Raw genomic sequence first — 55,944 nt, 5'->3', positions numbered from 1 at the left:
GCCGGTTGCTCGCCCGATCCACGAACACATGGACGAACTTGCCCGCCGCGCAGGCCAGGTCATCGTCTTCGCGGAAGATAGCCAGCTCGTACTGCACCGAGCTGTTGCCCAGCTTGCCGACCCGCAGGCCGACCTCGATGCGCTCGGGGAAGGCCACCGGCGCGAAGTAATCACAGCTGGAGCTGACCACGAAGCCCACCACGTCGCCGTCGTGGATATCCAGGCCGCCGCGCTCGATCAGGTAGGTGTTCACGGCGGTGTCGAAGAAGCCGTAGTAGGTCACGTTGTTCACGTGACCGTAGATATCGTTGTCGTGCCAGCGCGTGGTGATCGGCTGGAAGTGCGCGTAGTCGGCGCGGCTGGGGTGCTGTTCGCTCATCGGGTTCTCAGAAGGCGGCTCGGTAGATGGCCAGCGCGTCGCTCTCGCTGACCTCGCGGGGATTATTCACCAGCAGGCGTTGCTGCAACATCGCATCGGCGGCCAGGCGCGGCAGGCTGTCTTCCGGCACGCCGGCCTCGCGCAGGCGTGCTGGCAGGCCGCTGCGCGGGCTGAGATCGGCCAGTTCGGCGATGAACTGCTCGGTGCGGTCGGCATCGCTGCGCAGGCGCTCGCCCAGCAGCAGCGGCGCCAGCTCGGCATAGAGCGCGCCGGCGCTGGGCGCATTGAAACGGATCACCTCGGGCAGCACCAGCGCGTTGCTAAGGCCGTGGGGAATGTGGAAGTGCCCACCCAGCGGATAGGCCAGCGCATGCACGGCCGCCACCGGGGCGTTGGCGAAGGCCTGCCCGGCCAGGCAGGCGCCCAGCAGCATGGCCTGGCGCGCCTCGCGGTTGCGACCGTTGTGCACCGCCTCGTCGAGGTTCAGCGCCAGCAGGCGCAGGGCTTCGCGGGCCAGCAGGTCGGACAGCGGGTTCTTCTTCAGCTTGCTGGTGTACGCCTCGATGGCGTGGACCATGGCGTCGATGCCGGTGGCGGCAGTAACCGCCGGCGGCAGGCCGAGGGTGAGGTCGGCGTCGAGCACGGCCAGGTCGGGCAGCAGGTACGGGCTGACCACGCCCATCTTGGTGGTCTCGCCGGTGGTGACGATGGCAATCGGTGTTACCTCGGAGCCGGTGCCGGCGGTGGTCGGCACCTGGATCAACGGCAGGCGCGGGCCACGGGCGTTGCCGACGCCGAACACATCCTTCAGACCCAGGGTTGCCAGCGGATGGGCCAGCAGTGCAACCAGCTTGGCGACGTCCATCGAGCTGCCGCCACCAAAGCCGATCACCAGTTGCGCGGCCATCCGGCGCGCCTGGTCAGCGGCTTCCAGTACGATGCTTTCCGGCGGGTCGGCCAGCACCTGGTCGAACACTTCCACCGCCACGCCAGCGGCGGCAAAGCCCGGCAACACGCCGTCGAGCATGTTCAGCCGGGTGATGCCGGGGTCGGTGACGATGAGCACGCGCTGGGCGCCGCGCTCGCGGCAGAGCTCACCCAGGCGGGCGGCGGAACCACTTTCGCAGAGGATCTGCGCGGTGGTGGCGAAGCTGAAAGGCTGCATGACGGTCCCCGATCTTGTCGTTGTACTGCGGAAAATCCGTAGGCCGCTGCTCGGCGGCCAGCCGGGGCAGCATAGCAATGGGACGCGACCTCATGAAACCTCGTACCGCCAGGCGAAACAGTTATTCACCGAGTGAATGGGCAGGCACGGCGTGCCATGCCACGTAGGAGCGGATTCCTCCGCGATCGATTTCCGGCGGCTCCGAGCCAGCCGGTTGCACATCGCGGACGGAGTCCGCTCCTACGCAATCGGTTACCCGGAAACGAAAAAGGCCGGCATTGCGCCGGCCTTTTCTTCAACGAGGGCAGGTCAGACAGCGACCGGCGCCTTGATGTGCGGGTGGGCTTCGTAGCCGACCAGCTCGAAGTCCTCGAAGCGGAAGTCGAACAGGTCCTTCACCTCGGGGTTGATCTTCATGGTGGGCAGCGGCAGCGGCTGGCGGGTCAGCTGCAGGTCGGTCTGCTCCAGGTGGTTGGCGTACAGGTGGCAGTCGCCGCCGGTCCAGATGAACTCGCCGGGCTGCAGCCCGGCGACCTGCGCGACCATCAGGGTCAGCAGTGCGTAGCTGGCGATGTTGAAGGGCACGCCGAGGAAGATGTCGGCCGAGCGCTGGTACAGCTGGCAGCTGAGCTTGCCGTCGGCCACATAGAACTGGAACAGCGCGTGGCAGGGCGGCAGAGCCATTTCGTCGATCAGCGCGGGGTTCCACGCGGAGACGATCAGGCGGCGCGAGTCCGGGTTGCTCTTCAGCATCTGCATCAGGTTGGCGATCTGGTCGATATGGCGGCCGTCCGGCGCCGGCCAGGAACGCCACTGGTAGCCGTAGACCGGGCCCAGGTCGCCGTTCTCGTCGGCCCATTCGTCCCAGATCGAGACGCCGTTTTCCTTCAGGTAGGCAATGTTGGTCGAACCTTTGAGGAACCACAGCAGCTCATGGACGATCGATTTGAGGTGGCACTTCTTGGTGGTCACCAGCGGGAAGCCTTCGGCGAGGTCGAAACGCATCTGGTGGCCGAACACGCTGTAGGTGCCGGTGCCGGTGCGGTCGCTCTTGAAGGTGCCGTGTTCGCGCACGTGGCGCATGAGGTCGAGGTACTGTTTCATCGCTGCGGTTTCACCCAAAAGCCGGTCGGTGAGGCTCTGCGGCGCGGCTCCGGGGTGGGCCGCCGGCAGAGTGGATCGCCCGGCAGAATCTGAACAAGCGGCAATACTAAGGGCCTGCGCCAGGTATCGCCAGCCTGGCCGACCAACACCCGATTCAAGCGGCGACAGACCGCACTCCCCAACCGTTCGCCTGTTGCAAGAGAGGTCGTCATGTCCGAGGCACCACTGCCCGCCGTCCCCCTTTCGCGCCGCCGCCTGCTGGCGGTGGCCTGCGCCAGTGCCGCCGTCGGCGGTGTGCTGCTCAGTCCCGCCGCGCGCACCTGGGCCGCGCTGACGCCCCAGGCCGCGACCGAGCTGGAAGGCTTCATGACCCTCTCCCAGCGCCTCACCGGGCGCAGCAACCTCGATCCGCGCATCGGCCAGCGGCTGTTCCAGGCCCTGGCGCAGCGTGACAGCGCGCTCAAGCAGAGCCTGAGCGAACTGCTCGACCGCCTGGGCGACGATCCGCAAGGCTGGAACGAGCGTCAGCAGTGGCTGGCCCGACAGATCCTCGGCGGCTGGTACCTGGGGCAGATCGGCGATGACAACGGCGCCACCGTGGTCACCTACGAGCAGGCACTGATGTTCCGCGCCGTCGACGACGTACTCGTGATCCGCAGCTACTGCCCGAACCAGCCCGGTTTCTGGGCCGCGCAGCCCACCGAGCGGGGGGCCTGAGCATGGCCGATACGCAACGTGCGGACTTCGTGGTGGTCGGCTCCGGCGTCGCCGGCGCGCTGGTGGCCCATCAGTTGGCCCTGGCCGGCAAGGATGTACTGATCCTCGAAGCCGGCCCGCGCATGGGCCGCTGGGAGATCGTCGAGCGCTTCCGCAACCAGGCGGACAAATCCGACAACCAGGCGCCCTACCCGTCCAGCCCGCTCGCCCCGCACCCGCAGTTCAAGCCGGACAACCACTACCTGATCCAGAAGGGCAAACACCCCTACGACGTGCAGTACATCCGCGCCGTGGGCGGTACCACCTGGCACTGGGCGGCGTCCGCGTGGCGCTTCCTGCCCAACGATTTCAAGCTGCTCAGCCTCTACGGCGTGGGCCGCGACTGGCCCATCGAGTACGCCGAGCTGGAGCCCTGGTACCAGCGCGCCGAGGAAGAGCTGGGCGTCTGGGGCCCCGGTGACGAGGAACTCGACTCCCCACGCAGCCGGCCCTATCCGATGCCACCGCTGCCGCTGTCGTGGAACGAGCAGCGCATCAAGACCCTGCTCAACGCCAACGGCTACCGCGTGGTCACCGAGCCGGTGGCGCGCAACAGCCGCCCCTACGATGGCCGCCCGACCTGCTGCGGCAACAACAACTGCATGCCAATCTGCCCCATCGGCGCCATGTACAACGGCATCGTCCACGTCGACAAGGCCGAGGCCGCCGGTGCCCGGCTGATCGACAACGCCGTGGTGTTCAAGCTGGAGAAAGGCGACGCCGGCAAGATAGTCACGGCGCTGTACAAGGACGCGCAGGGCAACGAGGTGCGCGTCGAGGGCGACACCTTCATCCTCGCTGCCAACGGCATCGAGACACCCAAGCTGATGCTCATGTCCGAGGTCGGCAACAGCTCCGACATGGTCGGCCGCAACCTCATGGACCACCCCGGCACCGCCGTGCAGTTCTACGCCGACGAGAAGCTCTGGCCGGGCCGCGGCCCGCAGGAGATGACCTCCATGGTGGGCTTCCGCGACGGCGCCTTCCGCAGCGAATACGCCTCGAAGAAGATCCACCTGTCCAACCTCTCGCGCACCGACCAGGTCGCCGCCGAACTGATCCGCCACGGGCCACTGCTGCTGGGGCATGACCTGGAGGAGAAGATCCGCGACCGCGCCGCGCGTTTCGTGCGCTTCGACAGCTTCCACGAAATCCTCCCGCACCCGCAGAACCGCATCGTGCCCAGCGCCACAGAGCGCGACGCGGCCGGCATCCCCAAGCCCGAATTCACCTATGCAATGGACGACTACGTGCGCAGGAGCGCGGTGCACACCCGCGAGGTCTACGAGCATGCGGCCAAGCTGCTGGGTGGCGAAGAAGTGAAGTTCGACGACAGCTTCGCCAACAACAACCACATCACCGGCACCGTGCTGATGGGCGCGGACCCGAAGGACTCGGTGGTGGACGCCCAGTGCCGCAGCCACGACCACCCCAACCTGTTCATCGCCAGCAGCGGCGTGATGCCCACCGTCGGCTCGGTGAACTGCACCCTGACCATCGCCGCCCTGGCCCTGCGCCTGGCCGAGCACCTGAAGCGGGAGGCCAGGGCATGAAACCTTTCCTGCTGTTCGCCCTGCTGGCCGCACCGCTGCTCGCCCATGCCGCCAAGGCCCTCGACCCGGCGCCGGCGCAATTGCTGCAGCGCGGCGAATACCTGGCCCGCGCCGGTGACTGCGCGGCCTGCCATACCGTGCCGGGCGGCAAACCCTTCGCCGGCGGCCTGCCGCTGGCCACGCCGCTGGGCGCGGTGTACTCCACCAACATCACCCCTGACCCGAAGACCGGCATCGGCAGCTACCGCTACGAAGACTTCGCCCGCGCCGTGCGCGAAGGCGTGGCCAAGGGCGGCACGCGGCTCTACCCGGCGATGCCCTACACCGCCTACGCGAAGATCAACGACGAGGACATGCACGCCCTCTATGCCTGGTTCCTCGAAGGCGGCGTGCAGGCGGTCGCGCAGCCCAACCAGGATTCCGACATCACCTGGCCGCTGGACATGCGCTGGCCGCTGGCGATCTGGAACCTGCTGTTCCACGACGACGCGGTCTACCAGAACAACCCGAAGCAGAGCGCGGCCTGGAACCGTGGCGCCTATCTGGTCCAGGGTCTGGCCCACTGCGGCACCTGCCACACGCCGCGCGGCATCGCCTTCCAGGAAAAGGCCACGGACGAACGCACCACCGGCTTCCTCGCCGGCGCCGCGCTGGGCGGCTGGTACGCCTTCAACATCACCCCGGACACCCACAGCGGCATCGGCGGCTGGAGCGACGCGGAGATCGTCCAGTACCTGAAGACCGGCCGCGTGCCCGGCAAGGCTCAGGCCGCAGGCCCCATGGCCGAGGCGGTGCAGCACAGCTTCCAGTACATGACCGGCGCCGACCTGCAGGCCATCGCCAGCTACCTGCGCAGCGTGCCCGCCGTCAGCGATGGCGAGCGCAAGTCGCGCTTCGCCTGGGGCGAGCCGGCGGACGACGTGGTCAAACTGCGCGGCGAGGACTTCGGCGCGCAGAAACACGACGACGGCGCCCGTCTCTACCTGGGCAACTGCGCCAGCTGCCACTCCTGGAGTGGCGAAGGAGTGAAGGACGGCTACTATCCGATGCTGCTGAAGAACAGCGCAGTCGGTGCCCTGCAACCGGACAATCTGGTGCAGGTGGTACTCGGCGGCGTGCACCGCAAGGTGGGCGACGAAGACATGTTCATGCCCGGCTTCGCCGGCACCCTGAACGACGAGCAGATCGCCACCCTGGTGAACTACCTCACCGCGCAGTTCGGCAACCCGGAAGTGAAGGTCGACAGCGCGCGAGTCGCCGAAATCCGCCAACCCTGAAGCACGCGTAGTGGCGGGCCGCCACCCTGAAAGAAATGCGCCCCGCCTGCGTTGACAGCCCCTGCCTACTCACGGAAGCTCCGCTACTCAGGAGTCGCCGCGGAACAACGGATGTCCATGTCCCCCAAGACCAAGAAGCCTCGCCCCGCCCCTGCCCCCGCTTCCGCCACCACGCCGCCCAACCGTAGCGGTCGTGCCTGGCTCGCAGCCCTCGTCGGGGTATTGCTCCTGGCTACCATCGGAGCGTGGATCTGGGTCGAACAGGACAGCGGCGTCAGACTGCCCAGCGGCCACCCGCCGATTCCGGTCACCACCGCCAAACCTCCCGCGCCGACACCCGTGGTGCAGACCGCCAGGCTGGTGGATGAAGCCACCTGCAGCGGCTGCCACCAGACGCAGATCAAGGACTGGCAGGGCTCCCATCACCAGCAGGCGATGAAAACGGCCACCGAAGGCAACGTCCTGGGCGACTTCGCCGATGTCACCTTCAAGGGCGAAACCGAGACCAGCCACTTCTTCCGCAAGGACGGCGAGTACTGGGTCAACACCCCCGGCGCCGACGGCAAGCCGGCCGACTTCAAGGTCGCCTACACCTTCGGCTTCGAGCCGCTGCAGCAGTATCTTCTTGAGTACCCGGGCGGCCGCCTGCAGGCCCTCGGCGTCGCCTGGGATAGCCGCAAGCACCAGTGGTTCCAGCTGATGCCCGGCCAGCGCATCGACTTCAAGGACGAACTGCACTGGACCCGCCCTGCGCAGAACGCCAACTTCATGTGCGTCGAGTGCCACACCACCGGCTTCAAGCGCAATTACGATGCGAAGACCGACACCTTCGCCAGCCACTGGAACAGCCTCGGCGTCGGCTGCCAGGCCTGCCACGGACCGGCGTCGAAGCACCTGGAATGGGCGCAGAAGCCCGACGGCGACGCCAGCAAAGGCTTTGAAGTGCCGCTGCAGAACGCCAGCCAGAGCACCATCGTCGAGACCTGCGCGCGCTGCCACGCCCGCCGCGCGCCGCTGGGTGACGGCTACCAGAACCATCACCGCTTCATGGACGACTACCTGCCCAGCACCCTGACCCGCGAACTCTACGAGATCGACGGCAAGATCAAGGACGAGGTCTTCGAATGGGGCTCCTTCACCCAGAGCAAGATGTTCGCCAAGGGCGTGCAGTGCACCGACTGCCACAACCCCCACAGCGGCGAGCTGAAAGCACCGGGTAACGGCGTCTGCCTGCAGTGCCACAACACCGCCGGCAAGGCAGTGCGTCCGCAGATCGACGGCAAGGGCCTGCAGGCGAAGAACTACGACTCCCCCGAACACACCCACCACGAGCCCGGCACCCCTGGCGCGCAGTGCACGTCCTGCCACATGCCGGGGCGCTACTACATGGTCAACGACTACCGCCACGACCACGGCTTCACCCTGCCCAACCCCGCGCATGCGAAGCGCATCGGTGCACCGGATGCCTGCCTGGCCTGCCACAAGGACACCCCGGCGAAGAAGATCAGCGACCAGTTCCGCCAGTGGTACGCCAGCGAACAGCCGGCCAAGGCCAACGCCTCCAGCAATCCTGTTCCGCGCTATGACGACACCCTGTGGAAAGCCCGCAATGGCAAGCCCGGTGCGTCCCGCGCGCTGCACCTGCTGCTGGCCGACCCGAGCCTGCCGGCGATCCGCCGCGCCACGCTGATCGCCGAGCTGCCCGCCTACCCCAGCCAGCGCTCGCTGGAACTGGCCGCCATGGCACTGAAGGACCCCGACCCGCAGGTGCGCACTGCGGCCATCAACGTACTGCTGCCGCTCGCTAACGGCCCGCAACAGGGCCTGGTGCTGCCGACACTGCTGGCGCCGCTGCTGGACGACCCGATCCGCGCCGTGCGCATCGCCGCCGCCTGGCAACTGGCGCAGTTGCCGCCGCAGACCCGCGCCGGCCTCAACACCGCCCTGGAAAAAGGCCTGGGCGAATACGAAGCAGTCCAGAATGACCTGACCGAACGCGCCGAGGCGAACCTCAACCTCGCCATGCTCTACCAGCGCACCAACCGGGCGGAAAAAGTGGAACCGGCGCTGCGCGCTGCCATCGCACGCAACCCGGCGTTCCTGCCCGCCACGGTCACCCTGATCCAGTGGCTGGAGGCCAACGGTCGCCAGGCCGACGCTCGCCAGCTGCTCGATGAGGCACTGCGCCAGAACCCGGCGTCCGGGCTGCTGCACCACGTCAATGGCCTTGCCCTGATCCGCCAGGGGCAGCACCCACAGGCCCTGAAGGAGCTGCGCGAGGCAGTACGCCTGGCTCCGGAGGACGACCAGTTCCGCTATGTGCTGGCGATTGCCCTGCACGACACCGGCGACGCCGACGGCGCCTGCCACGAGCTGGAAGCCCTGCTGCAGAAACACCCGGCCAACCGCTCGGCGCGCATGGTGCTGCTCGACTACCTGCGCGAGTCCGGGCAGTTCCAGAAGGTGCAGCAACTCACAGCCGAGCTGGAGCAGCAGAACCCGGACGACCCGTCGCTCAAGCGCGAGTGACAGCTGCGAGGACAGACATTTCCGACGACAGGACGGAACCGCGGAATTTTCCGATGCTCTGAGAGGCGCGAAATCACTCAAGGAAGCATCATGCGTCGCCGTTCTGCCCCTGTTGTCGTAGCCCTCACCCTGCTCCCCCTCACCTGCGCCATGGCCGAAGATCGCGACTTCTGGCGCTCGGTCCTGACCTCCGGCGCCACCACCGCCTCGAGCTACCTGACCAGCCATGACGATCACAAAATGATCGGCCCGGCACAGGACGACGCCGCCAGCTTCATCGCCACCGACGGCGCGATCCGCGGCCCCTACCTGGAAGCCACGCTGCAGCAGATGCGCAGCGCCGATCCGGCCCTTGCCCAGGCCAGTGACGCCGAGCTGGCCTCGGCGATCCTCGCCGCCCAGCGCTAAGCGTCGCCAAGGTGCGTGGGCGACCGCTCGCGCACCTCATCCGCAGAATCTTGGAACTCCCGCCAACCGCCGCGCCTCTCACTTGTACACGGACCTTGCGGAGGTGTACCCGATGCGTACCGCGAAACTGGCCACGGCCTTTGCCCTGATCGCCCTGCCCGTTGCCTCGGCCATGGCCGACGGCGATTTCTGGCGCGACATCATCTCGTCCGGCGCCACCACCGCGTCGACCTACCTGACCTTCAAGCACGACAAGCTGATCGTCGCCGCCCAGGACGATGCGAGCGCCTTCGTCGCCAGTGACGGCGCCATCCGCGGCCCCTACCTGGAAGCCGCCCTCACCCGCCTGCGCAGCGATGACGCCGCGCTGCAGGACCGCAGCGACATGGAGCTGGCCAACGCCATCCTGACCCGCCCCGATGACGCATCCGCCCAGTGACACCCACCGGCGCGGCCCCTGGCGCCTGTCACGGGCCGCATCAGTGGACGCATCGCAGGGCCGTCCCTGTGCTGTACTGACACTCCCCAACCGACACGGAGTGTCCCATGAACGGTCCCATCCAGCCGCTGAAGATCACCCTGATCCTGCTGATCGTCAGTGAAGGCTTCTGGCTGCTGAATCGCCTGTTCACGGTCGTCGGCCTCGATCTGTATTCCCTGCTGCCGTCCAGCCTCTACAACCTGATCGGCATGCTCAGCAACGTGCTGATGATCCTGCTGTTCGTGTTCCTGATCCGCCTGATCGGCCGTTTGCAGCTCAAGTCCTGACAGCGCTACTGCAAGCGGGTCCGGGCCTTGCCTTGCCGGTAAGCGCCGGTGTTTACCTGTAGGAGCGAGCTTGCTCGCGAACCCGCACAACGCCGGCGCCCCCTGGGAAATCTGTTCGCGAGCAAGCTCGCTCCTACGAAAAGCATCGAATCAGCCGACAGACGCGCACCTGCCGACCTGTCACCCTCCATCCTCTTTCCTGAGCCAGCGTCCTAAGCCCGGAGCATTCCGCACGCCAAGGAGCAACGCGCCGGGAAGCGCCTGACGCCACGTCGGCGTTGCGGTCCTACGAGCCCACTGCTTAGCGTTTCGCCCTGCCACAGCGTCATCGTGGCCGGGCGTGGAAACCCGTGCAGTGTTGTTGTCGTTATAGCGGTAGCGATCCGGCATCTCTTCGGTGCCGGATTCGCTTTGCTGTCTATGGCGGGCCGTGTGAGGCGGACTTCGGTCCGGCCGGCTTTGTGACGACACTGCGCTGGTTTCCACCCTTGCACGGTCCGCCTCCCTCCTTCGGCAGTTTCGGGCGGCGGCTTCTTGATTCAGCAAGGAGCTCCAGCATGAACCTTTCGATTTCCCCGGCCGACGACGGCCTGATCCCGACTTCTTTCATCCGCTATAACCGCCAGCTACGTGCCCTGCTGATCGAGCAGCAGGCCTGGTTCGTCGCCCGCGACCTCGGCAAGCTGCTCAGCTACAAGATCACCGGGCCGTTCCTCTCCCGCCTGGACAGCGACCAGCACCGCCACGAGCGCCTCGCCGGCTACCCCGAGCCGGAGCTGCTGATCAGCGAAAGCGGCTTCTACGCGTTGCTGCTGGTCTACTGCTACCACCCGGAAAACCGCAGCCTGCGCCAGTGGCTGAGCAACGAAGTGGTGCCCACCCTGCGTGACCAGTTCAACCACGACGCCCGCCTGCCGCGCCGCCGGATGCAGCAGTTGCTCGGCGAGGCGCTACCGGTGATGGACTGGCAGGGCAACCTCTGGCTGCGTTGGCGCGACGCCATTGGCCTGATGGAAAGCCACCTGCGTACCTGACCCGCTTTTGCAGGGCGGGTGGAGCGTAGCGATACCCCTGCTGTCGGCGCACGGAAGCTGATGGGTATCGCTGCGCTCCACGCCATCCTACGTCGTGCCCTCGGCAGGCCCTGGTAGGGCGCATAACGCGCCAGCGTTATCCGCCGTGGCGCTTCCGGCGGATTACCCGTTCCGGGTTATCCGCCCTACGGCTCTGGGATTCGCTTCGACCTGCCCCGTCGCGTAGGAGCGAGGGGGCGCCATCGTTATTGCTCGCGAACCCGCCCAACGCCGAAGCGGCCGGGAACTCCATTCGCGAGCAAGCTCGCTCCTACGAAAAGCCCCATGAAAAAGCCGCCCGGAGGCGGCTTTTTCAGTTCAGCGCAAACTCACTCAGGCGCACGAATCACTCGCGGTAATCGTCCACCGGCACGCAGGCGCAGAACAGGTTGCGGTCGCCGTAGACGTTGTCCACGCGGTTCACCGCCGGCCAGTACTTGAAGGCGCGGGTGTGCTCGGTCGGGGTTACCGCTTCGGCGATCTGATAGGGACGGTCCCACAGCCCGGTGACGTCCGCCAGGGTGTGCGGCGCGCGCTTGAGCGGGTTGTCCTCGGCCGGCCATTCACCGGTCTCGACCTTGGCGATCTCCGCGCGGATCGACAGCATCGCCTCGATGAAGCGGTCCAGCTCATGCTTGGACTCGCTCTCGGTGGGCTCCACCATCAGCGTGCCGGGCACCGGGAAGGACATGGTCGGCGCGTGGAAGCCGTAGTCCATCAGGCGCTTGGCCACGTCTTCCTCGCTGATCCCGGTCTGCGCCTTGAGCGGACGCAGATCGAGGATGCATTCGTGGGCAACGCGCTCGTTGCGGCCGCGGTAGAGCACCGGGAAGGCGCCATCGAGCTGCTGGGCCAGGTAGTTGGCGTTGAGGATCGCCACCTCGGTGGCGTCGGCCAGCTGCGGGCCCATCATGGCGATGTACATCCAGCTGATCGGCAGGATGCTCGCGCTGCCCCAGGGCGCGGCGCTCACCGCGCCGTTCAGCGGGTTCGGGCCTTCGATGCGGATTACCGGGTGGTTGGCGACGAAGGGCGCGAGGTGCTTCTTCACGCCGATCGGGCCCATGCCCGGGCCACCACCGCCGTGGGGAATGCAGAAGGTCTTGTGCAGGTTCATGTGCGACACGTCGGCACCGATGTCCGCCGGGCGCGCCAGGCCGACCTGGGCATTGAGGTTGGCGCCGTCCATGTAGACCTGGCCGCCGTGGCTGTGGATGACCTCGCAGATCTCGCGGATGCCTTCCTCGTACACGCCATGGGTCGACGGGTAGGTGATCATCAGGCAGGACAGCTGCTCGCCGGCTTCGGCTGCCTTGCGCTTGAGGTCCTCCAGGTCGACGTTGCCGCCCTTGTCGCACTCGACGATGACCACGCGCATGCTCGCCATGATCGCCGAGGCCGGGTTGGTGCCGTGGGCCGAGGACGGGATCAGGCAGATGTTGCGGTGCGCGTCACCACGGCTCTCGTGGTACTTGCGGATCGCCAGCAGGCCGGCGTACTCGCCCTGGGCGCCGGAGTTGGGCTGCATGCAGATGGCGTCGAAGCCGGTGATCGCGCAGAGCCAGCTTTCCAGCTCCTCGATCATCAGGCGGTAGCCCTCGGCCTGCTCGCGCGGCACGAAGGGGTGCAGGCTGGCGAATTCCGGCCAGGTGATCGGGATCATCTCGCTGGTGGCGTTGAGCTTCATGGTGCAGGAGCCCAGCGGGATCATCGACTGGTTCAGCGCCAGGTCCTTGCCTTCGAGCTGGCGCAGGTAGCGCAGCATCTCGGTTTCGCTGTGATGACGGTTGAACACCGGGTGGCTCAGGTAATCGCTGCTGCGTTGCAGGGCGGCGGGAATGCCGTCGGCAACCTGGCCGGCGTCCAGTTGCGCAACGTCCAGGCCGTGGCCGGTACCGAGGATGATGTCGAACAGGCTGGCCAGGGTAGCGGCGCCGGTGGTTTCGTCCAGGCTCACGCCCAGGCGGTCTTCACCGACGATGCGCAGGTTGACGCGGGCGGCGCGGGCGCGCTCGACGATGGCCTGCTGCTGGGCGCCGACGTCCAGGGTCAGGGTGTCGAAGAAGTGCTGGTTGACCCGCTTCACGCCCTTGCCGGCGAGGCCGGCGGCCAGCACGGAGGTCAGGCGGTGTACGCGCTGGGCGATGCGCTTCAGGCCCTGCGGGCCGTGGTACACGGCGTACAGGCTGGCGATGTTGGCCAGCAGCACCTGCGAGGTGCAGACGTTGGAGTTGGCCTTCTCCCGGCGGATGTGCTGTTCGCGGGTCTGCAGGGCCATGCGCAGTGCGGTGTTGCCACGGGCGTCCTTGGACACGCCGATGATCCGCCCGGGCATGGCGCGCTTGTAGTCGTCGCGGCAGGCGAAGAACGCCGCGTGCGGGCCGCCGTAGCCCATGGGTACGCCGAAGCGCTGGGCGCTGCCCAGGACCACGTCGGCGCCCAGTTCGCCCGGCGGGGTGAGCAGCAGCAGCGCGAGCAGATCGCTGGCGACGCAGGCGATGGCCTGCTGGGCGTGCAGGGCGTCGATCACCGCGCGCAGGTCGCGGATTTCGCCGCAGGTGTCCGGGTACTGCAGCAGCGCGCCGAACACGGCGTGCTGGCCGAGGTTGTCCACCTCGTCGACCACCACGTCGAAGCCGAAGGCTTCAGCGCGGGTCTGCACCACGGAAATGGTCTGCGGGTGGCAATGCACGTCGACGAAGAACAGGTTGCTCTTGGCCTTGGCCACGCGCTTGGCCAGGGCCATGGCCTCGGCGGCGGCGGTAGCTTCGTCGAGTAGCGAGGCGCTGGCGAGGTCGAGGCCGGTGAGGTCGATGGTCATCTGCTGGAAGTTCAGCAGGGATTCCAGACGGCCCTGGGCGATCTCCGGCTGGTACGGGGTGTAGGCGGTGTACCAGCCCGGATTTTCCAGCACGTTGCGCAGGATGACGGTAGGGGTCAGGGTGCCGTAGTAGCCGGTGCCGATCAGGCTGGTCCACAGCTCGTTCTGCTGTGCGTATCCCTTCAGCCTGGCCAGCGCACCCTGCTCGTCGAGGGCAGCCGGCAGGTCCAGCGGCCGGTTCAGGCGGATCGCCGGGGGCACCGTCTGCACGATCAGGTCGTCGCGGTTGCCGAGCCCGAGGGTGTCGAGCATGGCTTGCTGCTCGGCGGCATCGGGGCCCAGGTGGCGGGCGAGGAAGGCATCAGGCTGGTGCAGCTGGGAGAGCGAAGGGGTGTTCGACATGGCCACGGTCTCGAAAGGACGTTCCCTGAAAAGAACAGGCCCCGACGAGTCGAGGCCTGTGGTTACAGCAGTGTCTTACGCGTCGGCGTCGCTGGCAGCGCGGTAGCCGGCGGCGTCGAGGAGCTTGTCCAGCTCAGCCGGGTTGCTCGGCTTGAGCTTGAAGAACCAGGAACCGTAGGGGTCGTTGTTCACTTCTTCGGGGGTGTCGGCCAGCACGTCGTTGACGGCGATGACTTCGCCGCCCACCGGGGCGTAGATGTCCGAGGCGGCCTTCACCGACTCGACGACACCGGCTTCCTGGCCGGCGGCGAGGGTCTTGCCCACTTCCGGCAGTTCGACGAAGACCACGTCGCCCAGGGCTTCCTGGGCATGGTCGGAGATGCCCACGGTCACGCTACCGTCGGCTTCCAGGCGCGCCCACTCGTGGCTGGCGGCGTAACGCAGGTCGGCGGGGATATTGCTCATCTTGTTGTTCCTCGAGGACTGGGCGACGGGCGGCGATGCCACCCTCTTCTAAGTTAGATCATGCAATTTAGATCAGGGCTTTGCCATGACGCACGAAATTCGGCTGAACGACGCGAACCGGGTACCACTTGCCGCGGATCTCCACTTCGGCTCGATCGCCGGTAGCCGCCGGCACGCGGGCCAGGGCGATGGATTTGCCGAGGGTGGGGGAGAAGCTGCCGCTGGTGATCTCGCCTTCGCCGACACCGGCGACGCGAACCACCTGGTGGGCGCGCAGCACGCCGCGCTCTTCCAGCACCAGGCCGACCAGCTTGGGCGCATCGCCGGCGGCTTTCTGCGCTTGCAGCGCCGCGCGGCCGATGAAGTCGCGGCCTTCGGGTTCCCAGGCGATGGTCCAGCCCATGTTGGCGGCCAGCGGGGTGACGTCTTCGTCCATGTCCTGGCCGTAGAGGTTCATCCCGGCTTCCAGGCGCAGCGTGTCGCGCGCGCCGAGGCCGGCCGGAGCGATGCCGGCGCCGACCAGGTCGTTGAGGAAGCCTTGCGCCTCGACGGCCGGCAACATGATTTCCAGGCCGTCCTCGCCGGTGTAGCCGGTGCGGGCGATGAACCAGTCACCGTCGGCCTTGCCCTGGAAGGGCTTGAGTTCGCGGATCAGCGCGGCGCGCGAGGGCGTGACCAGGTCGGCGGTCTTGTCGCGGGCGTTGGGCCCCTGCACGGCGAGCATCGCGAGGTCGGGGCGCTCGGTCAGGGTGACGTCGAAGCCTTCGGTATGGGCCTGCATCCAGGCCATGTCCTTGTCGCGGGTGGAGGCGTTGACCACCACGCGGTAGCCGTACACGCCAAGGTAGACGATCAGGTCGTCGACCACGCCGCCGCGTTCGTTGAGCATGCCGCTGTACAGCGCCTTGCCCGGAACCTGAAGTCGTTCGACATCGTTGGCCAGGAGTCGCTGCAGGTATTCCTTGGCCTGCGGACCGGTGACGTCGACCACGGTCATGTGGGAAACGTCGAACACGCCGCAATCGCGACGTACCTGGTGGTGCTCTTCGACTTGCGAACCGTAGTGCAACGGCATGTCCCAACCGCCGAAATCGACGATCTTGGCGCCGAGGGCGACGTGCAAATCATAGAGCGGCGTGCGCTGTCCCATGGGTGTTCTCCTTCCGGGCGAGGCGGGTGCGGAGCGCGAGTACGGCCCGCACGAAACGCGCGCATTGTAGTCGCATGGCAGGACTCTGGACAGCTTGTCCGACGGCCGATTCTCAGGGCCGCGAAGAACCGCTCTGGCGCGCGGAGCGGCGGATCAGGCCGATCACCGGGAACAGCCCGACCAGCACCAGTGTCAGCGCCGGCAGCGCGGCGCGCGCCCACTCGCCCTCGCTGGTCATCTCGAAGACGCGCACGGCCAGGGTGTCCCAGCCGAACGGGCGCATCAGCAAGGTCGCCGGCATCTCCTTGAGCACGTCGACGAACACCAGCAGTGCGGCGCTCAGCGCTCCCGGCAGCAGCAGCGGCAGGTAGACGCGGAAGAACAGGCCGACGCCGCCGACACCCAGGCTGCGGGAAGCTTCCGGCAGCGACGGGCGAATCCGCGCCAGCGCACCCTCCAGCGGATTGTAGGCCACCGCCATGAAGCGGATCAGGTAGGCCACCAGCAGCGCCCCCAGGCTGCCCAGCAGCAGCGGCTTGCCGGCGCCACCCAGGGCGCTGGAGAGCGGGATCACCGCGTGATTGTCCAGCCAGCTGAAGGCCAGCATGATCGCCACCGCCAGCACCGAGCCGGGCAGCGCGTAGCCGAGGTTGGCGATGCCCACCGCCGAGCGCACCGCTGGCGTCGGCGCCAGGCGCCGGGCGAAAACCAGCAGCAGCGCCACGCCGACCGTGATCAGCGCCGCCAGGCCGCCGAGGTAGAGGCTGTGGAGGATCAGGCCCCAGTAGCGCTCGTCGAGGTCGAAACGGCCCTTCTGCCAGACCCAGACCACCAGTTGCAGCATCGGGATGACGAAGGCGCAGGCGAACACCAGCAGGCACCAGGCGCTGGCGGCGAAGGCCTTCCAGCCGTGCAGCCGGTACAGCGCCGCGCCGCGCGGACGCTCGTTGGGCACACCGCTGCGACCACGGCTGTAGCGCTCGCCCAGCAGCACCAGCATGACGAACAGCAGCAACAGACTGGCCAGCTGGGTGGCGCTGGAGAGGCTGTAGAAGCCGTACCAGGTCTTGTAGACGGCGGTGGTGAAGGTATCGAAGTTGAATACCGAGACGGTGCCGAAATCCGCCAGGGTCTCCATGATCGCCAGCGCCAGCCCGGCACCGATGGCCGGCCGCGCCATGGGCAGGGCGACGCGCCAGAAGGCCGCCAGGGGCGATAGCCCGAGCACCCGCGCCGCTTCCATCAGGCCGCGCCCCTGGGCGAGGAAGGCGGTGCGCGCGAGCAGGTAGACGTAGGGGTAGAAGACCAGCACCAGCACCGTGATCACGCCGCCGGTGGAGCGCACGCGCGGCAGCCGCAGGCCGCTGCCGAACCAGTCGCGCAGCAGCGTCTGCACGGGGCCGGAGAAGTCCAGCAGGCCGACGAAGACGAACGCCAGCACGTAGGCCGGCACCGCGAACGGCAGCATCAGCGCCCAGTCCAGCCAGCGCCGGCCGGGGAATTCGCAGAGGCTGGTGAGCCACGCCAGGCTGACGCCCAGCACGGTGACGCCGACGCCCACGCCAGCCACCAGCACCAGGGTGTTGCCCAGCAGGCGGGGCATCTGGGTTTCCCACAGGTGCGACCAGATTTCGCGGTCGATCTCCGCCCAGCTCAGCAGCAGGACGCTGATGGGCAGCAGGACCAGGGCGGCGACGGCGAAGGTGATGGGGTACCAGCGGTTGGCGCGCATGCGTTGCGTGTTTCCAGGACATCAGCGGGTGTTCGTGGGAAATCTCGCCAGGCATCTGAGCGAAATTTCCCTCATTGAAATCGAATTCGCCCGATGCTCACCCGGTAGGGATAAAGCGCAAGGTACGGCGGTCGAATCGGCCACTCTGCCACTGCCGTCCCCAAGGAAAAAGTCCCATGTCGTCACTCCACCGCCTTTCCGGCCTGCTGTTGTTGCCACTCTGCAGCCTGGCCCTGGCCGACGAATCCACCCCCTTCGAATCCTGCCTGGCCATGGCCGTGAGCAAGGTCGCCGCGGATCCGCAACTGCAGGAGCGCTGGCAGCAGACCTGGATCGAGTCAGGCTCAATCCGCGAGGAAGCCTACGAAGGCTCGGTGGACGGCCAGCCGGCGAGCAAGCGGCTGGTCGCGCAACTGCGCCGGGGCGAGCAGTCCGACGGCGAGTTCATCTGCCTGCTCGGCGACGACGGCAAGGCACTCTCGGTCAGCCACTCGGACGCCGCCGGCGCCCGTTGAGGCGCTGGATTCAGGTCAGTTCCAGCCGGCGCGATCCATCAGCTTGATCGCTTCGGCCTGGCGCTTGCCGGCGATTTCCACCGGGATGCTGTCGGCCTTGAATTCACCCCAGGCCGCCACTTCCTGCGACGGCGCCACCTTCGGGTTGGCCGGGAATTCCTGGTTGATGCCGGCGAACAGCGACTGGGCGTCCGGGCCGGTCATCCATTCGACCAGCTTCTTCGCGGCTTCCGGGTGCGGCGCATGCTTGGTCAGGCCGATACCCGACAGGTTGACGTGCACGCCACGGTCGCCCTGGTTCGGCCAGAACAGCTTCACCGGCAGCTGCGGATTGTCCTTGTGCATGCGCCCGTAGTAGTAGGTGTTGACGATGCCGACGTCGCACTGGCCGGCGGCGATGGCCTGCAGCAACGCGTTGTCGTCGGAGAACACGTCGGTCGCCAGGTTGTTCACCCAACCCTTGAGGATTTCCTCGGTCTTCTCCGCGCCGTGGGTCTCGATCAGGGTCGCGGTCAGCGACTGGTTGTAGACCTTCTTCGCGGTGCGCAGGCACAGGCGGCCTTCCCACTTCGCATCGGCCAGCTCTTCGTAGGTCGACAGTTCCTCGGGCTTCACCCGCTGGGTCGAATAGGCGATGGTCCGCGCGCGCAGCGACAGGCCGGTCCAGCTGTCGGTGCCGGAGCGATACTGCGGCGGGATGTTGGCATCCAGGGTCGGTGAATCGAAGGGCTGCAGGATGCCCATCTTCTCGGCCTGCCAGAGGTTGCCGGCGTCGACGGTGAGCAGCAGGTCAGCCGGGGTGTTGGCGCCCTCGGCCTTGATCCGCACCATCAGCGGCGCTTCCTTGTCGGTGATGAACTTGATCTTCACCCCGGTCTTTTCGGTGTAGGCGTCGAATACCGGCTTGATCAGCTCGTCGATGCGCGAGGAATAGACCACCACTTCGTCGGCGGCCTGGGCGGTGCTACCGAAGGCGGCCAGCAGGAGGGTGGCGAGAAGACCTTTGCGCACGAGCATGAGCTTGTCCTTTGCGGGGAAGATATCCCGCAAATGATAAGGAACCTCATTTGCTAACGAGCCGCGCGTTTGTGTCGGGGTGTTTCGATGGGGTGTGGTTTGAGGTCGCGGGGGGGCCGGTGCGAAGCGAGAGGCCCTCTCCCTAACCCTGGCTGCGCGCCCCGCTCCGAAGGGAGAGGGGACTGGATCGGCACAGAATGACGCTCAAGTTTCAGCCGGCACAGATGGCTCCCTCTCTCTTCAGGGAGAGGGCGGGGGGAGAGGGCAAACGCCGCTCGGACTCTCCCGTCAAACCCGCGCCAACTCCGGCAGATCACCCGACAGCCCCAGCGCCTGACGCACGAACACGCCTTTGGCCTCGTGGTGCTTGTCCACCAGCCGCAGCCCGGCGTTGCGCAGCCAGCGCACGGCCAGCGGGTCGGCCTGGAACAGGCGCTGGAAGCCCTCCATCGCCGCCATCATCGCCAGGTTGTGCGGCATCCGCCGACGCTCGTAGCGGCTCAGCACGCGCTCCTCGGCGATGTTCTCGCCACGGGCGTGGGCGTGTTCGATCACCTCGGCGAGCACCGCAGCATCCAGGAAGCCCAGGTTCACGCCCTGCCCGGCCAGCGGGTGGATGGTGTGCGCGGCGTCGCCGATCAGCACCAGCCCTGGCTCGACATAACGCTTGGCGTGGCGCTGGCGCAGCGGGATGCACAGACGGCGGTCGGCGTGTTCGATGGCGCCCAGGCGATGCTCGAAGGCCAGGCCCAGGGCCTTGCAGAAGCCCTCGTCGTCCAGCGCCATGAGTTTTTCCGCCTGCTCCGGGGTGGTCGACCAGACGATCGAGCACCAGTGCGCGTCGCCCTCCTTCGCCAGCGGCAGGAAGGCCAGCGGACCGTCGTCGGTGAAGCGCTGCCAGGCGGTGGCCTGGTGCGGCTTCTCGCAGCGCACGCTGGTGACGATGGCGTGGTGCAGGTAATCCCACTCGCGGGTGGCACAGCCAGCCAGGCGGCGCACGGCAGAGTTGGCGCCGTCGGCGGCGACCACCAGCGGCGTGCGGATTTCGCGGCCGTCGGAGAGGCTCAGCAGCCAGTCGTCGCCGGAGTGGCGCAGCTGCTCCAGGCGCGCATTGGGCAGCAGGCCGAGGGTGGAGTCGTGCAGGCGCTCCAGCAGGGCGTCCTGCACCACGCGGTTCTCGACGATGTGGCCGAGCATCTCGGCATGCACGCTGGCGGCGCTGAAGTGGATCTGCCCGGTGCCCGAGCCATCCCACACCTGCATCTCGCAGTAGGGCTCGGCACGCCGTGCGGCGATGCCGTCCCAGGCGTGCAAGCGCTGGAGGATGCGCCGGCTGGCCTCGGACAGCGCGCTCACGCGCGGCTCGAAGGGCGCTTCGCGGTCGAACGGCTTGACGCTCAGCGGCGAGCCGTCCAGCAGCAGGATATCCAGCCCGCTGCCTTCCAGGGCCAGGGCCAGCGCGCTGCCGACCATTCCCGCCCCGACGATTACCAGATCCGCGTGCATGTGCGTTCCTTCTTCAGCGGCCCGCGCAGCACCTGCGCGGGCATCGAAATTCAAGCGGCCTGCCGCGCGCGCGGCTTGAGCCTTACGTACAGGGTCTTCTGCACCCGCGCCACGAGGGTGCCTTCGCCGTCACGCACTTCGGCATGCAGGCGCGGCAGATACTTCTCGCCCGCGGCGGTGTGCTCACGGATGTCGTCGATCAGCAGCTGGTCAATGCGGAAATCGGCATACACCGGCCCCTTGCCGGGACTGATGAATTCGATGTTGGCGGCCTTGTCCCAGACGATGTAGTCGCGCCCCAGGTTCTCCATCAGCATCAGCATGAAGAAGGGATCGGTCATGCTGTACAGGCTGCCGCCGAACTGGGTGCCGACGTAATTGCGGTTGAACAGGTTCAGGCCCATCTTCACCCGCACCTCGCGAAAATCCGCGCTGATGTGGCGCACCCGCACCCCGGCACCGAGGTACGGCGGGTAGAGGTTCAGGCCGAAACGCAGCAGGCGGGCGCGGCGGGCGCTTTTTGGCGACTCCATCGATCAGACCGGCCGGGCGCCCAGGCCCATGGCCTGGCGGGCGAACCAGCGCTTGGCCGGGGGCAGCAGGTCGAGGCCGAGCAGGCCGATGTTGCGGCCGGTGGCCAGCAGCGGCTGGGCATTGGAGAACAGCCGGGTGACGCGGTCGGAAAAACCGACGGTCATCTGCTGGTCCAGGCGCTGGCCATCCAGGTAGCGCTGCAGCACGGCGAAATCACCGGGCGCTGCGTCTTCCTGCAACAGGCGGTCGCCCAGCGCCTTGGCGTCGCGCAGCGACAGGTTGAAGCCCTGGCCGGCAATCGGGTGCAGGCTGTGGGCGGCGTTGCCCAGCACCACGAGGTGCGGGCGAATCTGTTCGTCGGCCTCGGTCAGGTTCAGCGGGTAGCCGTAGCGTGCGCCGACCTGGCGCAAGGTGCCCAGGCGATAGCCGAAGGCTTCCTGCAACTCGGCGAGGAAGGCCGCGTCAGGCAGCTCGCGCAGGCGCTCGGCGTCGCTGCCGTTGCGGGTCCAGACCAGCGCGCAGCGGTTTTCCGGAAGCGGCAGCAGGGCCAGCGGGCCGTTCTCGGTGAAGCGTTCGAAGGCCTGTCCGCGATGGGCTTCGGACGGGCTGATATTGGCGATCAGCGCAGTCTGCCCGTAGGACGAGGAGCGCACGTTGATGCCCAGTTGCTCGCGCAGGCCGGAGCGGCCGCCGTCGGCCAGCACGGCGAGGTCGCAGTCCAGTTGCGAGTCGTCGTCCAGGGTCAGGCGGTAGCCATCGCCCAGGGCGTCCATCCGGCGCACTTCGGCGGGGCAGCGCCAGCTCACCACTTCCGGGTCGAGCGCGCGCCACAGGCACTGGCCGAGCCAGGCGTTCTCCACCACGTAGCCCAGCGCCGGAACGCCCTCTTCCACCGCCGTCAGGCGTGCGGCGCCGAAGCGGCCGCGGTCGGAGACGTGGATCTGGGTGATGGGTTCGGCACGCTGGGAAATCTGCTGCCACAGCCCGAGGCGTTCGTAGATCTGCCGGCTGCCGAAGGACAGCGCCGAGGAGCGCGCGTCATAGCTGGGCTGGTAGGCATCGCCGGGGGCGAAGGGCTCGATCAGCACGATCTGCCAGCCGCGCGCACGGGCGCCGGCCTGGAGGATCAGCGCCAGGCTCGCGCCGACGAGTCCGCCACCGATGATGGCCATTTGCGTACGTTGCATGTCAGGCAGCCTGGGCCTTGGCTTCGGCCATCAGCGCTTCGATCTCGGCGACGGTTTTCGGCACGCCGTTGGTCAGCACTTCGCAACCGGTTTTGGTCACGACCACATCGTCCTCGATGCGCACGCCGATGCCGCGCCACTTCTTCGGCACGTCGGTGTTGTCCGGGGAAATGTAGATGCCCGGCTCGACGGTCATCGCCATGCCCGGTTCGAGCACGCGCCATTCGCCGCCGACGCGGTATTCGCCGACGTCGTGCACGTCCATGCCCAGCCAGTGGCCGGCACGGTGCATGTAGAAGGCCTTGTAGGCTTCGCGCTCGATCAGCTCGTCGACATCGCCCTTGAGCAGACCCAGCTCCACCAGGCCGGCGGTGATGACCCGCACGGTGGCCTCGTGGGCTTCGTTCCAGTGGCGCCCCGGAGCGATGTAGTCGAAGGCCGCCATGTTGGCGTCCAGCACCAGCTGGTAGATGGCCTTCTGCTCGGGGCTGAAGGTGCCGCTGGCGGGGAAGGTGCGGGTGATGTCGCTGGCGTAGCAGTCGATCTCGCAGCCGGCGTCGATCAGGATCAGGTCGCCGTCCTTGATCTGCGCGTCGTTCTCCCGGTAGTGCAGGATGCAGGCGTTGCGGCCGGTGGCGACGATGGAGCCGTAGGCCGGCATCTTCGCACCGCCCAGGCGGAAGGCGTATTCCAGCTCGGCTTCCAGGTGGAACTCGTAGAGCCCCGGACGGCAGGCCTGCATCGCGCGGATGTGGGCGCCGGCGGAGACTTCCGCGGCGTAGCGCATCACCTTCACCTCGCCGGCGCTCTTGTACAGGCGCTGGTCGTGCAGCAGGTGGTCGAGGGCAACGAACTCGTTCGGCGGCTGCGCACCCTGGCGCGCCTTGGAGCGGATCACGTTGATCCAGTCCATCAGCCGGCGGTCGAATTCCTGGTTGGCGCCCAGCGCGTAGTACACGCGGTCGCGGCCCTCGATCAGGCCGGGGAGGATGTCGTCGATATCGCCGATGGGGAAGGCGTCGTCGGCACCGAAGGTGCCGATGGCGCCGTCCTGGCCGGCACGCAGGCCGTCCCAGAGTTCACGCTCCGGATCGCGCTCGCGGCAGAACAGCACGTACTCGCCGTGCTCGCGGCCGGGGATCAGCGCCATCACCGCTTCCGGCTCGGGGAAGCCGGTGAGGTACTGGAAGTCGCTGTCCTGACGGTAGACGTGCTCGACGTCGCGGTTGCGGATGTACATCGGCGCCGCCGGGAGAATGGCGATGCTGTTGGGTTCCATCTGCGCCATCAGCGCCTTGCGACGACGGGCGTATTCCGACTTGGCGATACGGATCATGCGCGACCTCAATGCAGGGAGGGTTTCTCGGCCGGTGCCGGCACCTTGCCGAATTCGGAGAACAGCAGCAGCGGGGCGACGCGCAGGTATTCCTGCACTTCCATGTAGTCGGCCTCGCCGTCTTCGGATTCTTCCAGCTGGCCGCCGACCTGGGCGATGGCGGCGATGTCCTGCAGCACTTCGTCGGCTTCGTCCGACAGGCTGGGAGAGCGCAGCGCCAGGCCGAAGCCGGCGAGGAAGCCCTGGCACCACTGGCCCAGGGCGGTAGCGCGTTCCAGCAGCGGTTCATCGTCGTTGGGCAGCATCAGCACCACGGCCATCTCGCCCTGGCTGAAGTCCTGCTGGACCATGCCCAGCAGGCCGCCCAGCGCCGCGCCCAGACGCTCGCCCGGCTCGCCGCCGAGCAGGTCGCCGGCGGCCTGCAACCACTCCGCCTGATCGAAGCCACCCCCGGCGCAGACGCGACCGAGCAGGTGGCCGTGCAGTTCGGCGGGGGAAATCGGCAGGGCGGCCTCGGCGAGCAGGGCGGCGAAGGCGGTGTAGGCGGAGCTGGAAGTGGACATGATCGAACCCGGGTGACGGCTAGGCGCCATCAGGCGCCGCGCATAGAATATGGTCCTTTATCCTAGCACCGGCGCACACCGCAAGACCATGTGACGACGCGCCGGGCAGCCGTGCGTTGACCCACCCCCACGGCAGTCCTATATAGTTCTCGATTACTTAAGCAACTCCCAAGCGAGAGCCCATGGAAGACGCCGACCTGCACGCGCTGATCGCCAAGTTCGACCTGCTGCTCCAGCGCCTGGAACAGCTCAAGGCCGAGAACCGGCTGCTGCGGGCGAACGAGAAAAGCTGGCGGGAAGAACGCGCCCATCTGATCGAGAAGAACGATTTGGCTCGTCAGAAGGTCGAAGCGATGATTTTGCGTCTTAAAGCCCTGGAGCAGGACTCATGAGCCAGTCGAATACCCTGAACGTCCAAATCCTCGACAAGGAGTACTGCATCGCGTGCCCCGCGGACGAGCGCGTCAACCTGGAAAGCGCCGCGCGCTATCTGGACAGCAAGATGCGCGAGATCCGTTCCAGCGGCAAAGTGATCGGTGCCGACCGTGTTGCGGTCATGGCCGCCCTGAACATCACCCACGACCTGCTGCACAAACAGGAGCGCGTGGAGCACGACAGCGGCTCCACCCGTGAACGCGTACGCGAACTGCTCGAGCGCGTGGATCGCGCCCTGACCACAGACACCCCTACCACCGATAAAGACCAGGGTGAAGTCTGACCAGGGAAATTTCCTTGGGGTATAATCGCCTCGCTCCCTGGTGTGTTTGCCAGTCGGTGATGTCCCTGAGCCGATAATTGCAACAACGGGGGTTGCCAGTTGGGCTGGTGTGCATGTCCGCACGACGGAAAGCCTTAAAGCCTACTGCAACCACCACCTTGAACTCTCGGGTTCAAGGGCTAACCCGACAGCGGCATGTCCGGGGAGCTTTACCCTTCCATGATTCACTCTGATGGTCTTTCCCGCCCTGCCCTGCGCCGCCAGTTGCGCCAGGCCAGACGCGCGCTCACTCCCCTGCAGCAACGCCTCGCCGCCCAGGCCCTGTATCGCCAGCTCGCGCAGCATCCGCATTTCCGTCGGGCGAAGCACGTCGCCCTGTACCTGCCGGCTGACGGCGAAATCGACCCGCGCCCGTTGATGAAGGCCGCGCAGAAGCGTGGCAAGGCGACCTACCTGCCGGTGCTCTCCCACTGGCCACGCACGCACATGACCTTCCAGCAGGTGGGCGTCGGCGAGCGCTGGGTACGCAACCGCTACAACATTGCCGAACCGCAGGCCGACCGCCGGCGCCAGCGCCCGGCCTGGGCGCTGGACCTGCTGCTGCTACCGCTGGTCGGTTTTGATCCGCAGGGCGGCCGCCTGGGGATGGGCAAGGGATTCTACGACCGGACCCTGGCCTACCTGGGCATGCGCAAAAATTGGCAGAAACCGACGCTATTGGGCCTGGCGCACGAGTGCCAGAAGGTCGACAAGCTGGAGCTGGCGAGCTGGGATGTGCCGCTGATGGGCATAGTGACGGACGGCGGCTGGTATGGCCGTCTCGCGACGGAATCGCGTTCCTTGCGATAACCGTGGCGGCAGCAGTCCCCTGAGTCAGGGCTGCTGGGTGACCTGCACCGGGGCGTTGCCCTGGCGTTGTTCCCACAGGCTCTGGGTGTAACCGGTAGTGACGACACCCAGACCGAAAAGTATTACCAACACCCACAAAAGATCAGGCTTGCGTTTCATCGATTGCCTCCCCCTTCCAGGCAAACTGTCAACGATGGCCGGCGGTGGTTTTTTTATCCGTCCGGCAGGCCAAGCTAAAAACGGCGGCATTCTCCGACAATGAAAAGCTTCTCGCAATTCTGACGCCAACCGATCGTCGGAGGAGCAGTCGCCCCCAAAACTTCCGGCACTTTCAGGCAATGTTCATGCCGGTATTCCTACATCTTCTTCCTACAATTTGTTTCCGGCGAGCCGGCAGCTTGTCGCAGGGAAACACCTGCCCGCCTACCCTTAGCCAAATCAAAAGAAGATCCCGACCCGCCACGCAAAGGAGACCCTCGCGGATGGCACGCGCTTACTGGCTGATGAAATCCGAGCCCGACGAACTGTCGATCCACGACCTGCAGCGCCTGAAGAACGCGCGCTGGGATGGCGTGCGCAATTACCAGGCGCGCAACTTCATGCGCAGCATGCAGCCGGGCGACCTGTTCTTCTTCTACCACTCCAGCTGCCCCGAGCCGGGCATCGCCGGCATCGCGCAGATCGACGGCGAGCCCTACCCCGACCCGACCGCGCTCGACCCGAAAAGCCATTACCACGACCCCAAGGCCAGCGACCAGAAGAACCCCTGGACGGCCCGCGACGTGAGTTTCGTCGAGGCCTTCCGCGCGGTGCTGCCGCTGGGCACGCTCAAGGCACAGGCCGGGCTGGAAGAGATGCCCCTGGTGCAGAAAGGCAGCCGCCTGTCGGTGATGCCGGTCACTGCCGAGCAGTGGGCGATCGTCGTCGGCCTGGCGCACAAATAGAGGCACTGTGCTATTAGGTTACTGAAGCCCCCGGAATCCGCCGCATGCACCGCCTTCAGTCCTCACTCGCTGCATACCTCGGGCTTGGCGGTCTGCTCTGCGTGCTCCTGCTCGCCAGTGCCTGGCTGGGCGAGGAGCTGGCGGGCAGCGAACGGCAGCGTGTGCAGGAGCGCCTGACCTATCAGGGGCGCAGCCTCGCACACCAGCTGGAAGCCAACCTCCACGAGCAGGTCCAGGGTCTGGACCTGCTTGCCCAACTGTGGACTCACCATGGCCGCATGCCCCGCCCCGAATGGGAGCTGGACGCACGCTTCTACGTGCGCAGCTTCCCCGGCTACCAGTCGATCCAGTGGGCCGACCCGGAGCTGCGCATCCGCTGGCTGGAACCGCTGCAGGGCAACGAGGCGGCGCTGAACTTCCGGCTGTCCCCGCAGCATCCCAACTACGCCACCGCGATGTCCGCCCGCGACAGCGGCAAGCCGCGCCTGAGCGACAGCGTTGAGCTGGTCCAGGGCGGGCGCGGTTTCGTGCTCTACACCCCGGTTTACATCCGTGATGCCGGCGGCCGGCTGCAATTCGACGGTTTCATGCAGGGCGTCTTCCGCGTCGGCCCGCTGATGGACAACCTGCTCAGGCAGGCGGACAACCACCTGTTCAGCGTGCGCCTGCTGGAGCACGGCCGGCCGCTCTACGTGCGCGACCAGCCCGCCGGCGATGCCGGACAGACCCTGCGGGTGCCGCTGCGCCTGCTCAACAACCGCAGCTTCGAACTGGAACTCAGCCCCACGACAGCCCTGGTGCAGTCATTGTCCACGCCCTTGCCGATGGTAGTGTTCGGTGGCGGCGTGGCGATCAGCCTGCTGTTGGTGGCGGCACTCTTCCTCGCCCGCGAGAACGCCCGCCGCGCCACCGCACTGAGCGCCAGCAACCAGCTGCTCAGCCAGGAAGCGCAGCAGCGCCAGTCGGTGGAAGCCCACCTTCACGACAGCCGCGAACGCCTGCAACTGGCACTGGACCTCACCGACTCCAGCCGTGACGCGCTGTTCATCTTCGACCTGCAACAGCGCGAGCTGCTGCACATGAACCGCGCCACCTACAACGGCCTGGGCTACAGCGCCGAGGAGTTCCGCCACCTGCTGCGCGATGACCCGGAGCGGCTGATTCCCGGCTTCCATGCCTGGCTCCAGCTCGTGCAGCAGGCGCACCGGCTGAATTTGTCGATGATCTTCCAGCGCGAGATGCAGCGCCGCGACGGCAGCCTGCAGCCGGCGGAGATCAACACCCAGCTGATCCACCAGGGCGACCGCGACTACCTGATCGCCGTGGCCCGCGACAACAGCGAGCGCCTGCAACTGGAAGCGCAGCTGCACAAGCTGTCGCAGCAGGACGGCCTCACAGGCCTGTTCAACCGCCGCTATTTCGACCGCCAGCTACAGAGCGAATGGCGCCGCCTGCGCCGCGCCGACGCGCCGCTGGCGGTGCTGATGCTCGACGTCGACCATTTCAAGCGTTTCAACGACTGCCTCGGCCACCTGGCCGGCGACGATGCGCTGCGGCGCCTCGCCAGCTGCTTGCAGGAGTGCCTGCAACGCGAAGGCGATGTGGCTTGCCGATATGGCGGCGAAGAGTTCGTCATCATCCTCACCGACACCGGGCTGGAAGGCGCCAGCCATGTCGCCGCGCGCGTCCACCAGCGGGTGGCGGAGATGGGCGTCGCGCATCCGGCCGGCGAGCTGGGGCGACTGACGGTGAGCATCGGCCTGGCCATCGCCACGCCGGGGCAGGATACCGAGCCGGATCAGCTGATCGCCCAGGCCGACCAGGCGCTGTACGCGGCCAAGAACAAGGGCCGCAACCAGACGTGCGTGTGGCCGGTGGATGTTTCGGAGCGCACGCTTTCCTGACCCCTCAGGCCCGACATGGACACTCCTACAGGGGCAGCAGAGTGTCAGGCCATCTGCCCGATGGTCCGGCGGAAGCGCCACAGCGCACCGAAGAAGAAAGCGGCACCGATTCCAACGATGGCCAGCAGTTGCGGCCAGACGATGGACAGGTCCGCGCCGCGGTAGAGGATCGCCTGGGCCAGGCTGACGAAGTGCGTGGTCGGCGCTGCCAGCATGATGGTCTGCACCAGCTCCGGCATGCTCTCGCGCGGCGTGGTGCCGCCGGAGAGAATCTGCAGCGGCATCAGGGTGAGGATCACCAGCAGCCCCAATTGCGGCATCGAGCGGGCCACGGTGCCGATGAAGATGCCCATGGACGTGGTGGCGAACAGGTGCAGCGCCGCGCCCAGCAGGAACAGCCCCACCGAGCCGCTGATCGGCACGTCCAGCCAGCCGCGCACCACCAGTTGCAGCGAAATCGCCGCCGCCAGCAGCACCACGGTGCCCATGGACCAGACCTTGGCCATCATGATCTCGAAGGCGGTCAGCGGCATCACCAGCAGGTGTTCCACCGTGCCGTGCTCGCGCTCGCGGATCAGCGCGGCGCCGGTGAGGATGATCGACAGCATGGTGATCTGGTTGATCACCTCCATCACCGCGCCGAACCAGGCCTGGGTCAGGTTCGGGTTGAACTCCATGCGCACCGCCAGCTCCGCCGGCATCGCCGCCTCGGCGCGGTAGCGGCTGACGAACTCGCTGACCTCGGTGCCGACGATGCTCTGGATGTAGCCGGCGCCGGAGAAGGCCTGGCCGGTCTGCGTCGCATCGACGTTGACCTGGATCGCCGGCTGTCGCCCGGCCAGCACGTCGCGCTGGAAGTCCGGCGGGATGTCCAGGGTGAAGGTGTACAGGCCGACGTCCATGCCGCGGTCCATCTGCGCGTGGCCGATCATTTCCGGCACACGGAAGTACGGCGGCTGGAAGGCGTTGACGATGCGCGAGGAGAGCTGCGACTGGTCCTCGTCGACGATGGCGATCGGCGCATGGTGCAGGGTTTCCGGCACGCCGGTGGCCGAGCTGTAGACCCCCAGGGTGAAGGCCCAGGCGATCAGGATCAGCATCGCGTAGTCGCGGCCCAGGCTGCGGAATTCCTTGATGCCGAGGTTGAAGATGTTCGCCAGCTTGTTCATCTCAGACCTCCTGCTTCTTCAGGCAGGCCACGCTGAGCAGCGTCAGCACCACCACCATGGCCAGCAGCGGCAGGTAGTAGATCCACAGGTCGGCAAAACCCAGCGCCTTGGAGAAGGCCCCACGGCTGACGATGAGGAAGTGCGAGGTCGGGTAGAGCTGGCCGATCACCGCCGCCGCGCCTTCCAGCGACGACACCGGGTGGATCAGCCCGGAGAACTGGATCGCCGGGATCATGGTGGCAATGGCGGTACCGAAAACCGCGGCGATCTGGCTCTTCATGAAGGTCGAGAGCAGCAGGCCGAGGCCGGTGCTGGTCACCACGTAGAGGAACGCGCCGACCAGCAGCGCCAGGAAGCTGCCCTTGAGCGGCACCTGGAACAGCAGCACGGCCATGGCCAGCATCAGCACGAAGTTGATCATGCCCATGCCGACGTAGGGCAGCTGCTTGCCGAGCAGGAACTCCAGACGGGTGACCGGGGTGACGTAGAGGTTGGTGATCGAGCCCAGCTCCTTCTCGCGCACCACGCCCAGGGCGGTGAGCATCGCCGGGATCATGATCAGCAGCAGCGGGATCACCGCCGGCACCATGGCCTTGAGGCTCTCCACGTCCGGGTTGTAGCGGAAGCGCACTTCGGTGCTCGCCGCTGCACTGGCGGCGGCGTTGCCATTTTGCCGCGCCAGATCGGCGAGGTAGCTGGCGTGCAGCCCCTGCACATAGCCGAGCACGGTGTTGGCGCGGGTCGGCATGGCGCCGTCGATCCACACGCCGATGGCCGGGTCGGCGCCGCGCTTGAGGTCACGGCCGAAGTTCGGCGGGATCTCCACGGCCAGGCTGATGTCGCCGCTGCGCAGGCGCCGCTCCAGCTCCTCGGGGTTCTGGATCGGCGCCTTCTCGATGAAGTAGCGCGAGCCGGAAATGTTCAGCGCATAGGCCTGGCTGGTGGTGGTCTGGTCGCGGTCAAGCACCGCGTAGGTGAGGTCCTCGACGTCCATGTTGATGCCGTAGCCGATGATGAACATCAGCAGCGCGGTGCCCACCAGCGCCAGGGTCAGGCGGATCGGGTCGCGGCGCAGCTCCATGGCCTCGCGGCGCGCGTAGCTGAACAGGCGCAGCCAGCTGAAGCGGTCGCTGCCCTTGTAGCGCGAGGGCTCGGCGGGCTGCTGCGCTGCAGCTGCTGCATCGGGCACCGGGGCGCTGCCGGCAGCCTCTTCCAGGTAGGCGATGAAGGTGGCCTCCAGGGTCGGCAGGCCGCGCTTGTGAATCAGCCCCTGCGGGGTATCGCTGTCGAGCACCTTGCCGGCGTGCATCAGCGAGATGCGGTCGCAGCGCTCCGCCTCGTTCATGAAGTGGGTGGAGATGAAGATGGTCACGCCGTCGTTGCGCGACAGCTCCACCATCAGCTCCCAGAAGCCGTCGCGGGCCACCGGGTCGACGCCCGAAGTGGGCTCGTCGAGGATCAGGATTTCCGGCTTGTGGATCACCGCCACGGCCAGCGACAGGCGCTGGCGGATGCCCAGCGGCAGGCTGTCGGGCAGCTCGTCCCTGACCTTGCCCAGGTCGAAGCGCTGGAGCATGTCCTCGACGCGCGGGCCGATCTGCTCGTGGGGGATGTGGAACAGCTTGGCGTGCAGTTCGAGGTTCTGCAGCACCGTCAGCTCGGCGTACAGCGAGAAGGCCTGGGACATGTAGCCGACGCGCCGGCGCGTCTCCAGGTCGTTGGCGTTCACCGGCTGGCCGAACAGCGCGCAGGTGCCTTCGCTGGCCGGCAGCAGGCCGGTGAGCATCTTCATGGTGGTGGACTTGCCGCAGCCGTTGGAGCCGAGGAAGCCGAAGATTTCTCCGCGCTCGATGCGGAAGCTGACGCGGTCCACCGCGACGAAATCGCCGAAGCGGCAGGTCAGCCCCTCGGCCTCGATGGCGATCTGCGGCGCACCGTCAGGCTGCGGGCGTGGTGGTATGACCAGCTTGTGGTGGCCGGCGCGCTTGCTCTCGGGGAGCAGCGCGATGAAGGCTTCTTCGAGATTCTGCGTGCCGGTCTGCTCGCGCAGTTCGGCGGGCGTGCCGGTGGCGAGCACCTTGCCCTCGTCCATCGCCACCAGGTGGTCGAAGCGCTCGGCCTCCTCCATGTAGGCGGTGGCCACCAGCACGCTCATGCCTTCGCGGCCGGCGCGGATACGCGCGATCAGCTCCCAGAACTGGTTGCGCGACAGCGGGTCGACGCCGGTGGTGGGCTCGTCGAGGATCAGCAGGTCGGGATCGTGGATCAGCGCGCAGCACAGCCCGAGCTTCTGCTTCATGCCGCCGGAAAGCTTGCCCGCGGGGCGTTCGGCGAACGGCGCAAGGCCGGTGCTGTGCAGCAGGTCGGCGATGCGCCGCTCGCGCTCGGCCTTGTCGTGGCCGAACAGGCGGCCGAAGAAATCGACGTTCTCGAACACCGAGAGCGTCGGGTAGAGGTTCTTGCCCAGGCCCTGCGGCATGTAGGCGATGCGCGGGCACACGGCGCGGCGGTGGCGCGCATCGCGCATGTCGCCGCCGAGCACCTGGATCTCGCCGTCCTGCATCTTCCGCGCGCCGGCCAGCAGCGCCAGCAGGCTGGACTTGCCGACGCCGTCCGGGCCGATCAGGCCGACCATGCGGTTGGCCGGGATTTCCAGGGTGACGTCGTCCACTGCGCGGGTCTGCCCATAGCGCAGCGAGACGCCAGCCAGACGGGCCACGCAGTCGACGGCGTTCATTGCGGGACCTTGATCTGCAGGTCAGCCGGCCACTGCACCTGCGGGTCGAGACGCAGGTAGGCCATGCCCGGCACGCCGGTCTTCACGTAGGTGATGTATTTCTCCAGCAGGCCCGGATCGAGGCGTGCCTTGACGCGGAACATCAGCTTCTCGCGCTCGTTGGCGGTCTCCACGGTCTTGGGGGTGAACTGCGCGACGCTGGCGACGTAGGAAACCCTGGCCGGGATCACATATTCGGGCACGGCGTCGATCACCAGGCGCACTTCCTGGCCCAGCTCGACCTTGCCGGCCTGGCCGGAGGGCAGGAAGAAGGTCATGTAGACATCGGCCAGGTCGACCATGTTGAGCAGCTTGCCGCCGGCCGCCAGCACTTCACCCGGCTGCGCCACGCGGTACTGCACGCGACCGTTGCGCGGGGCCTTGAGCAGGCTGTCGTCGATGTCTGCCTGCAGGCGCTCGACGCTCGCGGTGGCGGCCTCGATGGCCGACTGTGCCTCGATCACCTGGGAGCGCGCGGCGGCGATGCCGGCATCCGCCGAGACCACCTGGGAACGCGCAGCGGCCAGCGCCGCCTGGGCGCTCTGCATCGTGGCGCGGTCGTCATCCAGTTGCTGTTGCGGCAGGGCGTTGCGCTTGACCAGTTGCTCGGTACGGGTGAAGCGCTTCTGCGCGGCGGTCAGTTCCGCCTGGCGCTGGGCGACCACGGCTTCGGCGGTGGATTTTTCGCTGGTGCGCTGGGCCACCAGGGATTGCGCGGTGAGCTGGGCGTTCTGCGCCCGGCGCACTTCCGCCTGGGCCTGGGCGAGCTGGGCCTGGAGCACCTGGGTGTCCATCTTCGCCACCACATCGCCGGCCTTCACGAAGTCGCCTTCGTCCACCAGGATTTCCGCCACACGGCCGGGCAGCTTGGTGGCCACGTCGACTTCGGTGGCCTCGATGCGCCCGTTGCCGCTGGCAAAGCCTTCAGGCAGACCGGTTGGCTTGAACGTCTGCCAGGCCAGTGCGGCGAGCACGGCCACCACCAGCACCGCGAGACCGCGGGTGCGCCAGCTTTTTGCCTTTCCTGTCATCCGAATTCCCCTTGTCCAGGCGCTCGAATTCGAGCGGATCATGAAGGGATGTTCGGCGACCAGCGGCAAACGGGGCTTGATTCAGGTCAGGCACGCGCAGGAAATTTCCTACACGCCAAGTAGGGCGGGGCTTTCAGCCCGGCATTGCGGCGAGCAGTCGCAGCCGGGTGCCGTTTCGCCTGCATGAGGCGCACTCATGCAGGCGAAGCCCGGAGAGGATCAGGGCTGGACGATCAGGTTGTTGAACAGCAGGTCGTCGACCAGCGGCTTGCCCTCTTCCTGCTGGAGCGCGGTCTGCACCTGCTTGAGGGCCTCCTGGCGCAGCTTCTCCTTGCCGTCGACGCTGCCGAGGGAGTCGTCGGTCTGCTGGGCGAAGAGCATCACCAGCTGGTTGCGGATCAGCGGCTCGTGGTGCTCGACCTTGTCCGAGGCCTCCTTGCCGGTGACCTTCAGCGCAATGTCGGCCTTGAAGTACTTCAGGCGCGGGCCGCTGCCGTAGTTGCCCACCAGCGCCGGGGTGAGGTCGACGAACACGGGCTTGTTGGCGTCTTCCGGCTTGGCCTCTTCGGATTCGGAAGCCATGACGAAAGTACTGAAGGAAAAGGCCAGCAACAGGGCGAGGAAAGCTCTCAAGGCGATGTCTCCGGTTTCAATGCCGCAAGCATAGCCAGAGAAGGCGCTCGACCCAAGCCTCTCAGGCTTGCCGGGCCACCAGTAGAAAGCCCAGCAGGCAATCCAGGCCGGAACTGTGCCCGTGGGCCTGCACCCGGTCGACCCGCCAACCCAGGCGGCTGGCCGCCCCTGCGCCCCTGACCGCCGTCGCCAGGGACAGCAGATGCCCGGCGAAGTCACCTTCGAGGGCGGCGTCCAGGTAACTCATGCTGAGCTCGGTGGTCAGCGCGGGCCACTCAGGCCGCAGTGCCGAGAGAGCAAGCCGCAGTGCGGAGTCCGGCACTCCCAGCGCCCAATGTGCCAGAAGGGCCCCGAGCAGCATATCGTCACCGGCTGGTGTGCTGCCCTCCCCTCGCCCCAGCAGCCAACGCAAAGGTACCGAGAGATCAGCATCGGGACGGCGGCAAAAGAGCCGCTGAGCCTTCCAGGCCGGATGGGCCAGTTCACGCCACGCCAGCCCGAGACCGCCGCGCTGGTTGTCCAGTCGCTGCTCCAGCAGCGCGACCCGGGAGCGCCACGTCATCAGACGCGGAGCGCGCGGCGCGGGGTGAGGGCCCAGCAGACAACGGCGAGCCACTGCCAAGGGATCTCCAAGGCTGAGCCACATGCCCGGCAGCAGGACCGAGCGCAGCCAGGTCAGGTCCTCCTGTCGCAAAATGATCTGCAGAGGCAGCAGTCCCTTGTCGCGCGCCGACAGAAAAACGTGGGGACCGCCCGGTAACCGCAACACCAGCCCCGAGGCGAAAGTCGCCTCCAGCCGGCCCAGGACCGGCCCCCGTCCATCCAGCGCCCTCAGTGCGGCCCGGCTGCAGGCCAGAGGGCGAGGCAGACGGGGAGCGGTGCGCCAGGGCGCACCGCCAGTTGCTTCACTCACCGTACTTCGCGGCCAGCTCCAGCAGAGCCTGCTCGAAGCAGGCCATGGGAGCCCGAACCGTGCCCGCACCGACCTGGCCAATACCCGGGTCACGGTGAGCAATGCCGGTGTTGATCAGGGGCGTGATACCCAGCTCCACCACCCGACGCACGTCGATCGCCATGCAGGCACCCTGGAAGTTCCAGTTCGGAACGATCAGCGCGGGGTTGCGCGCCAGGCAGATTTCCGCCATTTCGTTGCTGATTTCCAGGGCGTCGTCGAAACCGCCGGCCCCCAGGAAGCGGGTTACACCCGGCGCAGCGATCATGGCCATCGCCCCAATCCCCAACGCCTCGGTGATCGCGCTGTCACCGATGTCCGGGTTGGCGTCCGCCTGGCTGTAACCGGTGAAGAACAGGCCCTGCGGGGTATTCACCGGCGCGGTGAACCAACGCTCGCCGAGACCGCTGACCCGTACGCCGAAGTCCTTGCCATTGCGGCTCAGAGCCGTCACCACCGACCCCTCGCCCACACTGTGAGCGGCATCCATCACCGCCTTGGAATAGGCCATCGCCACGTTGAGGTAGAACTGGTCGGTACGGCCGAGGAAGTCGAGCACTTCCGCGCAGGCGCTGCTGTCCTTGGCCACCGCCACCAACGCCGGAGCCAGGATGCGGGCCAGCAGGGCCGAGGCGGCGATGTTGCGCTGGTGGAATTCGTCACCCATGGTGATGGCCTGGGCCATCACCGCAGTCAGGTCGATCCCCTCGGGCAGATGCCGCAGTGCCGCCGAGAGCATCGGGCCGAGCACGTTACGCATCCAGTGCAGGCGTTTTTGCACCTCATCGCCATAGGCGCCGAAGCGCATGACCTTGCCGATGCCTTCGTTGAGGTTGCAGTAGGCGAAGTTGCCGTCGGTCCGGTTGCAGACCACCAGCACCGGCATGTTCGCCGAGGTGATACCGCCCATGGGGCCGACTGCCGATACGCTGTGGCAGGGGGCGAAATCGATCTGCCCCGCCTCGAGCATCTGCACAGCCTGCTCTTCGTCCTGCGCCCAGCCCTCGAACAGCAGCGCCCCGATACAGGCACCACGCATTGGGCCGGTCATGTCGGCGAAGCCGATCGGCGGGCCCGCATGCAGCAGCAGTTTGCGTTCGTTCAGCGCGGGAATGACGCTACCTGCTGGGCGCACATCGACGAGATAGGGTCGCGCGGCAGTGATCTTTTCGATAACCGCGCGGTTGGCCTGGTTCAGTGAAATGGACATGATGAAATCTCCGTGAAAAGGCTTATTGAAGAGCGTCGAGTGCCGCGATCAGACGGGCGTTACCACCCGCCGGCGGCGCCCAGTCGACCTGCACGACGCTGGCGCCACAGCGAGCCAGGTCGTCAGCGAACGATTGCAGGCCGATATTGATGACTCGCGGGGCGGCGGCCAGCAGAGCCGGGGTCTGCTGCTGGCGACAGGGCGTTGGTGCCGGGCGCGCCTCGCTAGACAGTTCCAGCGCCAGTTGCGCCGCCTCGCGGCTGCTGGTGCAGACCCAGATGCCCGCGTCACGCAGCTTGCGGTACTGGGCTTCCCAGCCTTGCGGGTCATGGCGCGTGCCGCACAGGTAGGCGATATAGGCGATCTCGCCGTTCTGCCTGCCGCGCTGCCGGCGGCCACTCTCGATGGCCTCGACGACCAGCCCGGCCGGATCGGCATGGGCCCCATAACCGATGACCACGTCGAACAGCACTACCGCCGTCTCCGGAACAACGGAGGACTCGATGAGCATTTCCGAACGCAAGGAAGGATCGATCATCGGGTGCGCACGGCCCACGGTGTAGGCATCGTCGCCAAGGTCGATCACCCGGTGCCCCAGGGCACTGAACATCACCCCGTCTTCATGGTGGCTGCTGGGCGGCAGTCCCAGCTGATGAGCCAGCAGCAGAGCGGTCTCCGCCGCCAGCGTGCCACCACAGAACAGACCGCTGATGTTTCGCTGCCCGGGGCGCATCCGGGCCATGGCTTCGCGCCGACGCACGCGCCGGAGCTGTTCCACCGCCAGGCTGGCAGCCTGGTCCAGTGTCTCGGCCAGTTGCAGCTCTCCCGTCTGCGGGGCTTCGACCCGTTCGCCCAGGAACAGGGCGATGGCGGGTTTGGGTTGCACACGCAGCGCCAGCTCGATGTGCTCGCGCACTTCCCTGGCCGGAGGCTTGGAGATGAACACGATCACCTCGGTGGCCGGATCGTTCACCAGCAACGAGATGGCATCCAGGGCGCTGCGGCCGCCCACGGTCGAGGACAGGTCGCGGCCGCCGATGCCGATGGCATGGGAGATTCCTTCCCCCTGGGCATCCACCGCCGCCAATACGGCCTGGATACCCGTTCCTGAGGCTCCGACTATGCCGATCGCGCCAGATAGCACCTTGTTGGCGAAGGCCAGCGGGACGCCGCCGATCACTGCCGTCCCGCAATCAGGCCCCATGACCAGCAGGCCCTTCTGATGGGCGTAGATCTTGAGTTCGCGCTCGACGTCGGCCTCCACGTTGTCGCTGAACATGAATACGTTCAGCCCGCTATCCAGCGCCTTGTAGGCCTCCCGCGCAGCGTAGCGCCCGGCGACCGAAATCAGCGCCAGATTGGACTGTGGCTGTTGCGCCAGCGCCCCGTGCAGACCGTGAGCACGGCTATAGGCGACGCCCTTGCGGGCGACCGACTGATTGGCCAGGAACGCGTCCACCCCCTGCATGACCAGGTCGATGACTTCGGCACTCCGGGCCTCCAGCGCCACGCACAGGTCCGACGGCACGGCCTTCTCGATTTCGGCGGTGAGCATGCCGGTGTTGCCGAAGATTTCCTTGTTGGCGGGCGTCCCCATCATCACTGACACACGCTCCACGCCAGCGACATCGGAGAGCTTGCGGGTCAGCAGCATCAGGCTGACAGAGTCCTGGAACAGACCCGGTTTGATCACTGAATACAGCATGTTCAATCTCCTCAAGCCGAAGGCACTGCGTTGGGTTTCTCCTGGATTCCCACCATGCAGCACATGCCCACCACGAGAATGGCGGCCGAAATGTAGAAGCCTGAAGACAGGCTGTTGGTGTGTTCCGCGATGAATCCGGTGATGGTCGGTGCCAGGATCGAAGAGCTCATGCCGACACAGTTGAATACGCCAAATGCCGAGGCATAGCCTTCCTTGGGTGCGTTGTCGGCCACCAGGGCAACCAGCACCGGATCCAGAGCCAGCTTGCCGAACAGGCCGTAGACGACCAGGCTGCAGATCAACGCGGTCTGGCTCTGGAAATACACCACGGAACACAGTGCGGCGGCAGCGATCGGCACGAGCACGAAGACCAGCGGCTTGCGCTTGCCCAGCCAGTCGGAGAACGAACTGATGATCAGTGCCCCCGGGATCGATACCCAGGCCACCAGAGAGGCGACGAAACCGGTCTGGGAGCCGGCGATGCCGCGCTCGGTCTGCAGGTAGTACGGCAACCAGGTCAGGATCATGAAGAATCCGAACAGGCTGCAGAACACCATGATGTAGGTCAGCAGCAGGTTGCGGTTGCGCAGCAGCGAACCCAGCGAGGCCTTCTGCCCGGCAGCGGCTCCGCGAGCACGGGGCTTTTCACGGATGACGCACCAGATCAGCACGCCCACCAGGATGGTCGGCAGGGCAAAGACGTAGAACGGCGCATGCCAGCTCATGTTCAGGTCGTAGACCAGGTAACTGGATGACATCAGGCCAAGCGCTATCCCGAACGCCATGCCGCTGTTGATGATGGCGCTGCCCAGGCTGCGGTACTTGAGCGGAACGGTTTCGTTGGAGATGGCGTACTGAGGGCCGTAATAGGTCCCCTCACCGATTCCGGTGACGACGCGGGCAAACAGCAGCCCCTTGAACGACGTCACCCAGCCACTGACCGCCGTGAAAATACCGAAGAGGATGAACCCCGGAACGAGAACGATCTTTCGACCGATCTTGTCGCCCAGCACGCCCGCGGGGATCTGCACCAATGCATAGGCGAAGAAGAAAACGCTGTTGATCAGGCCCAGTTCGGTTCGTGAAAGACCGAACTCCTCCTGCAACTTCCCCATCACCGGATTGAGTATCGTTCGGTCGGCATACATGAAGACCCAACCTAGGAAAAAGAGCAGCACCACGATGACCCAATAAGGTATCCCCAACAACTTTCTGGAAGCGCCATTCGAGCCGCTCGCTTCTCCTCCGGAACTTTCACTTACATCTATTGAGTTACTCACGATATATCTCCCTCCCCTGGAACCAGACATGAACTTCCCGTCTCGCCAAATAGCAAGATAAAGAAAGACCTGACCTGATTAACGCCGGGGCAATTAGTAAAGAATCTGAAGAACCTGTTTCTGCTTAATCAGCCATAACGTCCTGCTCAGGCCTCACCGCCATACAAGGAAGTGCCGGTCATGCCCATCAGTGCTCGGCGGATACTTTCCAGATTGGTAATGACACCCCGGCCATGGGGGCACTCGTCGAGGAATTCGACGATAGCCTCTACCTTGGGCCCCATGCTGCCGGCCGCGAATTGCCCCTCGTTCATGTAGCGCTTCGCCTCATCGAGGCTCAGGTGCTCGAGCCAGCACTGGTCCGGCTTGCCGAAGTTCAGGGCGACCCGTTCGACGCCAGTGGGAATCAGCAGCAGATCGGCTTCCAGGGCGATGGCCAGCAGCGCAGCCACGCGGTCCTTGTCGACCACCGCATCCACCCCGCGCAAACCCTCCGGGCACTCCACGACCGGAATGCCACCACCACCCCCGGCAATGACCACCTCGCCCTGATCCAGCAGCGTGGCGATCGTTGCGGACTCCACCACGCGCAGCGGTCGGGGCGAAGGAATCACCCGGCGCCAGCCACGACCGGCATCTTCCTTCACTGTCCAGCCTTCGGCGGCTGACAGCGCGAGAGCCTGGTCTTCCGACATGAACTGGCCGATGGGTTTGTCCGGATCCTGGAAAGCCGGATCATCCAGACTGACCACCGTCTGACTGATCAGTGCGCTGGCCGAAGCGTGCAGACCGCGCCGGAAGAACTCATTGCTCAGGGCGTTCTGCAGGAGGTAGCCGATCTCGCCCTGGGTGTCGCTGACGGCCATATCGACCGGAATCGCCGGCAACGCCTCCCGCGTCAGATCGGAGCGCCGCAGCACCATGCCCACGTGCGGGCCATTGCCATGCACCATCAGCACGCGCCAGCCATCTTCCAGCATGTCGGCAACATGTCCCGCCAGGGTGCGGGCTACTTCTCGCTGCGCAGTAGAAGTTACTTCACCTTTTTCCGGTATCAATGCATTACCGCCAATCGCCACGACGGCCAGCGGACCTTTGCCTTGTATCTTCTTCATATGAGCACCTGAACAAATCAAGAATGAATTTTTCGTTCGACGGAACCCACCTCAAGCTTCATCCGCCGTTAATCCTGGCAATAAAATCAACCAACATGAAGGAGCAGGAAATTGATATCGATCAACCTGCCAACAGGCAGCAGGATCATTCAACAATGGCTATCGATTTATTAAAACGAGCTTGATATTCCTACAGATAAAAATACTTCATATGTAGTATTTTTCCGCCTAATGTATAGGAATACTCTATTCGACCGGCGCATCTGCCTTACCGCGCCACTCCGCCGAGAGACAGACATGGGCAACTCGATATTCTCCGAGGACAACCTGAAGGTTTTCGTCCTGTCCGCGCACTTTTCCAGCTTCAGCGATGCAGCCCAGGAACTGGGCATGACCACTTCCGGTGTGAGCTATGCGATCAAGCGCCTGGAGTCGCTGCTGGGCGCCCAGCTATTCAAGCGCACGACTCGTCATGTGCTGCTCACCGAAGCCGGCCGCTATTTCTATGCGCGAGCCCAGGCCCTGCTGGACGAGTACCAGCGGGTAGAGCGAGGTATCACCAGCATCAGTCAGGGCGTGGAGTCGAATCTGCGCATCTGCATCAACAACCTTCTGCATACGCCCAGGCACACCACCACGCTGGTGGCACTGCTCAAGGAGCGCTTTCCCGACTGCCAGCTGCGGGTTCACACCGAGGTGTATGGAGGTGTCTGGGATGCACTTCTGCACCACAACGCCGATTTCGCCATCGGCGCCCCGGGAACGCTCACCGGCAGCGGATCAATCAGCTATGAACCGATGGCGTATGTGCACTGGAAGTTCGTGGTTGCGCCCGACCACCCACTGGTGCGCCATCCAATGCCGCTTGGCGACGCCCTGCTGCGGCAGTACCCGGCGATCTGCGTAGACGACACATCGAGCCATCTGATCAAGCGTGTCGCCTGGTTGTTGCCGGGGCAGGAGCCGATCTTCGTACCCGACATGCAGAGCAAGCAGGTTGCGCAGGAGCGCGGACTGGGTATTGGCTTTCTGCCCGACTTCGCCGCTCGGGAGGCCATTGCCGGCGGACGCCTCGTCGAACTGCAAGTGCAAACGCCACGCCAACCCTCGCTGATGCTCGCGGCCTGGAAAAGCAATCTGGAAGGAAACGTCATTCAGTGGCTCAAGGAAGCCTTCCAGCCCGGCAATCTGCTGGCGGAGCTGTACAAGGACCTCAGTCACTCCTGACGGCCACTCGGGGTTATGGGCAGACATAGACCACAGCGATTCTGATTGCTCGCAGGATTGCCGCTCCTACACTGGCCCTCTACTCACCAAGAAGAACCTCCAACGGAGTACGTCCTGATGAAAGCCGTGCTGTGCAAAGCCTTCGGCCCCGCCGAAACCCTGGTGCTGGAAGACATCGCCAGCCCCGAGCCGAAGAAGAACGAAGTCCTGCTGCAGGTTCACGCCGCCGGGGTGAACTTCCCCGACACGCTGATCATCGAGGGCAAGTACCAGTTCAAGCCGCCCTTCCCGTTCTCGCCGGGTGGCGAGGCTGCCGGCGTGGTCGGCGCCGTCGGTGAGAAGGTCAGCCATGTGAAGCCCGGCGACCGTGTGATGGCGCTGACCGGCTGGGGCAGTTTCGCCGAGGAAGTCGCGGTGCCCGGCTACAGCGTGATGCCGATCCCCGACGGCATGGACTTCGCCAGCGCCGCCGCGTTCGGCATGACCTACGGCACCTCCATGCACGCGCTCAAGCAGCGCGCCAACCTGCAGCCGGGCGAAACCCTGCTGGTGCTCGGCGCCTCCGGCGGCGTCGGCCTGGCCGCGGTAGAGATCGGCAAGGCCATGGGCGCCAAGGTCATCGCCGCCGCCAGCAGCGAAGCCAAGCTGGAAGTGGCCAAGGCCGCCGGCGCCGACGTGCTGATCAACTACAGCGAAGGCAGCCTGAAGGACAAGCTCAAGGAACTCACCGGCGGCCAGGGCGTGGACGTGATCTACGACCCGGTGGGCGGCGACCTGTTCGAGGAAGCCTTCCGCTCCATCGCCTGGAACGGCCGCATGCTGGTAGTCGGTTTCGCCAGCGGCACCATCCCGTCGCTGCCGGCCAACCTCACCCTGCTCAAGGGTGCCTCCCTGGTCGGCGTGTTCTGGGGCTCCTTCGCCCAGCGCCAGCCGCAGGACAACGCGGCGAACTTCCAGCAGCTGTTCGCCTGGTTCGCCGAAGGCAAGATCAAGCCGCTGGTGTCGCAGACCTTCCCGCTGGAGCAGGCCGCCGACGCGATCAATCACCTGGGCCAGCGCAAGGCGGTGGGCAAGGTGGTGTTGACCGTTCGCTGATTGCTTCCCGCGTAATGAAAAAGCCCCGCATTAGCGGGGCTTTTTCATTCTGGAGCCAACTCGTAGGAGCACCCCCTGCGCGCGATCGCGGGCATGGCCCGCTCCTACAGGGGAAGTCCGGTACGGGGCGGTTCGCGAGCAAGCTCGCTCCTACGAAGAGCGCTACGCCGCTTGGCTTTGGCTTTGGCTTTGGCTTTGGCTTTGGCTTTTAGAAGGCTTCCAGAGAAACGCCCGCGCACTCCGAACGGCCCCTTTCAGGAGGCCTCGTTGAATTGGAATTTCAGGGGTTGAGCGGCATGGATGCCGCGAGAGCCGCGATGGGCCAGGGATGGCCCTTCGCGGCGTGCCCCTGAAATTTCAGTTCAACGAGGGAATTTTTCGCCTAAGCGAAAAACCGGATGATTGGGGCAAGACCTTTGCCTCCTTTGGGGCGTTTGCCAAAGGAGGTCGCCCGAGGGGGGGAAACAATAAGTCCGCGCGTATGCCGAAGCGACACGGAACGCCCGAGTCAATGCAGCAATACAAGATCAACATTGGAGCAGAGAAAAGCGCCGGCCCTGCCGACGGATCGCGGGCATGGCCCGCTCCTACAGGGGAAGTCCGGTGCGGAGCGGTTCGCGAGCAAGCTCGCTCCTATAAGTCAGTCCTGGCGCCGGAGCGCTTTCTGTAGGAGCGAGCTTGCTCGCGAACAGCCAGCCAGCCAGCCAAGGCGGGCTATCAGGAATACAGCCCCTTGAACTGCTCGCGCAGCACGTTCTTCTGCACCTTGCCCATCACATTGCGCGGCAGCGCCTCGACCACCATCACCCGCTTGGGCTGCTTGAAGCGCGCCAGCTTGCCGTCCAGCGCGGCAAGTACCTGCGCCTCGGTCGGAGCCTGGCCCTTGCTGGCCACCAGCACCGCCGTCACACCTTCGCCGAAGTCCGGGTGCGGCACGCCGATCACCGCCGATTCGGCCACGCCCGGCAGGGTGTCGAGAATCTCTTCCAGCTCCTTGGGGTACACGTTGAAGCCGCCGCTGATGATCATGTCCTTGTTGCGCCCGACGATCTGTACGTAACCACGGTCGTCGACGAAGCCGATATCACCGGTCATGAAGTAACCGTCCGCGCGCAGTTCCTCGGCGGTCTTTTCCGGCATCCGCCAGTAGCCCTGGAACACGTTCGGCCCGCGCACTTCGATCATCCCCGGCTCGCCCTGGGGCAGCAGGGTCGGCTCGGCCTGGGCCGGATCGGTGATGCGCAGTTCGACGCCCGGCAGCGGGAAGCCGACGGTGCCGGCGATGCGCTGGCCGTCCAGCGGGTTGGAGGTGTTCATGCCAGTTTCGGTCATGCCGTAGCGCTCGAGGATGGCCATGCCGGTGCGCTCGGAAAACGCCTTGTGGGTCTCGGCGGTCAGCGGCGCGGAGCCGGAGATGAACAAACGCATGTGTGCCACCGCTTCACGGGTCAGGCCGGGCTGGTCGAGCAGGCGCGTGTAGAAGGTCGGCACGCCCATCAGCAGGTTCACCTGGGGCAGCAGCTTGAGCATCTGCGCGGCGTCGAACTTGCTCAGGAAAAGCATCGAGCCGCCGGCCATCAGCAGGCTGTTGCAGGCCACGAACAGGCCATGGATGTGGAAGATCGGCAGCGCGTGGAGCAGCCAGTCCTCGCTGCTGATGCTCCAGTAATCCACCAGCGCACGGGCGTTGGAGACCAGGTTGCCGTGGCTGATCATCGCGCCCTTGGAGCGCCCGGTGGTGCCCGAGGTGTAGAGGATCGCGGCGAGGTCGGAAGCGGCGCGCTCGACATCGGCAAAGCGCCCCGGCTTGCCCTCCACGCGCGCCATCAGCGAGCCGTCGCCGGCATCGCCCAGGGTCTCCACGTGGGCCACGCCGCTGACTTTCGCCAGCTCCCGGGCCTGGGCCTCGAAGGCCGGGGCGCAGACGAACAGCGAGGGCTCGGCATCATCGAGGAAGTAGCGCAGTTCTTCGCCGGTGTAGCCACTGTTGAGCGGCAGGTAGACCGCGCCGACGCGCAGCACGGCGAGGTAGAGCATCACCGTCTCGGGGCTCTTGTCGACCTGCACGGCGACGCGGTCGCCCGGCTGCACGCCGAGCTCCAGCAGCGCATGGGCGAACTGCGAAGTACTGCGCAGCATGTCGGCGTAGCTGTAGCCGCCACCGTCCGGGGTACGGATGAAGGGCTTGGAAAGGTCGCTGGGCAGGTGTTTGCCGACTTCGGCGAAAAGGCTCTGGTTCATGGTGAGGTCCTAGCGTTTTGTTTTCGCCGACAGGGTGGCCAGCTTGCGCACCTCGGGTGAGGCGGTGACCGCGCCCTGGTTGGCGTAGGCTTCGTGGTTCTTTTCGATCTGGCGCAGTTCGTAGCGGTAATTGACCATCAGCCCGGCAGCCTGGCGCAGGCCGCTGGCGGAGAGGTCGCCGCGCCAGTTCAGGCGTTCCAGGCGGGCGCCGTTGCCCAGGTGGAAGCGCGCCACCGGGTCCAGCGGCAAACCCGCGCCGTTGCGGGCATGCAGGAAGTATTCGGCGGCCAGCGCCAGCATCGGTTGTTCCGTGCGTGGTGGCGGCGCTGCATCGGGCTTGAGCGCCTTGAGCAATTCGGCGGCCGCCGCGCCCAGTTGCGGGTCGTCGCCCAGGCTATCGAGCCAGCGGCGGAAGCCGGGCACCGGCGACAGGGTGACGAACTGGCGCAGACCGGGAACCTCCCGCGCCAGCTCCTCCACCACCTGCTTGATCAGGAAGTTGCCGAAGGAGATGCCGCGCAGGCCGTCCTGGCAGTTGCTGATGGAATAGAACACCGCAGTGTCGGGCGCTTCTGCCGACTCATCACCAGCCTTGCCCTCCAGGATCTCTGCAATCGCACCCGGCATGGAACGGGTCAGCGCCACCTCGACGAAGATCAACGGCTCATCGGCCAGCGCCGGGTGGAAGAAGGCGAAGCAGCGGCGGTCGGCCGGCTGCAGGCGGCTGCGCAGGTCGTCCCAGTCCTTGATGGCGTGGACGGCCTCGTACCTGATGATCTTTTCCAGGATCGACGCCGGTGTCGACCAGTCGATGCGCCGCAGCACCAGGAAGCCGCGGTTGAACCAGGAGGTCAGCAGGTGCTGCAGGTCGTGGTCCACGGCGGCCAGCTCGGGATTGGCCTTGAGCTCCTGGAGCAGCAGGCGGCGCATGGCGATCAGCTCGGCAGTGCCGCCGGGCGCCTGGTTGAGGCGGCGGAACAGCTCCTGGCGCGGCGGCTCGCTGGCCTCGAACAACGCCGTGGTGTTGGCCGACGACGGCTCGTCGAGGTAGCGCTGGCAGGCTTGCGCCAGCGCGTCGTGGGGCGGAGCGAAGTCCTTCAGCAGGGTGTCGAAGAAGGCCTTCTGCTGGTCTTGCGGGCAATCCCGGTAGGCGCACAGGACCTGCTGCGCCAGGGCCACGCCCGAGGCTTCGCCGTGGCTGGAGATCAGCTTGTGGCAAGCCTGCGCCAGCGCCTGGGCATTGCCCGGCGCCGGCTCGCGCGATTCCAGCAATTGCCGGCCGCGCTCGGTGATGCTTTGCAGCAGTTCCTGGAAGAAGCTGATATTCATGCGTCCCCCTCAGCTTGTGGAAAAGTGGATCAATCCCCCGCCAGCACCGGCGGCGGGCAGCGCTGGTACCAGCGCGAGGCCTGCTCGTAGGCGTGGGCCAGTTGCAGCACGGCCATGTCGGCCTGGTGCCTACCGATGATCTGCAGGCCCATGGGCAGGCCCTGCTCATTGAAGCCCACCGGCACGTTGGCCGCCGGGCAACCGGACAGGGTGGCCGGGATCACCACTTCCATCCAGCGGTGGTAGGTGTCCATGGCCTGGCCGGCGATTTCCTTCGGCCAGTCCCAGGTCTTGTCGAACGGGAACACCTGGGCGCTGGGCAACAGCAGGTAGTCGTAGCGCTCGAACAGCCGGCTGATGGCGCGGTACCAGTCGCTGCGCGCGGCGGACGCGCGGAACACATCCATGGCCGAGAGCTTCAGGCCGTTCTCCACTTCCCAGATGGCTTCGGGCTTGAGCAGTTCGCGCTTGGCCGGGTCGATGTAGGCCGCGCCGAGGGAGCCGGCGACCATCCAGTGGCGCAGGGTGCGCCAGGTGTCCCAGAGGCGCTCGGGGGAGAAGCCCATGGCGGTCTCTTCGACGTGGCAGCCGATGGCTTCGAAGTCGGCGAAGGATTGGCGGCACAGCTCCAGCACGCCCTTTTCCATGGGCAGGTGGCCGCCCAGGTCGCCCAGCCAGCCCAGCCGTGCGCCCTTGAAGTCGCGCTCCAGCGAGCCGGCGAACTGCTCGCCGCTCTCGGAAATCGACAGCGGCGCACGGGCATCGCCGCCGGCCTGTACCGACAGTAGCAGCGCCACGTCGCGCACGCTGCGGCCCATCGGGCCTTCGTAGCCGAGCTGGTCGATGAACAGGTCGGCGCTGTCGTCGAAGGGCACGCGGCCCTGGGACGGACGGAAACCGATGATGTTGTTGAAGGCCGCCGGGTTGCGCAGCGAGCCCATCATGTCGCTGCCGTCGGCCACCGGGACCATCTGCAGCGCCAGGGCCGCCGCCGCGCCACCGCTGCTGCCGCCGGCGGTGCGTTCGGGCGCGTAGGCGCAGCCGGTGGCACCGAAGATCGGGTTGTAGCTGTGGGAGCCGAGGCCGAATTCGGGGGTGTTGGTCTTGCCGATGATGATCGCGCCGGCCGCCTTGATGCGCTCGACCATGATGCCGTCGCGCTCTGGCAGGTAGTCGCTGAACAGCGGCGAACCTAGGGTGGTGCGGATGCCCTGGGTCAGCGACAGGTCCTTCACTGCGTGGGGCAGGCCGTGCATCCAGCCACGGTACTCGCCACGGGCCAGTTCGGCGTCGCGCTGGTCGGCTTCGGCCAGCAGGATGTCGTCCGGCTGCTGGCTGATGATGGCGTTGACCATCGGGTTGTAGCGCTCGATCTGGTCGAGGTGCGCCTGCATCACTTCACGGCAGGAAACCTGGCGCAGCCGGATACGCTGGGCCAGTTCGTGGGCCTGGAGCTGGACGAGTTCGTTTTGCTGGTTCTTCTGGCTCATGGAACGAGGCCTTTTTTCATCAGGATTTCCCGCAACGGGAAGGTTCGGTCGGGTTCAACGACCCCATCAGCGGATGGGGCTTGTAACGAATAGCGCGTTCGCCGGGCCGCACGCTGCCGGCACGCCCACCAAGGTGGACGCGAGCAGCGGCGGTCGGCGGCTGTCCCGGTCGGGATCAGCGCATCAGGTTGGTCCAGATACGGTCGGCCAGGCGGATCGCGCCTTCGCCGCAGGTCTTGCTGAACACCACCTTGGTGCCCGCGGGGATGTGGAGTTCCGGCGCATCCTTCAGGCTGGCGTCGAGGAAGGGTTCAACACCCTTGATCGGGCTCTGGTGCTTGAGGAAGTTCTGGGTCATCGCCGAGTTTTCCGGCTGGCTGAGGAAGGCGATGAACTTCTTCGCGTTCTCCGGGTGCTTGGCGCCGGCCGGGATCACCAGGTTGTCCACCCAGGCCATCACGCCCTCTTTCGGGTAGAGGTACTTCAGGCTGGATTTCATCTCGCGCGCACGCATCGACGAGCCGCCCCAGAACATCGACATGTCGACTTCACCCGAGGCCAGGTTCTCGCGGATCGAGCCGGCCTTGGAGCTGTAGGTCTTCACGAAGGGCTTCTGGTTCTTCAGCAGGGTCAGCACCTGTTGCATCTGCTTGGGGTCCTCGCTGCACAGCGGGATGCCCAGGTAGAGGCTGGCGGTGTCGATCACCTCGCTCGCCGAGTCGAACATGTTGATCTTGCCCTGCAGCTCCGCCGGCGGGGTAAACAGCACCGAGTAGCTGTCGGCCGGGCCGCTGTAGCGGGCGCTGTCCAGCACCACGCTGGTGGTGCCCCAGATGAAGGGCACGGCGTAGGCACCTTCCGGGTCCCAGGTGGGCTTCTTCAGGTTGTCTTCGACATTGGCGTAGTACGGCTGGCTGGCCGGGTCGAAGCGCTCCAGCAGCTTCTCCTGGATCAGGATCGGCACGAACTGGTGCGAGGGAATGGCCACGTCGTAGCCGGTGCCGCCCTGCTTGAGCTTGGCCAGCAGCGTTTCGTTGGAGTCGTAGGAATCCACGGTCACCTTGATGCCGGTTTCCTTCTCGAACTTCTCCAGGATCTGCGGGGTGAAATAGCCACTCCAGCTCACCACGTTCAGTTGTTCGGCGGCGTGCACGTTGGCCACCAGCCCCATGGCCAGCGAGGCCCCTACAGCAGCGATCAGTTTGCTCATCTTCTACTCCGGTATGTGGGCTCAGGCCTTCTTCTTGCCGAGCAGGTAGGACAGGGTTACGAACAGCACGGAAACGCCGAGGATCAGGGTCGACACCGCGTTCACATCGGGCGTCACGCCCATGCGCAGCAGGCCGAAGATGAAGATCGGCAAGGTGGTGGTGCCGGCCTGGGAGACCATCATCGAGATCACGAAGTTATCCAGCGAGACGATGAAGGCCAGCATCAGCCCCGAGAAGATCCCCGGCATCAGCAGCGGCAGGGTCACCTTGCGGAAGGTCCGCCAGGGACCGGCGTAGAGGTCGGCGGCGGCCTGCTCCAGAGACAGGTCCATGTCGTTCAGGCGGGCACGGATCGGCAGGTAGGCGAACGGGATGCAGAACACCGTGTGGGCGATGATCAGATTGCCGTAGCCCAGCGACAGGCCGAGGGTGGAGAACAGCGCCAGGGTGGCCACGCCGACGACGATCTCGGGCAGCACCAGCGGCAGCATGATCGCCCCCATGGACAGGCGCAGCCCCTTGAACTTGGCCCCGCGCGAGGTGCCCAGCGCGGCCAGGGTGGCGATCACCGTGGCGATCACGCTGGCGCACACGGCGATCAGCAGGCTGTTGCCGGCGGCCTGGCGCAGCGCCTGGTTGGCGAAGGCGCTGCGGTACCAGTCGAGGCTGAAGCCGGTCCACACGGTGGCGGACTGGTTGGCGTTGAACGAGAGCACCACCAGCACCACGATGGGCGCGTAGAGGTACAGGTAGAACAGCAAGCTCAGGGCGCCGAAGCCGCGGAAATCCTGCACACCCAGACGGCGCTTGGTCAGTAGCGAGAGCATCATTCACCTCCCCGGGCGATGCGCAGGCGCTCGGCGCGCATCGCGTAGAACATCAGCACCAGCATCACGGCCCCCATCAGCACCAGCGACAGCGCCGCGCCGAAGGGCCAGTTCCGCGAGTCGCTGAACTGCCGGAAGATCAGGTTGCCGAGCATCATCTTGGTGCCGCCGCCGAGCAGCTCGGGGGCGATCATCGCGCCCAGGCAGGGCACGAAGGTGAGGATGGCGCCAGCCAGGATGCCCGGCCGGGCAATCGGCAGGACCACCTTGCGCAGGGTGCGGATGCGCCCGGCGTAGAGGTCCTGGGCCGCTTCGAGGAGGCGCATGTCCATCTTCTCCAGGGTCGCGTAGATCGGCAGCACCACGAAGGGCGCGTAGGTGTAGACCAGGCCCAGCAGCACCGCGCCGTCGGTGTAGAGCATGTTCAGCGGCTGGTGGATGATGCCGAGGCTCATCAGCGTGCCGTTGACCACGCCGGTGCCGCGCAGCAGCAAAATCCAGGCGTAGGTGCGGATCAGCAGGTTGGCCCAGAACGGCACGGTGATCAGGAAGATCAGCAGGCCGCGACGGTGCGCCGGCTGCATCGCCAGCCACACCGCCACCGGGAAGCCCACCAGCAGGGTGATGGCGGTGGTCGCCGCGGCGATGCCGATGGAGCGCAGGGCGATCATCACGTAGGAATCGGCGAAGGCCAGGCTGTCGTCGAGCTGGCGCTCGAACAGCAGCGAGACATAGGCGTCGACGCTGAAGTGCGGATTCACCCCGCCGTAGGGGTTGGCCTGCATCAGCGAGTAACCGACCACGATGAAGATCGGCACGATCAGGAACAGCCCGATGGAAACCAGTGCCGGCGACACGCCGAGGAAGCTGCGCAGCGCCTGACGCCGCTCCAGCGAATTGCCGGCGGTTGTGGATATCTGTTTCATGCTCACCCCCGCTCAGTCCACCAGGACGCTGGCGCTGCCTTTCTCGAATAGCAGCCCGGCGCGTTGCCCGGCTGCCAGACGGCCACGCTGGCCGGCGCTGTTGGGCGCGCGGACCGTCAGGCGGGTGCCGTCGGCGAGGCTGACCTGGTACTGCAGGTCGGTGCCCAGGTAAATCTGCTGGACCACAGTGCAGGGCGTGGCAGACGGAGTGCCCTCGGCCACCAGTTGCAGGCGCTCGGGGCGGATCGACAGGGTGACCTCGGCGCCGACCTTGAGGCCTTCACGGGCCTGGGCTTCGATCAGCTGGTCACCGGGGAGGCGGTACTGCGCGCAGTCACCGGCGAAGTTCTCGACCCGCGCCGGGAGGAAGTTGGTCTCGCCGATGAAGTCGGCGACGAAGCGGTTGCGCGGGTTTTCGTAGATGTCGTCCGGACGGCCAACCTGTTGCACCTCGCCCTCGGAGAGCACGGCGATGCGGTCGGACATGGTCAGGGCTTCTTCCTGGTCATGGGTGACGAAGATGAAGGTGATGCCGGTCTTGGACTGGATCGCCTTGAGCTCTTCGCGCATGGCCTGGCGCAGCTTGAGGTCGAGGGCGGACAGCGGTTCGTCGAGCAGCAGCACCTTGGGGTGCGGCGCCAGCGCACGGGCCAGGGCGACACGCTGTTGCTGGCCGCCGGAGAGCTGGGTCGGCTTGCGCTGGGCGAAGCGCTCCATCTGCACCAGGGCGAGCATCTCGCGAACGCGCTCGGCGACCTGCGCCTTGCTCATGCGCTGGCCCATCGGGTGGGATTCCAGGCCGAAGGCCAGGTTCTCGGCGATGGTCATGTGCGGGAACAGCGCGTAGTGCTGGAACACGGTGTTCACCGGGCGCTCGAAGGGCGGCCGGTCGGCGATGTTCTCGCCGTAGAGCTGGATTTCCCCGGAGGTGGGGAATTCGAAGCCGGCGATCATCCGCAGCAGGGTGGTCTTGCCGCAGCCCGAGGGGCCGAGCAGGGTGAAGAACTCGTTGTCGCGGATGTCCAGGTCGACGCATTTCAGAGCGACGGGACCGCTCGCCGGATCGCCGTAGACCTTGCGCACGGAGCGGATGGAAACCGCCGCCGTCTGCAGGCTGTGCAGGGCACTCATGGTGAAACCTCCGTACCTTCCCTTCCGCCACCAGCAGGCGGTCGGGGGATCTTGTAGTTGTTCTGGCAGGACTAGAGACGCTGGATTGCAGCGCTGGTCTTGGGTCGAGCCCAAGTTGTGGTGTTGTTGAAGCGGATATTCGAAGAAAGGTGGTTGAGCGGAAAGCTCAATTTTCTTACATTCGATATTAAAAAATTTAACAGCTGAGCTGATACTAGGCACCCACCCACGAGGCTCGCCCCATGTCCATCCAGCGCCTTCCGCCGCTCAATGCCGTCCGCGCCTTCGAGGCTGCCGCCCGGCTGGGCAGCTATGTCGCCGCCTCGAAAGACCTGCATGTGACGCAGCCAGCCATCGGCCGTCACGTGAAGCTGCTGGAAGACTGGCTGGGCGTGCAACTGTTCGAGCGCACTCCGCGCGGCGTCAGCCTGACGCCGGCCGGGCAGCGCTACTACGCGAAGATATCCACAGCCCTGCAGCAGATCGCCGACGCCGGCTTTGAGCTGGCTCCCGGCGGCACCGCGCGCTGGCTGAAGATCCTGGTGGTGCCGGCCTTCGCCAAGCGCTGGCTGATGCCGCGCCTGGAGACCCTGCGCCAGCAGCGCCCCGGCCTGAAGGTGGCAGTGGAACCCAACCCGACCTTCACCGAAGTGGACGGTAAAAGCGCCGATCTTGGCATCGTCTACGGACTTCCCGGGGTCTACCCGCAGTGCCACAGCACCCTGGTGCGGCCATCGGTTTTCCCGGTGTGCTCGCCCTCCTACCTCGAAGAGCACGGCCCGCTGAGCAGCGTGCACGACTTGGCGCGGCACAAGCTGATCCACGTCGATGACGGCGAATGGTGGAACCTCTGGCTGTCCACCATCGGGCTGGACTTGCGGGTGAACTCCGACGTGCTCTACGTCAGCAACGACCACGCGTTGTCCATGGCCGAGGCCGGGCACGGCATCGCCCTGGCCAACCTGGTGCTGGTGAAGCACCAGCTGGCCGCCGGCACGCTGGTACGGCCGCTACTCGAGGAAGTGCCGCTGGAAAGCTACCAACTGCTGCTGCCCACCGGCGCGGTGAGCGCCGACGTGGCCTGGTTCGAGGATTGGATTCGTGCGGAATTGCAGGAGGAGTTCTCGCCACATGTCACCCACGAGACTGAGTCGACTGAATAGCTAGGCGGAGTGCCGAAGACAGTGCGACTAGCACGGCGAGGCGCTCCAACGACGCTAGGCAGTTGAATCAGCCTCGTGGTGCGTAGGCGAAGACGTCGGCGCGCATTTGATGCGGGTCCATGCCCGCCGCCACCAGCGCATCCAGGGTGCCGTAGACCATCGCCGGCGAGCCGCTGGCGTAGACGCGCAGGCCGGACAGCTCGGCGAAGTCCTCGCACACCGCTTCATGCAGCAGGCCACAACGTCCCTGCCAGCCACACAGGTCGCTGACGATCCTGTGCAGGTGCAGGTTGGGCACGCTTTCCCACTGCTCCCAGTGCGGCAGCTCGTAGAAGTCCTCCGGGCGGCGCACGCCCCAGTACAGGTGTACCGGGTGGGCGAAGCCGGTGGCGCGGCAGAATTCGATCAGGCTGTGCATCTGCGCCATGCCGGTGCCGGCGGCGATCAGCACCAGCGGGCCGTCCGGCAGGTCGGCCAGGTGCGCATCGCCGAAGGGCATCTGCACGCGGGCGAAGCGGTCGCGCTGCAACTGCGCCAATAGCTCGATGGCGCTGTTCTCGCGGGCCAGGATATGCAGCTCCAGGTCACGCCCTTCCTGCGGCGCGGAGGCCAGGGAAAAGGCCGCCGGGTCACTGCCATCGCGCTCGATCAGCACGTACTGGCCGGCGTGGTAGCGCGGCGGTTTGCCGGCAGGGGCGCGCAGGCGCACGCGCCAGACGTCGCCGCCCACCGGCTCGCAGAGAGTCACCTGGCAGGACAGCTTGCGCACCGGCAGCTCGCCGGGGGCTAGCACGCCGTCCCAGTGCAGCACGCAGTCTTCCAGCGGCTCGGCCAGGCAGGTGAAGAGCTCGCCGTGGTCGCGCACCTCGCCATCCTGGCGCACGCGGCCTTCCACCAGCAGCGCCGCGCAGATATGGCAATTGCCGTTGCGGCAGCTCTGCGGGCACTCGTAGCCCAGGCGCCGCGCACCGTCGAGGATACGTTCTCCGGGCCGCAGCTCGAGCTGGGCGCCGGAGGGTTGCAAGGTCACTTTCAAGCGCTGTTCTCGTTCTTCTGATTCTGTAGGAGCGAGCCATGCGCGCGACCTGGAGCCATTGCGAGGCAAGGTTCGCGGGCATCGCCCGTTCCCACAAGGTTACCCATGCATCAATCGATGCCCAGGCTCGCCCAGATTTCGTCGACGCGGCGGGTCACCGCCGGATCCTTCTCGATCACCCGCCCCCATTCGCGGCTCGTCTCGCCCGGCCACTTGTGGGTGGCGTCCAGCCCCATCTTCGAACCGAGGCCGGAGATCGGCGAGGCGAAGTCCAGGTAGTCGATCGGGGTGTTGTCGATCATCACCGTGTCGCGCTTGGGGTCCATGCGCGTGGTGATGGCCCAGATCACGTCGTTCCAGTCGCGGGCGTTGATGTCGTCGTCGGTGACGATAACGAACTTGGTGTACATGAACTGTCGCAGGAACGACCAGACACCGAGCATCACGCGCTTGGCGTGGCCGGGGTACTGTTTCTTCATGGTCACCACCGCCATGCGGTAGGAGCAGCCTTCGGGCGGCAGGTAGAAATCGGTGATCTCGGGGAACTGCTTCTGCAGGATCGGCACGAAGACTTCGTTCAGCGCCACGCCGAGGATCGCCGGCTCATCCGGCGGGCGACCGGTGTAGGTGCTGTGGTAGATCGGTTTCTGCCGGCGGGTGATGCGTTCGACGGTGAACACCGGGAAGCGGTCCACTTCGTTGTAGTAGCCGGTGTGGTCGCCGTACGGGCCTTCATCGGCCATCTCGCCGGGATGGATCACCCCTTCGAGGACGATCTCGGCGCTGGCCGGGACCTGCAGGTCGTTGCCGATGCACTTGACCAGCTCGGTCTTGTGCCCGCGCAGCAGGCCGGCGAAGGCGTATTCGGAGAGGTTGTCCGGTACCGGAGTCACGGCGCCGAGGATGGTCGCCGGGTCCGCACCGAGGGCCACGGCCACCGGATAGGGCTGGCCGGGATGCTTCTGGCACCACTCACGGAAGTCGAGCGCGCCGCCACGGTGGCTGAGCCAGCGCATGATCACCTTGTTGCGGCCGATCACCTGCTGGCGGTAGATGCCCAGGTTCTGCCGTTCCTTGTTCGGCCCGCGGGTGACCGTGAGGCCCCAGGTGATCAGCGGCGCGACGTCGCCGGGCCAGCAGGTCTGCACCGGCAGCTTCGACAGGTCGACATCGTCGCCCTCCTCGACCACTTCCTGGCACGGCGCGTCCCGCAGCACCTTGGGCGCCATGTTGATGACCTTCTTGAAGATCGGCAGCTTGGACCAGGCGTCCTTCAGCCCCTTGGGCGGCTCGGGCTCCTTGAGGAAGGCCAGCAGCTTGCCGATCTCGCGCAGTTCGGAGACGTCCTCGGCGCCCATGCCCAGCGCCACGCGCTCGGGCGTGCCGAACAGGTTGCCGAGTACGGGGATGTCGTAGCCGGTGGGCTTTTCGAACAGCAGGGCCGGGCCCTTGGCGCGCAGGGTGCGGTCGCACACCTCGGTCATTTCCAGCACCGGGGATACCGGCGCCTGGATGCGCTTGAGCTGTCCGCGCTGCTCCAGGGCAGCGATGAACTCGCGCAGGTCGCGATACTGCATGAGGGTCTCGATGGCGGCAGGATGATGCGACAGTCTACCGCCTATCACCGCCAGGCAGAAACACGAAGGCCGGGTTTCCCCGGCCTTCGTGGCATTGCAGAAGCGCGTAGAGTCGCTGACAAATCTGAGCGAAGCGGTTCTGGCTAGACGCCTGGCCTCAGACAG

At 66.2% G+C, this 55,944-nt stretch carries 50 protein-coding genes and 1 other RNA gene (1 of these 51 cut by a window edge); 19 read left to right on the top strand and 32 right to left on the bottom strand.

The window, feature by feature from the left end; genetic code table 11:
* The 3 genes from J2T47_RS03105 to J2T47_RS03095 all read right to left on the bottom strand — a co-directional run.
* Positions 1-379: the 5' portion of an acyl-CoA thioesterase gene (locus tag J2T47_RS03105; protein WP_253442296.1), read on the bottom strand. The gene continues 56 nt to the left of window position 1, outside the view; the window shows 379 of its 435 coding nt (coding positions 1-379); it begins with the start codon at positions 377-379; its stop codon lies beyond the left edge, outside the window.
* 7 nt (positions 380-386) lie between these two features.
* Entirely contained in the window at positions 387-1,544 is a 1,158-nt protein-coding gene (locus tag J2T47_RS03100) for an iron-containing alcohol dehydrogenase (protein ID WP_253442294.1), read from the bottom strand.
* Between the two features lie 309 nt (positions 1,545-1,853).
* The gene (locus J2T47_RS03095) at positions 1,854-2,648 is read right to left on the bottom strand and encodes a thymidylate synthase (RefSeq protein WP_253442292.1); all 795 of its coding nucleotides are present in this window, start codon (positions 2,646-2,648) and stop codon (positions 1,854-1,856) included.
* 210 nt (positions 2,649-2,858) lie between these two features.
* Between J2T47_RS03095 and J2T47_RS03090 the strand changes: the two genes are divergently transcribed.
* From J2T47_RS03090 to J2T47_RS03055, 8 genes are all read left to right on the top strand, one after another.
* Entirely contained in the window at positions 2,859-3,365 is a 507-nt protein-coding gene (locus J2T47_RS03090) for a sorbitol dehydrogenase family protein (protein ID WP_253442290.1), read from the top strand.
* A gap of 2 nt (positions 3,366-3,367) precedes the next feature.
* Positions 3,368-4,957 carry a GMC family oxidoreductase gene (locus J2T47_RS03085; protein ID WP_253442289.1) on the top strand — a complete coding sequence of 530 codons (1,590 nt, stop codon included), beginning with the start codon at positions 3,368-3,370 and terminating at the stop codon, positions 4,955-4,957.
* Positions 4,954-6,234, top strand: a complete 1,281-nt coding sequence (locus tag J2T47_RS03080) for a c-type cytochrome (RefSeq protein ID WP_253442287.1) — start codon at positions 4,954-4,956, stop codon at positions 6,232-6,234. Before J2T47_RS03085 ends, J2T47_RS03080 begins: the two co-directional genes overlap by 4 nt.
* Positions 6,235-6,345: 111 nt before the next feature.
* Positions 6,346-8,763 carry a tetratricopeptide repeat protein gene (locus J2T47_RS03075; protein ID WP_253442285.1) on the top strand — a complete coding sequence of 806 codons (2,418 nt, stop codon included), beginning with the start codon at positions 6,346-6,348 and terminating at the stop codon, positions 8,761-8,763.
* Positions 8,764-8,853: 90 nt separating this feature from the next.
* Positions 8,854-9,171 carry a DUF2388 domain-containing protein gene (locus J2T47_RS03070; protein ID WP_253442283.1) on the top strand — a complete coding sequence of 106 codons (318 nt, stop codon included), beginning with the start codon at positions 8,854-8,856 and terminating at the stop codon, positions 9,169-9,171.
* A gap of 112 nt (positions 9,172-9,283) precedes the next feature.
* Positions 9,284-9,610 carry a DUF2388 domain-containing protein gene (locus J2T47_RS03065; RefSeq protein ID WP_253442281.1) on the top strand — a complete coding sequence of 109 codons (327 nt, stop codon included), beginning with the start codon at positions 9,284-9,286 and terminating at the stop codon, positions 9,608-9,610.
* A 107-nt stretch (positions 9,611-9,717) separates the two neighbouring features.
* The gene (locus J2T47_RS03060) at positions 9,718-9,939 is read left to right on the top strand and encodes a hypothetical protein (RefSeq protein ID WP_253442279.1); all 222 of its coding nucleotides are present in this window, start codon (positions 9,718-9,720) and stop codon (positions 9,937-9,939) included.
* 557 nt (positions 9,940-10,496) lie between these two features.
* Positions 10,497-10,973 (top strand): BRO-N domain-containing protein, encoded by a 477-nt coding sequence (locus J2T47_RS03055; protein ID WP_253442277.1) that lies wholly within the window; start codon positions 10,497-10,499, stop codon positions 10,971-10,973.
* Positions 10,974-11,358: 385 nt separating this feature from the next.
* Here J2T47_RS03055 and gcvP read toward each other — a convergent pair whose 3' ends face one another.
* From gcvP to J2T47_RS03035, 4 genes are all read right to left on the bottom strand, one after another.
* The gene (gene gcvP / locus J2T47_RS03050) at positions 11,359-14,235 is read right to left on the bottom strand and encodes an aminomethyl-transferring glycine dehydrogenase (protein ID WP_253442275.1); all 2,877 of its coding nucleotides are present in this window, start codon (positions 14,233-14,235) and stop codon (positions 11,359-11,361) included.
* Positions 14,236-14,310: 75 nt separating this feature from the next.
* Positions 14,311-14,700 carry a glycine cleavage system protein GcvH gene (gene gcvH, locus J2T47_RS03045; RefSeq protein ID WP_017521399.1) on the bottom strand — a complete coding sequence of 130 codons (390 nt, stop codon included), beginning with the start codon at positions 14,698-14,700 and terminating at the stop codon, positions 14,311-14,313.
* 67 nt (positions 14,701-14,767) lie between these two features.
* Positions 14,768-15,850 (bottom strand): glycine cleavage system aminomethyltransferase GcvT, encoded by a 1,083-nt coding sequence (gene gcvT / locus J2T47_RS03040; RefSeq protein ID WP_253442273.1) that lies wholly within the window; start codon positions 15,848-15,850, stop codon positions 14,768-14,770.
* 112 nt (positions 15,851-15,962) lie between these two features.
* On the bottom strand, positions 15,963-17,582 hold the full coding sequence (locus J2T47_RS03035) for an ABC transporter permease (RefSeq protein ID WP_253442271.1): 1,620 nt from the start codon (positions 17,580-17,582) through the stop codon (positions 15,963-15,965).
* A 176-nt stretch (positions 17,583-17,758) separates the two neighbouring features.
* Between J2T47_RS03035 and J2T47_RS03030 the strand changes: the two genes are divergently transcribed.
* Positions 17,759-18,097 (top strand): hypothetical protein, encoded by a 339-nt coding sequence (locus J2T47_RS03030; protein ID WP_253442269.1) that lies wholly within the window; start codon positions 17,759-17,761, stop codon positions 18,095-18,097.
* Between the two features lie 15 nt (positions 18,098-18,112).
* Here J2T47_RS03030 and J2T47_RS03025 read toward each other — a convergent pair whose 3' ends face one another.
* From J2T47_RS03025 to J2T47_RS03000, 6 genes are all read right to left on the bottom strand, one after another.
* Positions 18,113-19,114 (bottom strand): Fe(3+) ABC transporter substrate-binding protein, encoded by a 1,002-nt coding sequence (locus tag J2T47_RS03025; RefSeq protein ID WP_253442267.1) that lies wholly within the window; start codon positions 19,112-19,114, stop codon positions 18,113-18,115.
* Positions 19,115-19,402: 288 nt separating this feature from the next.
* The gene (locus J2T47_RS03020; protein WP_253442265.1) at positions 19,403-20,620 is read right to left on the bottom strand and encodes a 2-octaprenyl-3-methyl-6-methoxy-1,4-benzoquinol hydroxylase; all 1,218 of its coding nucleotides are present in this window, start codon (positions 20,618-20,620) and stop codon (positions 19,403-19,405) included.
* Between the two features lie 50 nt (positions 20,621-20,670).
* Positions 20,671-21,153, bottom strand: coding sequence for a DUF4442 domain-containing protein (locus tag J2T47_RS03015; protein ID WP_253442263.1), 483 nt, complete (start codon positions 21,151-21,153; stop codon positions 20,671-20,673).
* A gap of 3 nt (positions 21,154-21,156) precedes the next feature.
* Positions 21,157-22,341: a 2-octaprenyl-6-methoxyphenyl hydroxylase gene (gene ubiH / locus J2T47_RS03010; protein WP_253442261.1), complete on the bottom strand. Its 1,185-nt coding sequence runs from the start codon at positions 22,339-22,341 to the stop codon at positions 21,157-21,159.
* A 1-nt stretch (position 22,342) separates the two neighbouring features.
* A complete protein-coding gene (gene pepP / locus J2T47_RS03005) occupies positions 22,343-23,677 on the bottom strand; it encodes a Xaa-Pro aminopeptidase (RefSeq protein ID WP_081519531.1) in 1,335 nt (444 codons plus the stop codon).
* Positions 23,678-23,685: 8 nt separating this feature from the next.
* Entirely contained in the window at positions 23,686-24,240 is a 555-nt protein-coding gene (locus J2T47_RS03000) for a UPF0149 family protein (protein ID WP_253442259.1), read from the bottom strand.
* Positions 24,241-24,422: 182 nt separating this feature from the next.
* Between J2T47_RS03000 and J2T47_RS02995 the strand changes: the two genes are divergently transcribed.
* From J2T47_RS02995 to J2T47_RS02980, 4 genes are all read left to right on the top strand, one after another.
* Positions 24,423-24,632, top strand: coding sequence for a TIGR02449 family protein (locus tag J2T47_RS02995; RefSeq protein WP_017521390.1), 210 nt, complete (start codon positions 24,423-24,425; stop codon positions 24,630-24,632).
* Positions 24,629-24,958, top strand: coding sequence for a cell division protein ZapA (locus J2T47_RS02990; protein ID WP_045213134.1), 330 nt, complete (start codon positions 24,629-24,631; stop codon positions 24,956-24,958). The genes J2T47_RS02995 and J2T47_RS02990 overlap by 4 nt, the downstream gene beginning before the upstream one ends.
* 31 nt (positions 24,959-24,989) lie before the next feature.
* A non-coding RNA gene (gene ssrS / locus J2T47_RS02985) (6S RNA) lies at positions 24,990-25,168 on the top strand.
* A gap of 9 nt (positions 25,169-25,177) precedes the next feature.
* Positions 25,178-25,807, top strand: a complete 630-nt coding sequence (locus J2T47_RS02980; protein ID WP_253442257.1) for a 5-formyltetrahydrofolate cyclo-ligase — start codon at positions 25,178-25,180, stop codon at positions 25,805-25,807.
* 24 nt (positions 25,808-25,831) lie between these two features.
* Here J2T47_RS02980 and J2T47_RS29175 read toward each other — a convergent pair whose 3' ends face one another.
* The gene (locus J2T47_RS29175; RefSeq protein WP_128082560.1) at positions 25,832-25,966 is read right to left on the bottom strand and encodes a hypothetical protein; all 135 of its coding nucleotides are present in this window, start codon (positions 25,964-25,966) and stop codon (positions 25,832-25,834) included.
* A gap of 323 nt (positions 25,967-26,289) precedes the next feature.
* Between J2T47_RS29175 and J2T47_RS02975 the strand changes: the two genes are divergently transcribed.
* Both J2T47_RS02975 and J2T47_RS02970 read left to right on the top strand, forming a co-directional pair.
* On the top strand, positions 26,290-26,751 hold the full coding sequence (locus J2T47_RS02975; protein ID WP_253442255.1) for an EVE domain-containing protein: 462 nt from the start codon (positions 26,290-26,292) through the stop codon (positions 26,749-26,751).
* Between the two features lie 44 nt (positions 26,752-26,795).
* On the top strand, positions 26,796-28,655 hold the full coding sequence (locus tag J2T47_RS02970) for a sensor domain-containing diguanylate cyclase (RefSeq protein ID WP_253442253.1): 1,860 nt from the start codon (positions 26,796-26,798) through the stop codon (positions 28,653-28,655).
* Between the two features lie 44 nt (positions 28,656-28,699).
* Here J2T47_RS02970 and J2T47_RS02965 read toward each other — a convergent pair whose 3' ends face one another.
* From J2T47_RS02965 to J2T47_RS02925, 9 genes are all read right to left on the bottom strand, one after another.
* Positions 28,700-29,824 (bottom strand): ABC transporter permease, encoded by a 1,125-nt coding sequence (locus tag J2T47_RS02965; protein ID WP_253442251.1) that lies wholly within the window; start codon positions 29,822-29,824, stop codon positions 28,700-28,702.
* A 1-nt stretch (position 29,825) separates the two neighbouring features.
* Positions 29,826-32,561, bottom strand: a complete 2,736-nt coding sequence (gene rbbA, locus J2T47_RS02960; RefSeq protein WP_253442250.1) for a ribosome-associated ATPase/putative transporter RbbA — start codon at positions 32,559-32,561, stop codon at positions 29,826-29,828.
* The gene (locus J2T47_RS02955; protein WP_253442249.1) at positions 32,558-33,631 is read right to left on the bottom strand and encodes an HlyD family secretion protein; all 1,074 of its coding nucleotides are present in this window, start codon (positions 33,629-33,631) and stop codon (positions 32,558-32,560) included. The genes rbbA and J2T47_RS02955 overlap by 4 nt, the downstream gene beginning before the upstream one ends.
* 219 nt (positions 33,632-33,850) lie before the next feature.
* Positions 33,851-34,264: a flagellar basal body-associated protein FliL gene (locus J2T47_RS02950; RefSeq protein ID WP_437180944.1), complete on the bottom strand. Its 414-nt coding sequence runs from the start codon at positions 34,262-34,264 to the stop codon at positions 33,851-33,853.
* A 61-nt stretch (positions 34,265-34,325) separates the two neighbouring features.
* Entirely contained in the window at positions 34,326-34,826 is a 501-nt protein-coding gene (locus J2T47_RS29170; RefSeq protein WP_301295374.1) for a DUF2877 domain-containing protein, read from the bottom strand.
* 343 nt (positions 34,827-35,169) lie between these two features.
* The gene (locus J2T47_RS02940) at positions 35,170-36,426 is read right to left on the bottom strand and encodes a DUF1116 domain-containing protein (RefSeq protein WP_253442247.1); all 1,257 of its coding nucleotides are present in this window, start codon (positions 36,424-36,426) and stop codon (positions 35,170-35,172) included.
* 22 nt (positions 36,427-36,448) lie between these two features.
* Complete coding sequence (gene fdrA, locus J2T47_RS02935) at positions 36,449-38,131, bottom strand: acyl-CoA synthetase FdrA (RefSeq protein ID WP_253442246.1); 1,683 nt, start codon at positions 38,129-38,131, stop codon at positions 36,449-36,451.
* Positions 38,132-38,142: 11 nt separating this feature from the next.
* Complete coding sequence (locus tag J2T47_RS02930; RefSeq protein ID WP_253442244.1) at positions 38,143-39,411, bottom strand: MFS transporter; 1,269 nt, start codon at positions 39,409-39,411, stop codon at positions 38,143-38,145.
* Between the two features lie 146 nt (positions 39,412-39,557).
* The gene (locus tag J2T47_RS02925; protein ID WP_253442242.1) at positions 39,558-40,526 is read right to left on the bottom strand and encodes a carbamate kinase; all 969 of its coding nucleotides are present in this window, start codon (positions 40,524-40,526) and stop codon (positions 39,558-39,560) included.
* 23 nt (positions 40,527-40,549) lie between these two features.
* On the opposite strand from J2T47_RS02925, the gene J2T47_RS02920 reads away from it, so the two are divergent.
* The 3 genes from J2T47_RS02920 to J2T47_RS02910 all read left to right on the top strand — a co-directional run bounded on the left by J2T47_RS02920 (position 40,550) and on the right by J2T47_RS02910 (position 42,848).
* A complete protein-coding gene (locus J2T47_RS02920; protein WP_253442240.1) occupies positions 40,550-40,711 on the top strand; it encodes a hypothetical protein in 162 nt (53 codons plus the stop codon).
* A 46-nt stretch (positions 40,712-40,757) separates the two neighbouring features.
* The gene (locus J2T47_RS02915) at positions 40,758-41,753 is read left to right on the top strand and encodes a LysR substrate-binding domain-containing protein (protein ID WP_367399495.1); all 996 of its coding nucleotides are present in this window, start codon (positions 40,758-40,760) and stop codon (positions 41,751-41,753) included.
* A 117-nt stretch (positions 41,754-41,870) separates the two neighbouring features.
* The gene (locus tag J2T47_RS02910) at positions 41,871-42,848 is read left to right on the top strand and encodes an NADPH:quinone oxidoreductase family protein (protein ID WP_253442236.1); all 978 of its coding nucleotides are present in this window, start codon (positions 41,871-41,873) and stop codon (positions 42,846-42,848) included.
* 717 nt (positions 42,849-43,565) lie between these two features.
* On the opposite strand, the gene J2T47_RS02905 is transcribed toward J2T47_RS02910, so the two are convergent.
* The 7 genes from J2T47_RS02905 to J2T47_RS02875 form a co-directional block, all read right to left on the bottom strand.
* A complete protein-coding gene (locus J2T47_RS02905; protein WP_253442234.1) occupies positions 43,566-45,089 on the bottom strand; it encodes a malonate--CoA ligase in 1,524 nt (507 codons plus the stop codon).
* Positions 45,090-45,098: 9 nt separating this feature from the next.
* On the bottom strand, positions 45,099-46,418 hold the full coding sequence (locus tag J2T47_RS02900) for a malonyl-CoA decarboxylase (RefSeq protein WP_253442232.1): 1,320 nt from the start codon (positions 46,416-46,418) through the stop codon (positions 45,099-45,101).
* Positions 46,419-46,447: 29 nt separating this feature from the next.
* Positions 46,448-47,908, bottom strand: a complete 1,461-nt coding sequence (locus J2T47_RS02895; RefSeq protein WP_253442230.1) for an amidase — start codon at positions 47,906-47,908, stop codon at positions 46,448-46,450.
* A 175-nt stretch (positions 47,909-48,083) separates the two neighbouring features.
* Positions 48,084-49,079 carry an ABC transporter substrate-binding protein gene (locus J2T47_RS02890; RefSeq protein ID WP_437180949.1) on the bottom strand — a complete coding sequence of 332 codons (996 nt, stop codon included), beginning with the start codon at positions 49,077-49,079 and terminating at the stop codon, positions 48,084-48,086.
* A 60-nt stretch (positions 49,080-49,139) separates the two neighbouring features.
* Positions 49,140-49,946 carry an ABC transporter permease gene (locus J2T47_RS02885; RefSeq protein ID WP_253442227.1) on the bottom strand — a complete coding sequence of 269 codons (807 nt, stop codon included), beginning with the start codon at positions 49,944-49,946 and terminating at the stop codon, positions 49,140-49,142.
* The gene (locus tag J2T47_RS02880) at positions 49,946-50,872 is read right to left on the bottom strand and encodes an ABC transporter permease (RefSeq protein WP_253442226.1); all 927 of its coding nucleotides are present in this window, start codon (positions 50,870-50,872) and stop codon (positions 49,946-49,948) included. The genes J2T47_RS02885 and J2T47_RS02880 overlap by 1 nt, the downstream gene beginning before the upstream one ends.
* 12 nt (positions 50,873-50,884) lie before the next feature.
* Positions 50,885-52,003 carry an ABC transporter ATP-binding protein gene (locus J2T47_RS02875; RefSeq protein ID WP_253442225.1) on the bottom strand — a complete coding sequence of 373 codons (1,119 nt, stop codon included), beginning with the start codon at positions 52,001-52,003 and terminating at the stop codon, positions 50,885-50,887.
* A gap of 242 nt (positions 52,004-52,245) precedes the next feature.
* On the opposite strand from J2T47_RS02875, the gene J2T47_RS02870 reads away from it, so the two are divergent.
* Positions 52,246-53,166 carry a LysR substrate-binding domain-containing protein gene (locus J2T47_RS02870; protein ID WP_253442223.1) on the top strand — a complete coding sequence of 307 codons (921 nt, stop codon included), beginning with the start codon at positions 52,246-52,248 and terminating at the stop codon, positions 53,164-53,166.
* 67 nt (positions 53,167-53,233) lie between these two features.
* Here J2T47_RS02870 and J2T47_RS02865 read toward each other — a convergent pair whose 3' ends face one another.
* Together J2T47_RS02865 and ubiD are read right to left on the bottom strand one after the other, a co-directional pair.
* The gene (locus tag J2T47_RS02865) at positions 53,234-54,202 is read right to left on the bottom strand and encodes a CDP-6-deoxy-delta-3,4-glucoseen reductase (RefSeq protein WP_253442220.1); all 969 of its coding nucleotides are present in this window, start codon (positions 54,200-54,202) and stop codon (positions 53,234-53,236) included.
* A gap of 110 nt (positions 54,203-54,312) precedes the next feature.
* Positions 54,313-55,779 (bottom strand): 4-hydroxy-3-polyprenylbenzoate decarboxylase, encoded by a 1,467-nt coding sequence (ubiD, locus tag J2T47_RS02860; protein WP_253442219.1) that lies wholly within the window; start codon positions 55,777-55,779, stop codon positions 54,313-54,315.
* Positions 55,780-55,944 lie beyond the last annotated feature (165 nt).

Origin of the sequence: Pseudomonas nitroreducens (assembly GCF_024170165.1) — a bacterium.
Lineage (GTDB): Bacteria > Pseudomonadota > Gammaproteobacteria > Pseudomonadales > Pseudomonadaceae > Pseudomonas > Pseudomonas nitroreducens_C.
This window is presented reverse-complemented; position numbering and strand designations above follow the sequence as displayed.

Excerpts from the sequence above, each read along its gene's own strand:
- J2T47_RS03030 (WP_253442269.1), top strand. The coding sequence starts at position 17,759 with ATGTCGTCACTCCACCGCCTTTCCGGCCTGCTGTTGTTGCCACTCTGC.
- J2T47_RS03060 (WP_253442279.1), top strand. The coding sequence starts at position 9,718 with ATGAACGGTCCCATCCAGCCGCTGAAGATCACCCTGATCCTGCTGATC.
- J2T47_RS03000 (WP_253442259.1), bottom strand. The coding sequence starts at position 24,240 with ATGTCCACTTCCAGCTCCGCCTACACCGCCTTCGCCGCCCTGCTCGCC.
- J2T47_RS03080 (WP_253442287.1), top strand. The coding sequence starts at position 4,954 with ATGAAACCTTTCCTGCTGTTCGCCCTGCTGGCCGCACCGCTGCTCGCC.
- rbbA (WP_253442250.1), bottom strand. The coding sequence starts at position 32,561 with ATGAACGCCGTCGACTGCGTGGCCCGTCTGGCTGGCGTCTCGCTGCGC.
- J2T47_RS02905 (WP_253442234.1), bottom strand. The coding sequence starts at position 45,089 with ATGAACCAGAGCCTTTTCGCCGAAGTCGGCAAACACCTGCCCAGCGAC.
- J2T47_RS03065 (WP_253442281.1), top strand. The coding sequence starts at position 9,284 with ATGCGTACCGCGAAACTGGCCACGGCCTTTGCCCTGATCGCCCTGCCC.
- J2T47_RS02970 (WP_253442253.1), top strand. The coding sequence starts at position 26,796 with ATGCACCGCCTTCAGTCCTCACTCGCTGCATACCTCGGGCTTGGCGGT.
- ubiD (WP_253442219.1), bottom strand. The coding sequence starts at position 55,779 with ATGCAGTATCGCGACCTGCGCGAGTTCATCGCTGCCCTGGAGCAGCGC.
- J2T47_RS02870 (WP_253442223.1), top strand. The coding sequence starts at position 52,246 with ATGTCCATCCAGCGCCTTCCGCCGCTCAATGCCGTCCGCGCCTTCGAG.
- J2T47_RS02890 (WP_437180949.1), bottom strand. The coding sequence starts at position 49,079 with ATGGGGCTGGTGGCCAACGTGCACGCCGCCGAACAACTGAACGTGGTG.
- J2T47_RS03095 (WP_253442292.1), bottom strand. The coding sequence starts at position 2,648 with ATGAAACAGTACCTCGACCTCATGCGCCACGTGCGCGAACACGGCACC.
- J2T47_RS02900 (WP_253442232.1), bottom strand. The coding sequence starts at position 46,418 with ATGAATATCAGCTTCTTCCAGGAACTGCTGCAAAGCATCACCGAGCGC.
- J2T47_RS02980 (WP_253442257.1), top strand. The coding sequence starts at position 25,178 with ATGATTCACTCTGATGGTCTTTCCCGCCCTGCCCTGCGCCGCCAGTTG.
- J2T47_RS03090 (WP_253442290.1), top strand. The coding sequence starts at position 2,859 with ATGTCCGAGGCACCACTGCCCGCCGTCCCCCTTTCGCGCCGCCGCCTG.
- J2T47_RS02880 (WP_253442226.1), bottom strand. The coding sequence starts at position 50,872 with ATGAAACAGATATCCACAACCGCCGGCAATTCGCTGGAGCGGCGTCAG.
- gcvH (WP_017521399.1), bottom strand. The coding sequence starts at position 14,700 with ATGAGCAATATCCCCGCCGACCTGCGTTACGCCGCCAGCCACGAGTGG.
- J2T47_RS02875 (WP_253442225.1), bottom strand. The coding sequence starts at position 52,003 with ATGAGTGCCCTGCACAGCCTGCAGACGGCGGCGGTTTCCATCCGCTCC.
- J2T47_RS03100 (WP_253442294.1), bottom strand. The coding sequence starts at position 1,544 with ATGCAGCCTTTCAGCTTCGCCACCACCGCGCAGATCCTCTGCGAAAGT.
- ubiH (WP_253442261.1), bottom strand. The coding sequence starts at position 22,341 with ATGCAACGTACGCAAATGGCCATCATCGGTGGCGGACTCGTCGGCGCG.
- J2T47_RS03015 (WP_253442263.1), bottom strand. The coding sequence starts at position 21,153 with ATGGAGTCGCCAAAAAGCGCCCGCCGCGCCCGCCTGCTGCGTTTCGGC.
- J2T47_RS03075 (WP_253442285.1), top strand. The coding sequence starts at position 6,346 with ATGTCCATGTCCCCCAAGACCAAGAAGCCTCGCCCCGCCCCTGCCCCC.
- pepP (WP_081519531.1), bottom strand. The coding sequence starts at position 23,677 with ATGATCCGTATCGCCAAGTCGGAATACGCCCGTCGTCGCAAGGCGCTG.
- gcvP (WP_253442275.1), bottom strand. The coding sequence starts at position 14,235 with ATGTCGAACACCCCTTCGCTCTCCCAGCTGCACCAGCCTGATGCCTTC.
- J2T47_RS02885 (WP_253442227.1), bottom strand. The coding sequence starts at position 49,946 with ATGCTCTCGCTACTGACCAAGCGCCGTCTGGGTGTGCAGGATTTCCGC.
- J2T47_RS02915 (WP_367399495.1), top strand. The coding sequence starts at position 40,758 with ATGTATAGGAATACTCTATTCGACCGGCGCATCTGCCTTACCGCGCCA.
- J2T47_RS03055 (WP_253442277.1), top strand. The coding sequence starts at position 10,497 with ATGAACCTTTCGATTTCCCCGGCCGACGACGGCCTGATCCCGACTTCT.
- J2T47_RS02940 (WP_253442247.1), bottom strand. The coding sequence starts at position 36,426 with ATGTCCATTTCACTGAACCAGGCCAACCGCGCGGTTATCGAAAAGATC.
- J2T47_RS03025 (WP_253442267.1), bottom strand. The coding sequence starts at position 19,114 with ATGCTCGTGCGCAAAGGTCTTCTCGCCACCCTCCTGCTGGCCGCCTTC.
- J2T47_RS02910 (WP_253442236.1), top strand. The coding sequence starts at position 41,871 with ATGAAAGCCGTGCTGTGCAAAGCCTTCGGCCCCGCCGAAACCCTGGTG.
- J2T47_RS02920 (WP_253442240.1), top strand. The coding sequence starts at position 40,550 with ATGAATTTTTCGTTCGACGGAACCCACCTCAAGCTTCATCCGCCGTTA.
- fdrA (WP_253442246.1), bottom strand. The coding sequence starts at position 38,131 with ATGCTGTATTCAGTGATCAAACCGGGTCTGTTCCAGGACTCTGTCAGC.
- J2T47_RS02925 (WP_253442242.1), bottom strand. The coding sequence starts at position 40,526 with ATGAAGAAGATACAAGGCAAAGGTCCGCTGGCCGTCGTGGCGATTGGC.
- J2T47_RS02990 (WP_045213134.1), top strand. The coding sequence starts at position 24,629 with ATGAGCCAGTCGAATACCCTGAACGTCCAAATCCTCGACAAGGAGTAC.
- J2T47_RS02975 (WP_253442255.1), top strand. The coding sequence starts at position 26,290 with ATGGCACGCGCTTACTGGCTGATGAAATCCGAGCCCGACGAACTGTCG.
- J2T47_RS03070 (WP_253442283.1), top strand. The coding sequence starts at position 8,854 with ATGCGTCGCCGTTCTGCCCCTGTTGTCGTAGCCCTCACCCTGCTCCCC.
- J2T47_RS03020 (WP_253442265.1), bottom strand. The coding sequence starts at position 20,620 with ATGCACGCGGATCTGGTAATCGTCGGGGCGGGAATGGTCGGCAGCGCG.
- J2T47_RS02995 (WP_017521390.1), top strand. The coding sequence starts at position 24,423 with ATGGAAGACGCCGACCTGCACGCGCTGATCGCCAAGTTCGACCTGCTG.
- J2T47_RS29175 (WP_128082560.1), bottom strand. The coding sequence starts at position 25,966 with ATGAAACGCAAGCCTGATCTTTTGTGGGTGTTGGTAATACTTTTCGGT.
- J2T47_RS03085 (WP_253442289.1), top strand. The coding sequence starts at position 3,368 with ATGGCCGATACGCAACGTGCGGACTTCGTGGTGGTCGGCTCCGGCGTC.
- J2T47_RS02955 (WP_253442249.1), bottom strand. The coding sequence starts at position 33,631 with ATGACAGGAAAGGCAAAAAGCTGGCGCACCCGCGGTCTCGCGGTGCTG.
- J2T47_RS02895 (WP_253442230.1), bottom strand. The coding sequence starts at position 47,908 with ATGAGCCAGAAGAACCAGCAAAACGAACTCGTCCAGCTCCAGGCCCAC.
- J2T47_RS29170 (WP_301295374.1), bottom strand. The coding sequence starts at position 34,826 with ATGACGTGGCGCTCCCGGGTCGCGCTGCTGGAGCAGCGACTGGACAAC.
- J2T47_RS03035 (WP_253442271.1), bottom strand. The coding sequence starts at position 17,582 with ATGCGCGCCAACCGCTGGTACCCCATCACCTTCGCCGTCGCCGCCCTG.
- J2T47_RS02965 (WP_253442251.1), bottom strand. The coding sequence starts at position 29,824 with ATGAACAAGCTGGCGAACATCTTCAACCTCGGCATCAAGGAATTCCGC.
- gcvT (WP_253442273.1), bottom strand. The coding sequence starts at position 15,850 with ATGGGACAGCGCACGCCGCTCTATGATTTGCACGTCGCCCTCGGCGCC.